Raw genomic sequence first — 57,671 nt, forward strand, 5'->3', positions numbered from 1 at the left:
TTCAGTATATCAATAAATTCATTTTTGACAGACCTATAAACAATATTAAAAATCAAATAATTTAATTACACCCAACGGGTTTTTCATAAATAAAAAAGTGTATTGAAACGAATTTCAAAAACATTTGAAACATCTTATTTTATTTAGTTCTATTTTATTTACCATTATTCAATAAAAAAACCATTTCACGTATTGTAAAATAGTTTCCCATTTAATTCAAAAAAAATATTTTTTATTTTATAAATTCTATTTTTTGCGCTTCTTCTACGTTTACACTATCAAAAAATCCTTGTTCATTCATCCATTCGTCACTGAATACTTTACTCATATAACGAGAACCATGATCTGGAAAAATTGCAATTACATTGCTATTTTCAGTAAATTCGTCTTCAGTCGCATATTGTCTAATAGCCTGAAGAACAGCACCTGATGTATAACCAACAAATAGTCCTTCTCTTTTGACAATTTCTCTTGTTGCATGAGCACTTTCTTCGTCAGTAACTTTCATGAAATGATCAATAATATCAAAATCAGTGGCTGTAGGGATTAAATTTTTCCCTAAACCTTCTATTCTGTAGGGATAAATCTCATCATTATCGAACTCTTTAGTTTCATGGTACTTTTTTAATACCGATCCAAAAGCGTCTACACCTAAAATTCTAATATCAGGATTTTTTTCTTTTAAATATTTTGCAGTTCCTGAGATGGTTCCTCCAGTTCCGCTACATGCGATAAGGTGAGTGATTTTACCGTTAGTTTGTTCCCAAATTTCAGGACCTGTTGTTTTATAATGAGCATCAATATTTAATTGATTGAAATACTGATTGATATAAACTGATCCTTTTGTTTCTTCATGCAAACGCTTTGCTACACTATAATAAGAGCGCTCATCATCTGCACTAACATGAGCAGGACAAACATAAACTTTTGCACCTAAACTGCGTAACATGTCTATTTTATCTTTAGAAGATTTTGAACTTACAGCTAAGATGCAATTGTATCCTTTTATAATACTTACCATAGCTAAGCTAAAACCAGTATTACCAGAGGTTGTTTCTATTATTGTATCACCAGGAGTAAGAATTCCTCTTCTCTCTGCCTCTTCAATAATAAATAAAGCAATTCTATCTTTAGTTGAATGACCTGGATTAAATGCTTCTACTTTCGCATAAAAATTACCTACTAAATTTTCGGTAACTTTATTGAGCTTAATAAGAGGCGTATTTCCTATTAACTCCAAGACATTATTATAGGCTTTTATTTCTTCTTTCATAAAAAAAATAGTTAATCAAGGTTTCCTTTTTTAAATGGCACACACCTTAAATCCTTGCAAATCTAATAAAAAAAATTTAATTACTCTTAATTCTTTCTAAATCTAATAAAAAACTAAACTCTTTTGCTAACTCTTTTAATGCTTCAAATCTTCCTGAAGCCCCGCCATGACCAGCATCCATGTTTGTATCTAAAAAAAGTAAGTTATCATTTGTTTTCAACACTCGTAGTTTGGCAACCCATTTTGCCGGTTCCCAATACTGTACTTGAGAATCGTGCAATCCCGTTGATATATACATGTTTGGATAATTCTGTGCTTTTACATTATCATACGGAGAATAAGAACGCATATAATCATAATATTTTTTAACATTTGGATTGCCCCATTCATCGTATTCGCCTGTAGTTAGAGGGATAGTTTCATCGAGCATCGTAGTCATTACATCTACAAAAGGAACTTGAGCAATTACTCCGTTATACAATTCAGGAGCCATATTTACAACTGCGCCCATTAACAAACCTCCCGCAGAACCACCTTCAGCATATAAATGTTTTTCTGAAGTATATTTTTGATTTATTACAAATTTTGAGCAGTCTATAAAATCTGTAAATGTATTTTTCTTTTTCAAAAACTTTCCGTCCTCATACCATTGTCGTCCTAAATCTTCACCTCCTCGAATATGTGCTATTGCAAAAATAAAGCCTCTGTCTAAAAGTGATAATGTGGTTGATGAGAAAAAAGGATCCATTGAAGCTCCATACGAACCGTAACCGTAAAGCAACAAAGGATTTGTTCCGTCTTTTTTTAATTCTTTTCTATAAACCATCGAAATAGGCACTTTTGTACCATCGGTAGCTGTTGCCCAAATGCGTTCTTCGGTATAATTGTTTTTATTAAATTTTCCTCCAAGTACCTGTTGTTCTTTCTTGATTTCTTTAGTTTTGGTTTTCATATTAAAATCGATAACAGATGATGGTGTTGCCATAGATTGATACCCATAACGTAAAATATCAGTGTCAAAATCGACATTAGTACCCGTATATGCTGTATAGGTTTCGATTTCGAATGGCAAATAATATCCTCCTTCTCCACTCCAGGGCATAATACGAATTTTATTTAAACCATTACTTCGTTCAGAGACAACTAAATAGTTTTTAAATATTTCAATATCTTCTATTAAAACATCCGCTCTGTGTGGAATTAAATCGGTCCAATTTTCTTTAGAAGTAGCATTTTCAGGAGTTTTCATCACTTTAAAATTGGTAGCTTTATCTGCATTAGTAACAATGTAAAAACTATCATTATAATGAGAAATAGTGTATTCTAATCCTCTTTTTCTTTTCTGAAAAACCTTAAATTTACTATCGGGCTTATCTGCTAATATAGTTCTAAATTCAGTAGTTACTTTGCTTGAAGAACCAATTACGATATACTTTCTAGACTTCTCTTTAAATACAGAAACATAAAAAGTATCGTCTTTTTCAAAATAAACCAATTCATCTTTCGAGCTGTCAGCACCTAATACATGTTTGTAGACTTTGTCTGACCGTAAGGTTTGTTTGTCTTGTTTGGTGTAAAATAGGGTTTTATTATCGTTTGCCCATGTAGACTCGCTTGTTGTGTTTTCTAATTTATCTGCTAGAATTTTTCCTGTTTGTAAATCTTTAATTTGTATGGTGTAAATTCTATTACCTACAGTATCAAGCGCAAAAGTGGCAAATTGATTATCCATACTAATGCTTAATCCACTTAATTGAAAATACTTTTTGCCTTTTGCCATTTCGTTACAATTGAACATAATTTCCTCTTTAGCGTCAAGACTTCCTTTTTTTCTGGAATAAATAGGGTAATCTTTTCCTGTTTCAAAACGGGTAATGTAGTAATACCCGTTATATAAATAGGGAACCGATTCGTCGTCTTCCTTAATTCGGCTTTTCATTTCTTCAAACAATTCAGTTTGAAGTTGCTTTGTATGAGCTGTTAAGGCTTTATAATAGTCGTTTTCTTCATTCAAATAATCAATCACTTCAGGGTTTTCTCTCTCATTTAACCAAAAATAATTATCAATTCTAATATCTCCATGTTTTTCTAAAGTTTTAGGAATTATTTTAGCTACAGGTGCTTGTATTTTATCTGTCATTTTTTGTGAATTTGTATGTATGGATGAAAAAGCAAAAATAATGTAAAGACTTATTAGGATGAATCTATTTTTCATTAAAATTTAATTGAATTTGATGTTGCAATATAGTAATTTTACGGCTTAATTTCAAAATACTTAAACATGGATTTAATGGGAATGATGGGAAAACTAAAAGAAACCCAACAAAAAATAGAAAATACAAAAAAAAGACTTGATACTGTCCTGATTGATGAACAAAGTACCGACGGACTATTAAAAGTAACTTTAACAGCCAATAGAAAAATAAAATCAATACTAATTGAGGATTCTTTATTAGAAGACAAAGAACAATTAGAAGATTACTTGATTTTAGTTTTAAATAAAGCTATAGAAAAAGCTTCAAATGTAAATGAAGCTGAGTTAGATGCTGTTGCCAAAATGGATATGCCAATGATTCCCGGAATGGATCAGTTGTTTAAATAAAATATAACACAGATTTACATAGTCTAATTACTGCGAATCTGTGTTCAAATTGAAATAAACTCCAAATCACTATTTAACAACAATTCGTTCAAAGGTTTCTAAAACGTAACTGTGCATGACTTCACGGTAGTCTAAATGAGTTACAATTCGTAATTTTCTGTGTCCCATAGAGCTGATATGAATGTTTCGTTCTTTTAATTTTTCGATAAATACATTTTCATCTAAGCCTTCTTTTAAGGAAAAAATCAAAATATTCGTTTCTATAGGTTCTACTTTAGCCACCCAAGGTAATTTTTCAAGAACAGCACCTAATTCTTTTGCACGTCTGTGGTCGTCTGCCAGTCTTTGTAAATTATTATCTAAAGCATAAATACCTGCTGCTGCTAGATACCCTACTTGTCGCATGCCACCACCTAATATTTTACGAATTCGTAGCGCCCGATGAATTGTTTTTGCATCTGAAAGTAAAAGAGAGCCAATTGGTGCTCCTAGTCCTTTCGATAAACAAACCGAAATCGTATCAAATACTTTTCCATAATCAGCAGGATTGTTATTTGTAGCCACTAAAGCATTCCATATGCGAGCTCCATCCAAATGAAATTTTAAATTATTAGCATCACAAACTAATTTTATACGTTTCAATTCTTCAAAATCATAGCAAGCCCCTCCCCCTTTGTTAGTCGTGTTTTCGACACAAACCAAACTCGTTAATGGACTATGATAAAATTCAGGATTATTAATTGCACTTGCAACTTGTTCAGCAGTAATCATTCCTCGAGTTCCGTCTAATAAATAGCAGGAAACGCCACTATTAAAGGAAACTCCTCCGCCTTCATAATTATAAACATGTGCCCATTTATCAGCTATTAACTGTTCTCCAGGTTGGGTATGTAATTTAATTGCTGTTTGATTGGCCATTGTTCCTGATGGAAAAAACAAAGCTGCTTCCATACCGAACATTTTAGCAACTTTAGCTTCTAATTCAATGACTGTTGGATCTTGTTTGTATACATCATCCCCTACTTTAGCATGAAACATGGTTCGTAACATTTCCTCTGTAGGCTTTGTAACAGTATCGCTAACTAAATTTATTTCCATATTCTAAAAACTAAATCTTATTTTTGTGCCACAAAATTACATAATTTATGACAACTACCGAACAAATAAAAGGTATTGTAGAGCGCCTTGGTGCGTTGAGGAGGTATCTTTGACGTTGATGCCAAATTAATTGAAATTACTAACGAAGAAGAAAAAACTTTAGCTCCTGATTTTTGGAACAATCCCAAAGAAGCAGAAATCTACATTAAGAATCTTCGTTCCAAGAAAAAATGGATTGAAGACTATAATAAGGCGGTCGAAATGACCGAAGAGTTGCAACTCGCGTTTGAGTTTTACAGAGAAGGTGAACTTACTGCAGAAGAATTAGACGAGCAATATCTTATTACAAATGCCCATATAGAAGCCATCGAATTTAAAAACATGCTTTCGGATGAGGGCGATACTTTAAGTGCTGTTTTGCAAATTACCTCTGGAGCTGGCGGAACGGAAAGTTGCGATTGGGCTGAGATGCTTATGAGAATGTATATGATGTGGGGAGAAAAATACGGCTATAAAATTAAGGAGTTGAATTTTCAAAAAGGAGAAGCTGCAGGAATAAAAACCGTAACCTTAGAGTTTGAGGGCGATTATTCTTTTGGTTATTTAAAAGGCGAAAATGGCGTACATCGTTTGGTGCGTATTTCTCCTTTTGATAGTAACGCAAAACGCCATACCTCTTTTGCATCTGTTTATGTATATCCATTAGTTGATGATAGTATTGAAATTGATATTAATCCTGCCGATATTGAAATCACAACTTCACGCTCTAGCGGTGCAGGTGGGCAAAATGTAAATAAAGTAGAAACCAAAGTGCAATTGGTACACAAACCTACCGGTATTCAAATTCAATGTTCAGAAACACGATCACAACAAGACAATAGACAACGAGCCATGCAAATGTTACGTTCACAATTGTATGAAATTGAATTAAAAAAACAGCAAGAACAACGCGCTGACATTGAAGCTGGAAAAATGAAAATTGAATGGGGCTCCCAAATACGAAACTATGTAATGCATCCTTATAAATTAGTTAAGGATGTTCGAACAGGTTATGAATCTAGTAATGTTGAAGGCATTATGAATGGGGAAATTGATGACTTCTTGAAAGCTTATTTAATGATGATGGGGCAAAGAAGCGAAGGATAAGTTTTACTATAATCAGATTATTCAAAAAGATTTATAATTGTTTAATTATATTTTATACAAAAAAATCTTACTTTACTACAACGAGGTAGTTCTTTTTTTATAAAAAAGGGACTACTTTTTTATATTATTCATCGTTATAGCAGTTTTAAATTAATAGAAATATTTTAAGTTTGTTTTATAATTAATAAAAAATATTTACTCAAAATGAATAAGACTTTACCTGAAAAATATAAACATCCTTATGAATTTAATAAAAAATATAAAAAATCTGTTGCCTATTTTTCGATGGAATTTGCAATCGATCAATCTTTAAAAACCTATTCTGGTGGCCTAGGTTTTTTAGCTGGCTCACATATGCGAAGTGCCTACGACCAAAAACAGAATCTTATTGGTATTGGAATTTTATGGAAAAAAGGATATTACGACCAATATAAAAAAGAAGATCTCTCGATGGGAGTTCAATTTCAAGAAAAAAGCTATTATTTCTTAGAAGAAACCAATATTAAGTTTACTATAAAAATAAATAATCATGATGTTTGGGTCAGTGCTTTATATTTAAATCCAAAAACATTTGGTACAGTACCCATGTTTTTTTTAACAACAGATTTGCCTGAAAATGATTATTTAGCAAAATCGACAACTTTTAGACTATACGATTCAGATTCAAATGCAAAAATTGCTCAAACAATGGTACTAGGCTTAGGTGGAGCGAAATTGTTAGATGAATTAAATTACGATCCAGAAATATATCATCTCAATGAAGCTCATGCTCTTTCATGCGTGTTTCATTTATATAATAAATATAAAAGTGTTGATGCCATAAAAGAAAAATTAGTATTTACGACGCATACTCCTGAAGAAGCTGGTAATGAAAAACATGACATCAATCTCTTAAATTCTTTGAGCTTCTTTGATGGCATCGCATTAGAGAAAGTTAGAGAAATTACAGGAATTCACGATAATACTTTCAACCATACCCTTGTAGGCTTACGATTAAGTAAAATAGCCAACGGTGTTTCTAAATTGCATGGAGAGGTTTCTAGGGATATGTGGAAAGATTATTCTGGAATTTGTCAGATAACTCATATTACCAATGCCCAAAATAAAAAATATTGGGCAGATGCATGGTTAGATGAAGCTTTTCAGAATAAGGATAGAGAAGCTTTTATAAAAAGAAAGACACGATTAAAATCGAAACTTTTTGATGTGGTGGCAGATCAAACGGGTAAAATCTTCGATCCAAAAATATTTACTATCGTTTGGGCTAGACGATTTGCTGATTACAAAAGACCCGACTTAATCACTCGTGATTACGACCGATTTATTAAGCTCTTATCTGACACAAAAATGCCAGTTCAAATCATTTTTGCAGGAAAACCTTACCCAATGGATTATGGGGCTATTCATAATTTTGACAATCTTACTCATATTAGCAAGAACATCAAAAATATGGCTGTACTTACAGGACATGAATTAAAATTATCTCGTCAGTTGAAAGAAGGTGCCAATGTTTGGTTAAACAACCCAAGAGTTACTCGAGAAGCTTCAGGAACATCGGGAATGACTGCTGCCATGAACGGAGCCATTAATTTTTCTACTAATGATGGTTGGGTTCGTGAATTTAAAGATTTATACAAAACTAAAAATTCATTTGTATTGCCGATTGTAGATCATAATTTACCTACTCACATTCAAGACCAAATGGATTTGGATAATTTATTTGAAATGCTCGAGAGTGAAATTTTACCTTTATATTATAAAACCCAAAAAAAATGGTGGGATTTAGTAGAAACAAGTATGAAACAAGTAGTTCCTTATTTTGATTCTGATAGAATGGTAGATGAGTATTATACTAAAATTTATAAATGAAGGACTAATAAAACTATTTTTTGATTTATTCTAAAATTAAAAAAAGCTATTTCGTATGTTCCGAAGCCGCTTTTTTTTAGTTTTACAAAAAAAGGAATAAGTAATTTTTCTAATTTGAGTTTATTTTTAAAATACAATTCTATTTATCAGATTAAATAAAGATTAACTCAATAATGTTTTTTTTATAACCTTGTAAATAGGGAACAATTTGAAGATGAAAAAATATTAATTCGAATTTATATTAGTTATTTCAACTCAAATTTACTTAATTTGAGAACTATATACTAACCAAATATATCGAAAATAATGAAATCCTATTCTCTTCTAGAAATAAATGACATTTTAAAAGGTACTATTGTTGGACATACAAACCATATTATTACTGCGCCAGAACAATTAGAAATGGCGTGTGAAACTGAAATTTCATTTATTGGAAACAAAAAATATGAAAAGCTTTGGGCAAATTCGAAAGCATGTGTAGCTGTTGTAAATGAAGATATTTCGATAGAACCAGGCGAGAATAAAGCGTTCATTAAAGTAAAAAATGCTGATTTGGCGATGTCGCAAATATTATCACTATTTGCTCCACCAACTCCCCTATTCCATACTGATATTCATCCTACAGCTATTGTAGATAAAACGGCTGTTATTGGAAATGGAACTAGAATTGGTGCTGGAAGTTATATTGGCCCTAATGTGCAACTGGCTGATAATGTTACGATTTATCCAAATGTTACCATTCTTGACGAATGTACTGTTGGAAAAAATACGATAATTTGGTCTGGAACCGTAATTAGAGAAAGATGCCACATTGGTTCGGATTGTATTTTTCATCCCAATGCCACAATTGGTGCAGACGGTTTTGGGTTTCGCCCCGACCCAGAAAGAGGATTAGTCAAGATTCCTCAAATTGGAAATGTAATCATAGGAAATAATGTAGAAATTGGTGCCAATTCTTGTGTGGATAGAGGGAAATTCAGTTCTACGATTCTAGGTGATGGATGTAAGATTGATAATCTGGTTCAAATTGGTCATAACAGTAAGCTGGGTCGTTTTTGTATCATGGCTGGAAATAGCGGATTGGCCGGTTCAGTAACTTTAGGGAACGGAGTAATTATTGGAGGAAGTGCCTCTATAAAAGATCATACAACTATAGGTGACGGAGCTATTGTAGGCGCTGGATCTGGGGTTACAGGAGATATTCCAGCTGGAAAAGTAATGTTGGGATACCCTGCTATTGAAGCTAGAGACGCATTAAAACAATGGGCTATTTTGAAACGATTAGTAAAGGAATCGTCTAAATAGTAAAATTAACAATATCAAAAAAATTCCTGTAAAATTGCTTTTACAGGGATTTTGTTTTACTCAATATGAATCTTAGAAAACGAACATGGCTCTTTCTCCCATCATTTCGTTTACTTCATCGGCAACTTCTTCAATAATTGCTTCATTGGTATGGTTCATCAAAACTTTATCAATCAAGTTTACTATAGTTTCCATGTCCTCTTCAACTAAGCCTCTAGTGGTAATGGCTGGAGTACCCACACGAATACCAGATGTAACAAATGGTGATTTATCATCAAACGGTACCATATTTTTATTTACTGTAATTTCAGCTTTTACTAATGCGTTTTCAGCTTCTTTACCTGTAATGTTTTTATTTCGTAAATCAATTAGCATCATGTGATTATCAGTACCTCCTGATATTAAATCATAACCTCTTTTCATAAATGCCGCTGCCATAGCTTTTGCATTTTTTTGTACTTGAACAGCATAATGAAAAAATTCATCACTCAAACATTCACCAAATGCAACCGCTTTTGCAGCAATTATGTGCATTAAAGGACCACCTTGATTCCCAGGAAAAACAGCTAAATCTAATAAATTAGACATCATTCTTAATTCGCCTTTTGGTGTAGTTAGTCCAAATGGATTTTCGAAATCTTTACCCATCAAAATCAATCCACCTCTAGGACCACGAAGGGTTTTATGAGTAGTTGTTGTAACAATGTGGCAATGCGGAATAGGATCGTTCATCAACCCTTTAGCAATTAATCCAGAAGGATGAGAAATATCAGCTAATAATAAAGCTCCAACAGAATCTGCGATTTTTCTAAAACGTTCAAAATCCATATCACGACAGTAAGCTGATGCTCCTGCAATGATTAATTTTGGTTGTTCTTTAGTGGCGATTTCTTGAATTTTATTATAATCAAATCTTCCTGTCTCTTTTTCAACGCCATAAAAAGCTGGTGTATACAATCTGCCTGAAAAATTTACTGGAGAACCGTGTGTAAGATGCCCTCCGTGAGATAAATCAAAACCAAGTATTTTATCACCAGGTTTCAAACAAGCATGATACACAGCTGTATTGGCTTGTGAACCTGAGTGTGGCTGCACATTAGCATATTCAGCTCCAAACAATTCTTTAGCTCTATCTATTGCTATTTGCTCTACTATATCTACCACTTCGCAACCACCATAATATCTTTTTCCGGGATATCCTTCAGCATATTTGTTAGTCAAGCAAGAACCTGCTGCTTCCATTACCTGATCACTGACAAAGTTTTCAGATGCTATAAGTTCTATTCCATGAATTTGTCTGTCTTGTTCTTCAAGAATTAAATTGAAGATTTGTTCGTCGTGTTGCATTTTATAATTTTTAGTTAAAAACTATGCAAATTTACAAAAACAGTTTGGTAAATTGACATATAATGATATATTTGATACAATGAATTTTCAACATAATATCAACATTAACTAATGCCAATAACTGCCAATAATCCTAAAATAAAATCTTGGTTAGATGTACCAAAAAATAGTGATTTTCCTATACAAAATATCCCTTTTGGCGTATTTATTACAAAGGAAGACGTTATAACTATTGGCACTAGAATTGGAGATTATGCCATTGATTTAGGAGCCTTACAACAATTAAATTATTTCGACGGAATAGAACTGACAGATGATATGTTCATGCAAGACACTTTGAATGATTTCATATCAGATGGAAAAAAAACTTGGAGATTGGTTAGAAATAGAATTTCTGCAATTTTTGAAAGCTCTAATCCTTTGTTAAGAGATAATATTGAGCACAGAGATATTATTGTTTGTAAAATAGAAGATGTAGAAATGCAATTGCCAGTTTTGATTGGTGATTATACTGATTTTTATTCCAGTAAAGAGCATGCTACTAATGTTGGAAAAATGTTTCGTGATGCTGAAAATCCTCTTTTAGCCAATTGGCTGCATATTCCTGTAGGATACCATGGCAGAAGTTCATCCATAATTCCATCTGGAATTCCGATACACAGACCCATGGGGCAAATGTTGCCAAACGGAGAAACCACTCCTGTCTTTGGAGCTTCACGATCTATTGATTTTGAACTTGAAATGGGATTCATTACTACGGATGTAAATGTAATGGGCGAAAACATTCCTGTACATCAAGCAGAAGATTATATTTTTGGAATGGTTTTACTAAATGATTGGAGTGCTCGCGATATACAAAAATGGGAATATATTCCACTAGGGCCATTCTTGGCTAAAAATTTTGCAACATCAATTTCTCCTTGGATAGTTACTATGGATGCTTTAGAGCCTTTTAGGACTAAAGGACCGAAGCAAAATCCTAATCCGCTACCGTATTTGCAACAAAATGGGAAGCATACTTTTGATATCAATCTTGAAGTGGCAATTGCACCCGAAAATGAAGAGGCTACAATTGTTTCGAATTCTAATTTTAAATACATGTATTGGTCTATGAGCCAGCAGTTAGCGCATCATACTTCTAACGGATGCCGAATAAATTCTGGAGATTTAATGGGTTCAGGAACAATTTCGGGACCTACTACTTCCAGTTTTGGTTCTATGCTGGAGTTGTCTTGGGGTGGTAAAAATCCGATAGAATTGAAAAATGGTACCGAACGAAAATTCATAAACGATTATGATACCGTTATCATTAATGGATTTTGCAAAAAAAATGAAGTGAGAATTGGTTTTGGAGAAGTTTCAAATAAATTGCTACCTCCTTTTGTTAGGAAATAGAATAATTTTAAAGTATTTAAATTCGACATTTTTTTAAATTCGTTGGATTTTTTTGTATAAATTTTTGGCTTTCAAAAAAAAATTATTTTAAATAATTTGTAAAAAAAAATTAACATGAAAAAAATTATTTTTTTAATAACATTCTTTCTAATTATTTCATCTTGTGGAGTTAAGCAAACACAAAGTTTATTGAGCTCAGGAAATTATGATGAAGCTATTGATAACGCTATTTCTAGTTTACGAACCAATAAGGATAAAAAAGGTAAACAAAATTATATTTACTTGCTAGAAGAAGCATTTGCAAAAGCGAAAGAACGTGATTTAAATACTATTAATTTTCTTGTTAAAGAGGCAAATCCTCGTGAAATTGAAAAATTATATAATTTGTATCTGCAATTAAATTACCGTCAAGAAAAAATAAAACCACTACTTCCGTTAGCATTATTAAAAGAAGGTAGAAATGCTATTTTCCCTTTTGATAATTATAGTGAAGAAATTATTTCTAGTAAAAATGCTTTGTCTAATTACTTATATACCAATACTAAAGCTTTATTGCTTACATCAAATAAAATGAATTTTAGAAGAGCTTACGATGATTTGAATTATTTAAATCAGATAAATCCAAATTATAAAGATGTGATAAAACTAATGGATGACGCAAAATTTAAAGGGACTGATTATGTTTTGGTAAATACAAAAAATGAAACTAATATGATTATTCCTATGCGTTTGCAAAATGATTTACTAAATTTTAGCACTTATGGACTCAATGATAAATGGACGGTTTATCAAAGTAACAAACAAAAAGGAATTGATTATGACTACGGAATGACTATTAATTTTCGGGAAATAAATATTTCTCCAGAACAAACAAAAGAAAAAGAATTTGATAAACAACGTCAAATAAAAGATGGTCAGATAAAATTGTTAGATGACAACGGAAAAGTGGTGATGGATGATAAAGGAAAAGAGATTATGGTTGACAATATGAAAACAGTGGGAATTCATATTTATGAAATCAGACAATTAAAATCGTGCAAAATTACAGCAAAAGTAGATTATTTAGATTTTAAATCTAAACAGTTACTTCAGGCTTTTCCACTTGCAAGCGAATATGTTTTCGAGAATATATATTCAACTTACAAAGGCGATCGTAGGGCTTCGGATGATAATTACTCTTATTTTGACAGACGAGCCGTTCCTTATCCTTCTAGTGAACAAATGGTTTATGATACTGGAGAAGATTTGAAAGCAAAATTAAAAAATATAATCACTAACAATAATTTTAGAAAATAAGTTTAAATCACTTCTTTAAATAAATTACTTCGACAGAACAAATTAAAAAAAATATTGACCGCAGATTCGAAAATTTTATTTATAATTTATAAAGTTGTAGTAAAACTTGAAACATAGTCTTAAGAAATTAAACTTAAATAAATTACAACAACTTTTCCATCTTATAATCTTCCATGAAATAACCATTCCCAATAGCTAAATCTTCTTCTCCAACAATTTGAAAACCCTTTTTTTGATAAAAAAGATAGGATAAATTAAATCGATTTACATTTAAAGATAGTGATAAATCATTATTCGCTTTCGCTTTATTTTCAATGGTTTCAATAAGCAACTGACCCACTCCTTTTTTTTGAGCTTGTGGCAATACATATAATTTATGCAATCGGGTTTGGTTTTTGTTTTGATACTGATGTTCGTAAGAAGCAAAGCCAACAAATGCATCCCCTTCATTGGCTAACAAAAAATGATGGCCGTTATTCAAATTACGATGTAGCATTTCATCTGAATACAACAAATCCAGCATAAAAGTAATTTGGGATTCAGAGAGAATTTTACCGTAAGTATGAGGCCAAGAAATGTTTACAATTTCTTGAATGGTTTTAATATCTTTAGTAGAGGCCTCAGAAAGTAGTATCATTTTAGGATTATTATCCGTGAATGGTTTCTTTCTTTCCGTAGTTTGCAATCACTGATGCTTCATACTCTAACCATTCTTGCCAACGCTTTTCTACATCAATTCCGTGACCATATTTACGGGCATAGGTAATAAAAGTAGTATAATGACCTGCTTCGCTCTCCATTAATTCTCTATAAAAAACAGCTAACTCTTGGTCTTGAATATTTTCAGAAAGCACTTTAAAGCGTTCGCAACTTCTGGCTTCTATCATAGCAGAAAACAATAATCGCTCAACAAATCCAGAAACTCGGCTTCCGGTATTGCTTTTTTTCATGTATTGGGCTAACTCGCCAACATATTCGTCTTTGCGCTCACGTCCTAAGGTTAAACCTCTTTTTTTAATAATATTGTGTACCATCTGAAAATGCTCGATTTCTTCTTTAGCTAAAGCCAACATATCTGAAACCAAATCAGGATATTCTGAATTAATGGTAATAATTGTAATGGCATTTGACGCCGCTTTTTGTTCGCACCAAGCGTGATCGGTAAGAATTTCTTCAATGTTTGTATCTACAATATTTACCCAGCGAGGATCGGTTGGTAATTTTAATCTAAAAGTGGACATGATTCTTACTGATTTTAATATTTAAATTTAAGTAAAACTAAACTGTTTTGAAAATCCAAAATTACGACTTTTAAACTTTTATTTCATAATAATAGTATAGATATTGGTCGTTGACTATAAGTATTGAAATTTAAGAAAACAGCAAATTAAATCCCGATTTCTATTTGAAAACGCAAATACCAATTATTTTTAGTTGTTCCGTCATTAAAGTTTAGAGTATCATAATTGAGTTCAGCTTGAAGCTTAAAGGAATGTTGCCAAATGTATTTTGTAACACCTACAGCATATTGATTTGTATTTGGTGCAAAAGCTTTAATATCTTCGCCTACTTTTTGATTGGAATACCTACCTATAAATTCATAATTATTTTTATTAACATAACTCAATTGATAATCAAAACCACTTCCTACAAATACATACTTAATTTTTGAAGCATCTAATGCATCAAAAGTCACTGCATTTTTACTAGTCGTTCGTGACATATAACTAGACATTGCTGCCCAACCATTGTATTTAAACATAGCATCGAGTAAAACTGATTTCATAGTTCTATTTTGAAACAAATCATCTCCTAATTGACCTTGAGTTCTTCTGGCTTGATTATTCTGTTGAAAAACTCCTGAAATCATCAATTTTGGTTTCTTTTCTCTAATTATATCACCTTCAAAATAGGTTCCATCTTTTTCAAAAGCTCCAAAGGGCAACAGCTCTATTTTTCCTGTCACCGCTACTCCATCATCCGCCTTTCCTGTTACATTTCGACCTTCTCCAGCAGATAATGCTCCTTTTAAATTATATGAAAATTTATTTTTAAATTCATTCATATTGTGCACTTGGAATCCAAAATCTCTATCAATACTAAATTTTGCATTGTTGATAGTCCTATCTGTTAACTGCAACCCTCCAGAAGAATTCACCCGTTGCCTATTTCCTGGTAACTTAGTTTGCCCAAAACTGATGTTCCAATTTTTATTTGGCCTGTAAAAAACTACTGCATCTCTTATGATATTTATATTTTCGCCTTCAACCACTTCTCCAACATCTCCGGGTGCAAATGACAATTGTATTGCATAGAGGAATTTTGGATTTCCAACATAGCCATCAAATCGCAATCGCAATCGACGAATTTGCCCGTCATAAGCACTGTTTTCTCCGTCATTTTTTATGTAGGAGACTCTGTTTTGCATGCGAAATCTTATGTTTAATTGAAATAAACTGTCGGGAGATGTTAAGCCAACTCCTTTACCAAAACTATAATAAGGTAAAGCAGACAGTTTTAAATCATTGTCATTATGAGATTGGGTAATTGTTTCTTGTGAATAAATTGAAATTGAAAATAGAAATAAAAATAGAATTTTGATTTTTTTCATGTAAAGTTTAAATGAAATTATCATCAAATATATCAAATAAAAAAAAACTCTTAAAAATTAATTTAAGAGTTTAACACAGTAATTGAATAGTCTTACTTTTTCTTTTTCGATTTAGACTTCTTTTTATTTTTTTCTTTTTCTTTCTTTTTGGCTTTATTCTTCTTATCTTTTTCTTTTTGTTTCTCTTTTTTTGCTTTCTCTTTTTTCTTAGCCTTTTCTTTTTTCTCTTTCTCCTTTTGCTTCTCTTTTGCTTTTTCTATATCCGATTTTTTAGAAACCTTTACTTTTTTCACAACCTCAATTACAGCAGAATCTTCAGTATTTTCCTCATTCGATTCTTCTTCTTCAGACAAATATACCTGAACTGCTTCTGTTAATTCCGATGCATTCTCAGATGATTCTAAAAACTCTTCTTTTTGATTATTTTCGTTTGAATCTATTTTTTTTGTCATAATTATACAATTAATTTAAAGTAAATTTTACGATAACAAAAATACTCATAAAAACAATTCGCCAATGTTAAGTTTTCATGTCAACAAAAAACTTAACATTGGAAAATAAGTATTCAAAAAACTTAAAGAAAATAATTTAGGATTCTAAGAATAAAAAAGTGTGAATACTAAAATAATTTTATAAAATAATAGAGTAAGGCAGCTATTAAAGCCGATACAGGAATTGTTAAAATCCAAGCCCATAATAGTTTTACTGTTACACCCCAACGTACTGCTGAAATCCTTTTGGTAACACCTACTCCGATAATTGAACCCGTAATAGTGTGAGTTGTAGACACTGGAATTTTAAAATGCTCTGTCATAAATAAAGTAAGTGCACCGGCAGATTCTGCTACAACACCCTCAAAAGCAGTTACTTTAGTAATTTTAGACCCCATAGTTTTTACAATTTTCCAACCACCGCTTAATGTTCCTGCCGCAATTGCTCCATAACATGCTATTGGAATCCATTCTGGCATTTTGCCATCTATTTTAACACCGTTTTTTTCAGAAGGTAATACTACATCTAAATCGAACCACCCAAAAGACATATTTACATTTGGATGCGTATTTAAATATACTGCTACTGCAGCTGCAATAATACCCATAACTTTTTGAGAATCGTTACCACCATGTCCTAAACTAAACGAAGCCGATGATAGTAACTGCATTTTTTTTAAAATAGATTCAGACCTAGCAGTAGAAAAACTACTGAAAAGTAAATTAAAAATTGCAATACTAAAAAATATAAAACCAACTAACAACCACTTAATATTAGATGGCTCAGCAATCACACTAAAAAACTCACTTTCAAATCTCGGTTTTGCAATATCTTTATAAGAAATTAATACTGTATCTAAAAACCAGACTGCCAATGACATCAGGATTAAAGTTAGAATTTTTGGATAAATATTCTTTTTTGAAGAATACATTAACCAAAGTGAAATAAAGTAAGAAATTATCATTCCTAATAGTGGAGCTAAAACAATAAAAGCGATTACTACTAGTACTCCTGATGGCAAATTCCCGTCTTCACCTGGTTTATACCAATTCACAACATTAAAACCAGAGTGAGCAATAGCTGCACCAGCAAATCCACCAATCAATGTGTGAGACGAACTAGAAGGGATTCCTTTCCACCAAGTTATTAGATTCCAAATAATTGCTGCAATTACTCCTGATAAAATAACCACTAAATCGATGTGTTCCGTTTTAGCGGTTTTTGCAACTGTATCAGCAACTCCAAAACCAAAAACCCAATAGGCTAAAAAATTAAAAAAAGCAGCCCAAACAACTGCTTGAAATGGTGTTAATACTTTAGTTGCAACAATTGTAGCAATCGAATTTGCTGCATCATGAAAACCATTTATATAATCAAATAATAAGGCGAGAACTATAATAGTAATTAGTAAAGTCATAATGGTATGTCTAAATTAAAATTACTATTTAGGAGTGTTTTACTGAAATTTGTTCCATGACATTGGCAACAATTTTACATTTATCAGATGCAGATTCTAAGGCTGAAAGCACCTCTTTATATTTAATTATATTCTTTGCATCGGTCTCATTTTCAAAAATATCGGCAACTGCTTTATCAAAAACAACATCCGCTTTGCTTTCTAATTTATTAATTTTTTTACAAGTTTCTTTAATTATCTTTATATTATTCATGTCTCTTAGCTGCTTAATTCCTTCATTAATAAGCTGACATGCTTCAAGATTAATTTCAGTTAATTTACGAATAGATTTCGTTATTTTTTCAACTTGATACAAACGCATTCTGCTTGCTGCTCCATGCATATAATCGGCGACATTGTCTATCGCTTTAATTAATGAATGTATATCTTCTCTATCAAATGGAGTAATAAAATTTTTACTTAACTCTAAATGAGTTTTGTGAGTAATTTCCTCTATAGTAGCTTCTAGTTCTTCAATTTTTTTGAAATATTCATCACGCTCTAATTTAGGTGCGTTTACCGCTTCGTGTAAAGTTTCTGCTAAAATTACTAAATTAGCAGAAGCTTCTTCAAATAGCGGAAAAAACTTTTTATCTTTAGGTACCAAGAACTGAAAAATATTATTTAATGTCATAATTTGATAATTTATAATTCGCAAATTTATTATTCTAATGTTAAGTGAATATTAAATCATTAAAAAAGAGCAATAAATATACAACTTTACATTTTAAAATACGTGCTAAACATTTTTAGATAGGTTTTCGTACATTAGCATTTCAAAAAATTTATTATTTAACATGGACATGAATTTTAATTTAAATGAAGACCATAATAAACTTTTATTAACAAATTTAAGACAAAAACTAGTTAAAGTTAAACTTGGAGGAGGTGAAAAACGCATAGAAAAGCTTCATGCTGAAGGAAAGATGACTGCTCGGGAACGTATTGATTATTTACTAGATGAAAAGGCAAAAAGTATAGAAATTGGAGCTTTTGTTGGAGATGAAATGTACGCTGAACATGGCGGATGCCCCTCAGGAGGTGTAGTAGTAAAAATAGGATACATCAAAGGAAAGCAATGTATAGTTGTTGCTAATGATGCAACTGTAAAAGCTGGCGCTTGGTTTCCTATAACAGCAAAAAAAAATCTACGAGCACAAGAAATTGCTATGGAAAATCGTTTGCCAATTATCTATTTAGTAGATAGCGCAGGGGTTTATTTGCCTTTGCAAGATGAAATTTTCCCTGACAAAGAACACTTTGGACGGATATTTCGCAACAACGCCATAATGTCAAGTATGGGAATTACACAAATTGCGGCAGTCATGGGTAGTTGTGTTGCTGGCGGAGCGTATTTGCCTATTATGAGTGACGAAGCTATGATTGTTGACAAAACTGGAAGTATTTTCTTGGCAGGAAGCTATTTAGTAAAAGCCGCAATTGGAGAAACAATTGATAATGAAACTCTTGGAGGTGCAACAACACATTGTTCCATTTCAGGAGTAACCGATTATAAAGCTAAAGACGATAAAGATGCTTTGAATAGAATTAAAAATATAGTTGGAAAAATTGGCGATTATGACAAAGCAGGATTCAATAGAGAGAAACCTCTAAAACCCGAATTAGACGAAAAAGAAATCTTTGGAATTTTGCCAAAATCACGTACTGATCAATACGATATGTATGAAATCATAAAAAGATTAGTTGATAATTCTGAATGGGATGAATACAAAGGTGAATATGGCAAAACACTAATTACTGCTTATGCCAGAATTGATGGTTGGGCAGTAGGAATAGTCGCTAATCAACGAAAAGTGGTTAAAACAGCTAAAGGGGAAATGCAATTTGGCGGTGCTATCTACTCAGATTCAGCTGATAAAGCCACTCGATTTATTGCCAATTGCAACCAAAAGAAAATTCCATTGGTTTTCATTCAAGACGTTACTGGCTTCATGGTAGGAAGCAAATCAGAGCATGGCGGAATTATAAAAGATGGAGCAAAAATGGTAAATGCTGTTTCCAACTCAGTTGTACCAAAATTTACTGTTATCATTGGCAATTCATACGGAGCTGGAAATTATGCTATGTGTGGCAAAGCCTATGATCCAAGATTAATTTTTGCATGGCCAAGTGCTGAATTAGCCGTTATGGGCGGAACGCAAGCTGCAAAAGTATTGGCACAAATTGAAGCTTCTTCGCTTAAAGCAAAAGGTGAAATGGTAGATAAAACCAAAGAGACAGCATTATTCGACAAAATAAAAGCACGCTACGATGAGCAAGTTTCACCGTATTATGCTGCAGCAAGATTGTGGACAGATGCTATTATTGATCCATTAGAAACCCGAACTTGGATTTCTATGGGCATTGAAGCAGCCAACCACTCGCCTATTGAAAAGAAATTTAATTTAGGAGTCATTCAGGTTTGAAATAATCATATACTATGAAAAAAATCAGTTTTACATTTATTCTAATTTTTGGTTTCCAATATCTTTCCGCCCAAGAAACTTTCACACGAAAAGATTCTCTTCACGGCGGATTACGGCCTGAACGAACCTGTTTTGATATCTTGCATTATGATTTAAACGTCAAAATCAATCCGGAAGAAAAATCGATTGTTGGGTTTAACGACATTACTTTTAAAGTCATTGAAAACAGTGATAAAATTCAATTGGATTTGTTTGAAAATATGAAAATTGACAGCATTGTTTTGAATTCTAAAAAACTAAATTATACTAGAGAGTTTAATGCCGTTTTTATTAATTTCAGTTCTACATTACCACAAAGTTCAGAAGAACAAAAAATTCGATTTTACTACTCCGGAAATCCATTAATTTCCAAACATGCTCCTTGGGACGGGGGTTTTGTTTACAACAAAGACGCAAACGGAAAAGATTGGATTGGAGTAGCTGTTCAAGGAACTGGAGCTAGTTTGTGGTATCCGTGTAAAGATTCACAAACTGACGAACCTGATTTCGGTACTACCATAAAAGTTGCTGTTCCAAACGGATTGATGAATGTTTCTAACGGAAGATTCACAGGTTCCAAAGATTTAAAAAATGGATATACACGTTGGGATTGGGAAGTGAAAAATCCTATAAACAATTATGATATAACTATAAATATTGGCGATTATGTTCATTTTGGTGAAAATTATAAAGGTATAGATTTAGATTATTACGTTTTACGAGAGAATGAAGCCAATGCGAAATTTCAATTTGAACAAGTTAAACCAATGATGGATTGTTTTCAAAGTAAATTTGGAACGTATCCTTTTACTGATGATGGCTACAAATTAGTTGAAACTTCCTATTTAGGTATGGAACACCAAAGCGCTGTAGCTTATGGAAATAAGTATAAAAATGGCTATCAGGGACATGATTTATCAGGAACAGGAGTTGGTTTAAGTTTTGATTATATAATTATTCACGAAAGTGGTCATGAATGGTTTGGCAACAGCATCACATCTAAAGATATTGCTGATATGTGGATTCATGAAGGATTTACAATGTATACTGAAGCTGTTTATATTGAATGTTTATATGGTTATGAAAAGGCAATGAAATACATCAATGGGATGAAACAAAATGTTAGTTTCGACAAACCAATCATAGGTCAATATAATGTAAATAATGAAGGTTCTGGCGATATGTATCCAAAAGGAGCTTTAATGTTGAATACTTTGCGACATGTTATAAACGATGATGTCAAGTGGTGGAAAATACTCTTAAATTATTCAAATACATTTTATCATCAAATCATAGATACCGAAACAGTTATTTCTTTTTTTAATCAAGAAAGCGGTATGAATCTTACTCCAATTTTCAACCAATATCTTCGCTATGCTGGCATTCCGTTTCTGGAAATAAAACGCAATAAAAATAATTTTGAATACAGATGGATTACTGACGTTAAAGATTTTGGCATGCCAGTAGACATTAAGCTAAATGGGGAGGAAATTCGCTTAAATCCTACTACAGCTTGGCAAAAAATGAATTTTAAAACCAATAAAAAGTCAAAAATTGAAATTTTAAAAAATGAATTCTTTATAAATGATATTGTATATTTTAATAATTAATGGATTTTTAACAAATAAATTAGCAATTTAGTATTGAATTTTAAACTAAATTATTATGGATATTTAAGTTAAAGGTTTGAATAAATGAGCTAATAGTCACACTTTATACGCATTAGATTTCTTACGTATGTTATTAGGGGAGTTTTTTTTTAATTTACAAAGGAGCTTCATTTATAACCAACAATCTAGATTTTGAAGATGTAATTGCTCCTATAAGCAATTTTTTAGGCGGAATGTTTGTATTTCATTACATTGCAGCAACTCATATCATGGGATGACTAATCATTATTTTTGGATAACTAACCAGATGGGCTATTATTGCGCAACTTTCTATATTATTTGGTGCTGTACTTATTATTTCATAGGCGAAATGAATATAGGAAACTTAATTCTGTAAATGTTTACTCTATCGACTAGCCTATTTTTCTTGTTTTATGGAAGTGGAAAACATTCAGCAGACTATTATTTTAAAATGGAAAAATAGCACATAAAAAAACGCACTAAACAAAATATATTGAGTGCGTTTTTATTTTTTAAAAAATAGCTTAACTACAAGCTTTCGCTAGTTTCTTTTCTTAAAATTTTACCGTTTTCTGTTTGCTTAAATTTTGGAACAAAAATGACTTCTTTTGGTTTTTCATATTTATCTAATGTATCGAAAACAGATTCGTCAATAGTTTTTTTATCACCTTCAACTACTAAAATTAATTTTTCACCTAGTTTTTCATCACTTTTTCCGGTTACAAAAAATCGAGAAGGAATTTTACCTGAAAGTTTCTCCTCTACTTGTTCCGGTATTAATTTAATTCCACCACTATTAATAATGTTATCATATCTACCTATAAATTGAAACTGATTTTCGCCTACTAATTCTACAATATCATTAGTAACAATTAAATCGTCAGAAATTCTTGGTGCATGTATAACCAAACAATTTCTATAATCATGAGAAATTGTAATTTCTGGTAAAACTGTAAATGACTTCTCTTTTATTTCTCTAGCAGCAATATGAGTAATGGTTTCAGTCATTCCGTAGGTTTCATAAACTTTGGTTGCTATTTTTAATAAATCTTTTTGTAACGCTTTACTAATCATAGAACCACCAATAATGACTTTTTTTACATTACTATTTAATTCTTTCAATGAATTTTTAGCTTGTAACGGCACCATGGCTATAAAATCATATTTTCTATTTACAATATCTCCTTGAAATGGTGTTGCGCTAGGAGCGACAAAATCCATATCTAATCCAATAATAAATGCGCGTACAAACATTAACTTACCAGCAATATATTTTACAGGTAAGCAGTGTAATGCTTTGTTTCCGGGTTTAAGTCCAAAAAAATCTGCGGTTGCAATAGCTGACTCTACCATAGCTTGTTTAGAAGTTCGTATTGTTTTTGGAGCTCCCGTAGTTCCAGAAGTTTGCAAATCGATATAGGTTTTATCGTCAAACCAGTCTAATAAAAAATCTCCGATTGGCTTTTCAAAATCTTCTCCTTCTTTTATAAAACTATATGCCACACGTAATAAACTTTCGCGATTAAAATGAAATCCATTTAATTTAAAGGAATTGTGTACGTTATGATAAGTTGGTATCATGATTAATTTCGTTTATAGTATTAGTTAATTTTAAATTTGAATATTCTATTTTTCCAGTAAGCTTTTCAATCCAATTTGTCCAATTGTATTTTTTACTAAAGATATATAAAAGTAAAGGATAAATTATAATTACTGGCAAAATTACATCAAATCCTGCACTTGGTTCTGAAATATCCTTTAAAATGGAATTGGTTTGAAAAACCGACCAATCTGCAGTAACTAATAATGCCCCAATTAAATTATTGGCAGCATGAAAACCTAAAGATAGTTCCATTCCTTCGTCCATTAAAGTCATGATGCCCAATAAAAAACCTGTTCCAATATAATAAACCATAATAATGTATCCTAATTTTTCTACTTCGGGATTAAAAAGATGCATACCACCAAATATTAATGACGTCATTACAAGTGGAAACCATTTGTTTAATGCTAAATTCCCAAATCCTTGCATCAAATATCCTCTAAAAACATATTCCTCTGTACTGGTTTGAATTGGGATCATTACAATTGCTATAACAACCAAAATTAAAAACGGAATTGGTTTAAAATTGATTGCAAAACTTTCAGGCGAAAAGAGATAAAATCCAACAGTTGAGGCAATAGTAAAAAATGTCCAAATAGAAAAAGAAAATAAAATCCTATTCCAATCAACTTTTTTCCTTGATGTCGTTATACTTATAAAGGATTGATTGTGAAAATATCGAACCACGTAATATACACTCGCAAGAGCAAAAACAAACGAAACTAATACTAAAAACAATGTCAAATTAGAATCGAAAACTTTCATCAAATCCTCTGAACTTGTTGGAATGTTTTTCCCGTCAGAAAGTGATTTTAAAAAAACAGCTACCATTAAAGGTATTTGCCCTAAAGTTGATGCCAAAATAATTACTAAAGAACCAATTATATACTTCCAAAACTTATTCTCAAGTTGAACTCCTTGTTCTATAAACATAGTTAAAAATATACTCTTTATTATACTCTACGAAATTAGTTTAATTTTTAAAAATAATTCAATTCCTTTACATAAAATTTAAAACATATTTCATGATTCAAATCTATCATAATTCACGATGCGGAAAATCAAGAGAATGCCTTGCTTTTATAGAACAAACTGGTAAAGAATTCGAGATTATTATGTACTTAGAACAGATTCCTACCTTTGATGAATTATCTGAAATCATTAATAAATTACAAATTAAACCTCTTGAACTAGTTCGTGCAAAAGAGAAGGTTTGGTTAGTAAATTATAAAAACAAAACAATGTCTGATGCAGAAATTATTCAAGCTATGATTGATAACCCCATTTTAATTGAACGTCCAATCGTTATCAATAAAAACCAAGCCGTTATTGCAAGACCATTAGAAAATATTAAAACCATACTTTGATTTTTCTTTAACATAGTATTTAGGTATTGATTCGTTCAATTAAAACTTATCTTTGCAAAGCTTTATAGCATAATACTCATGTATGAAAAATCCAAACTATCTCTTTCTTGCTTTTCTATTTTTATTTTCAATTAGCCTTTTTGCTCAAAATAGTGATAAATTAAAAACAATCAATATCAAAGGAATTGTAATCGAAAAAGTGAGCAAACAACCTTTAGAATATGCTACAATTACATTTTTAAATACATCGAATTTAAAAACAATTGCTGGTGGAATTACCAATAATAAAGGGGAGTTTACCATTGCAACTGTACCGGGAGTTTACACCATTAAAATCGAATTCATTTCCTTTAGACCAACTGAAATAATAAACAAAAAATTATCCGAAAACACCAATCTAGGAATTATTGTTTTAGAAGAAGATGCAACACAATTAAATCAAGTTGAAATTCGTGCTGAAAAAAGTACTGTTGAAATTAAATTAGATAAAAAAGTATACAATGTTGGTCAGGATTTGATGGTAAAAGGCGGAACTGTAAGTGATGTTTTAGACAATATTCCTTCAGTAACAGTTGATGTTGAGGGAAATGTGAGTTTGAGAGGCAATAACAATGTAAGAATCCTTATTGACGGAAGACCTTCGGTTGCAATAAACATTGCTGAAGCGCTTCGATTAATTCCTGCTGATGCAATTGATAAAGTTGAGGTAATTACCAATCCATCAGCTCGATATGATGCTGAAGGTGGAGGTGGAATTTTGAATATTATTCTGAAAAAAGGAAAAAATAATGGCGTAAACGGTATACTAATTCTATCGGCTGGTACTCCTGAAAATACTGGCGCTTCAGGAAATATAAATGTTCGCAGTGAATTTTCTAACATCTTTGCAACATTAGGCTACAACAAAAGAAACAATCCCGGAAATACAGAAGTTAATCAGGAAAATTTTAATCCTGATGGAAGTTTTAAATCTTATGTAGAAGAGCGAAGAACCAACAATAGAAAAAGTGAAGGTTTTAACGGAATTATGGGCATTGAGCTGTATCTTAATAAATCGACTACATGGATAAATACGCTTACATTACGTAATAACAATGGCGACAATCCTGAGAATATTTTCTTTTCAATTACTAATGCAGACAATTCTTTTATCAAAACAAGTCGATTTAACGACCTCTTTAGAAGCAGTCAAGATGTAGAATATGCTACTAATTTTATCAAAACTTTTAAAAAAGAAGGGGCTAAATTAACTATAGATGCTTCGTTTTCACAAAATAGAGACAAAAACAATTCAAATATCTTTGGCAATCAAATTGTGCCCATTTTTAATTTTATTTCTTCAGAAAGGACAACAAATCTTCAAAGCCAAAATAGGAATTTAATCCAATCGGATTATGTTTTGCCAATTGGTAAAAATAGTCAATTCGAAGCTGGATTTAGAGGTAATTATTTAACCTTAAATACTGACTTTAAAGTCGAAGAAGATGTTTTAGGAAACAACAATTTTACAATTAATTCCAATTTTACAAACATTTTTGAATATGTAGAAAATGTAAGTGCTTTGTACTCTCAATTTGGTTCAAAAATTAATAAATTCTCTTATTTATTTGGACTGAGATTCGAAAATTCAAACATTGAAGTAAACCAAATTACACTTCAAGATTTTAATGCTAAAAAATACACCAACTTTTTTCCGAGTGCTTTTTTTACTTATGAAATAAAGGAAGGAAGCAGCGTATCAATAAACTACAGTAAGCGAATAACAAGACCTCGAGATCTATTTATTAATCCGTTTTCTCAATATTCTAGTAATATTAATTTATTTCAAGGTAATCCTGACTTGAATCCGTCTTTAAGTGATGCTTTTGATTTGGGATATTTAAAAAAATGGGGGAAAACAACATTAAGTACTTCCCTTTATATTAATAGAACTTCTGATGCTTTTCAAATAGTTCGTAAAGAAAGAGGCGATCTTATTAATGGAATACCTGTAATTATAAACACGCCTTTTAATTTAGCCACTGATGATAAAATAGGTTTTGAATTTACGTTGAATTATTCTCCCTACAAATGGTGGAGATTGAATACCAATTTTAATTTTTTTAGCAATAAAACCGATGGTTCTTACACCTATATCAAAGCCTCAAATGAAATAGAAACCATCAATTTCAATAATTCATCTTCTACTTGGTTTGCACGAATTACTTCAAAAGTAACATTGCCATATAAAATCGATTTTCAAACCAATGGTACTTATAATGCGCCGCAAAAAGTGGCTCAGGGAACCAATAAAGGGGTTGCAAGTATGAATCTTGCATTTAGTAAAGATATTTTGAAAGACAAAGGCACACTCTCTTTTACTGTGAACGATGTTTTTAATTCCAGAAAAAGAATAAATGCATTAAGATTACCAAACGTTAATTCTGATATGGAAATGCAATGGCGCGAACGACAATTAACGCTTTCTTTTACTTATAGATTCAACAAACAAAAAGGTGATAAAGAAAAATCGCAGAAAAGAGAAAATGATTCCGGCGGAGAAGATTTTCAGGGATAAAAATTATAAATACCTTTCCTTAAAAATTCTTTGATGATGTTTTTGATGTCCAATCATAATAAATCCAATAGCGCGAACCGAAATCAGATTATCAGAAGCAGTACCTATTAATTGAAGTTGTTCATGAGTAAAACTTTTAAAAAGCAACAATGTGGCTTCTCTAACAGCAGCCATTTCAGTTAACAATCCTTGGATGCTTCTAGCATTTGCATTGGTTTGCTCTACATAACTATTTTCTTCAAAATCAGGCAAAGGCGTTTGGTCGTTTCTAGAAATTCGCAATGCCCGATAACTGAAAATACGCTCTACATCAATGATATGTTGAATAATATCTTTTATTGTCCATTTTCCTTCAGCATATCTATAATCAAATTTATCCATTGGGATGTTTTGCACGAATCGGATAAAATCATGCAAGCAAATTTCGAGCTCTTCAATTAGATTCACATTTTCTAAAGGTTGAATGTAAGTGGCATTAAACTTCGAATATTCGTTTGAAGGTAATTGATTTGAATTCATGTTTGCTTTTTTAAGCCGAATTTCTACTTGCATTTGTATTCCCAAACAGCGAACGCGTTACGATTTTTTCATAGGTTTTTATCAAGTCTAAATTTGGATTTTCTTTTTTGTTTAATTCCTGAATTCGCAACAAAGCATATTGCTGTATTGTTAACAATGGCAATACAATACGCTCTCTTATGTCAATAGATGCTTTACCGTCAGGATAATTTTCCATTAGCTCTTTATGACCAGCTATTTTCAGTAACAATCGCTTAGTTTCTACAAATTCATCATAAATAATTTGCCAAAATTCTCCAAATTCAGGATCTTTTCTCATGTAAGCTGTCAATGGGAAAAATGATTTTGCCAAGGACATCATACTGTTTTCTAATAAAGTTTTAAAGAATAAAGAATGATCGTATAAATCCTGAACTTTATTCCATTGTCCTGAATCTTCAAAATGCTTCAAAGCACTACCTACACCGAAAAATCCGGGTACGTTTTGCTTTAACTGACTCCAAGAACCTACAAATGGTATCGCTCTTAAATCTTTGAAATCTAAATGTTCTGACTTGCTTCTTTTTGATGGTCGGCTTCCTATATTAGTTTTAGCATAATACTTCAGCGTACTCATTTGTTCTAAATACGGAATGAACTTTGGGTGGTTTTTAAAACTTAAATATTTTTCATAACCCAATTCAGCCAATTGGTCTAAAATTGCCGACTCGTCAACCGTTAATTCGTTTTGTCCTTTATTAAAAACCTGATTGGTGACTCCTGCACTCAATAGATTTTCTAGATTGTAACGACAAGAATCTAAGGTTCCGAAATTAGAACTTATAGTTTGCCCTTGCACTGTTACTTGAATCTCATTGTTCTCGATTTTTGGCCCTAGTGAAGCGTAAAATTTATGGGTTTTACCGCCACCACGTGCTGGAGGTCCGCCACGACCATCAAAGAAAATGGCTTTTATACCGTATTTTCTAGACATTGCGGTTAGAGATTCTTTGGCTTTATAAATACTCCAATTTGCCATTAAATAGCCCCCATCTTTTGTACCGTCAGAAAATCCAAGCATAATCGTTTGCTTTTTATTTCTATTGTCAAGATGTTTGGCGTACGCTGGATTGGTGTATAATTTCTCCATGATGATGTGCGCATTGTGTAAATCATCAACCGATTCAAAAAGCGGAATTATATCAACCGTTGGATTATCCCAACCACTTAAATGAAATAAAGCAAAAGTCTCCATTACATTTAGTGCGCTTTCATTGTTGCTAATAATGTATCTATTTGCGCCAAATTCACCATTATTTTCTTGTATTGTTTGTATGGCCTGGATAGACTCGATAGTATACCTTGTTAATTCATCTTCAAAATCTTTTGAATTTAAATTACCAGAAACTTTAGACAAGACTTCAAATTTTTCAGCTTCATTTAATTCGAAATAATTCTCTGGAAAAATAGTAGTATTTTTATTTAAGTAATACTGTACAACATCTTTAAAAACAGCATCATGTATTCTACTATTTTGACGAATATCTAACGAAGCAAAGTGAAATCCGAATAAGTTAACTTTTATTAACAATGCTTCTAATTCGTCAAGATACAAAGACTGATGTTGCTCTATAATTATTGTTTTTATTTTATTTAATTGCGATTTAAACTCGTCTAGGGTGATAAATATTTCCCCTTTTGAATAAAATACAGAACGATACAATTTTTGCTCTAATTCGGTAATTAAAACATCAACATTATAGAACGTTAACTTCCTTTTTAAACTTCTAACTTCAAAATAATAGCACTTTAATATAGAAGTTCTTAAACGCTCTGCTACTTTTAAGGTTATCTCTGTGGTCACAAACGGATTTCCATCGCGATCACCTCCCGGCCAAAATCCTAGTTTTACTATTGCATTTTTAATAGATTTACCATCAAAAATATTTTTCTCTAGATAGTGTACCATCTCACCAGCTGTTTCGTAAAAAACATTTTCTAGGTACCAAATTAAACTTACGGCTTCGTCAAAAGGATTTGGTTTTACCGCTTGAATAAAAGGAGTTTTACCCAATTGAGCTAACAATTGCTTAATTTCTAATAAATTATTTTTGCGAATAGCATCAGTTAAGTCATTAATAATTCCGAGAACAGCCCCAGGATAAAACTGAGTAGGGTGTGCAGTTAAAACCGTTCTAACATTGAAGTTTTCTAAAAAATCAATTAAATCTTCTTCTTTATGCTTGGCTTCAGACTTTTCCATGATATCACGCAAAGAACCTCTCCCTTCCATGTTATTTACAACAGGAAAAGCAGCATCTTCTATCGCATCAAACAATACAATTTGACGCTCGATATATTGAATAAATCGAAACATCAAATCTATTTGATCTTCTTCGGAAGCATTTTGTAAATATTTACCAACGAAAAAGTTAACAATATCTTTAGGAGTTTCTTGTTTTTTAAAACCTGTATCGCAAACATCTGTAAATAAAGGCAATAAAACGCCAGTATTGTCTATAGAATCAAAAGGTAATGTAATAAAAACACTGTTGTAAATATGGTATTTAGAAAGAACTTCTTGGTTAAAACGTTCGTTTTTAGGTAGCGTGTACATAAATTTAGTTGTTGTAGTAAGATAAGTAGTTAATTTAATAAAAAAAACCCCAAGATTAAACTTGAGGTTATATCATAAAGAATATAGCTCTCAAGAAAATTACATATTTTTAAAAATAGTATGCATTAATCGCTTCTTATCATTAATACTTTCTTCTAGTGAGATCATGGTTTCGGTTCTGTATACTCCATCAATATCATCTATCATGAAAATCACTTCTTTAGCATGTTTTGTGTCTTTAGCTCTTATTTTGCAAAAGATATTGAACTTTCCTGTAGTTACAGAGGCAACAGTTATAAAAGGGATTTCATTAATTCTCTCTAAAACAAATTTAGTTTGAGAAGTATTATTAAGAAAAACACCGATGTAAGCGATAAATGAATACCCTAATTTATCATAATCAAGTACCAAAGACGAGCCCATAATGATTCCTGCGTCTTCCATCTTTTTTACCCTAACGTGAACGGTTCCTGCAGAAATTAATAATTTTTTTGCAATATCTGTAAATGGAACTCTGGTATTATCAATCAGCATATCTAATATCTGGTGATCAACTTCGTCTAATCTGAACTTACTCATAAAAATATATTTAGTTGTTGTTGTTTTTGTTGTTTTTGTTGTTTAAGGTAAAAATTAAATTTTCATCTTACCGTTCTCAATTTTTATATTATTATTCAAATAAAAATCTGCTTTATCATCAATTTTAGGAAAAGTATTGGTTTTATTTGAAAAAACTGCCTCTTTAGCATAGTATTCAAAATGTCCAAAAAAATCATCAAAATTGCCTATTTTAGCAATAAAAGCGTTAAAATTTATTTTATTATCTAATAACACTTCTTTAAATTGAACTGCAATATTCGTGATTATTTTATTACTATCATAATTTATTTTGACATTTTTATAAACAAAATCATAAAACACGACTTTATTTTGAGGAATATTCAGATAATCTTCGATTTCGTTATTAACTATATCGTTTTCGAAAAGTTTAACAAATCCTGACAATAATGCAATAAAAATATATTTCCGAGTTTCTTCTCTATTGTAATCGTTTTGATAATGCCCCGCCTCTATCAATATTGTTGGTACATTCATCGATTGAAATGTATCTCCTATGCAATTAATATTGAATGAATCATCAAATCGTCCTACCTGATTAGAGATGTACTGCTGTAATGCATTATTCATTGCAACAATAACTTTTATGGCTTTTGTTCGAACTTCATTAACATCTCGGTTTTCATTATAAGAAGGCGCTAAAAAAGATACTGTTGCTGGTTTACCGGTATCTGCAACTCCAAAAATAGTTCGTTGATCGTGAAGATTATAACAATAATCAGGCTTAACTTTGGTGAAATACGCCCTTAAAACTTTGCTTTCCGGTTGGGTCAAATTTTGAGCGTCCCTGTTTAAGTCTATTTGATTTGCATTTTCTCTGGTATACAATTTGGCACCATCTGGATTTACCATTGGCAAGCAATAAAAAGTAAAATGATTGAGTAAATCAATTGCAAGTTCCGAATTGCTTTGCAATAAATTTAAAAAATCGAAGAGTGCTTTTGTAGTCGTGCTTTCATTTCCATGCATCTGAGACCAAAGAAATATTTTGATTTTTCCAGCACCAATTTGATAGGAATAGATAGGATTTTTAAGTACCGAATATCCTTCAATCGCAAGTTGATTTTCAGTGTTTAATTTATTTAAAACAGGAGCAATATCATTCAATGTAATATAGCGTCCTTGTAAAGTTTCGACTTTGTATTTACTAAAGATAAATTCTAAATTCATGTTCTTTTTTTTGACTTTACAAAAGTAAACATCTTTAAAATAACAATTGTAAACAACAAACAGCGTTCAATTGTTTATTGTTGTAAACTAGTTTTTATTTTTTTGTTAGTTTAAATTTCAATTCGACAAAACACAAATGCTATAATTAATTATTAGATTTTAATTCTATGTTAATCAATATTTTATTAATAATTAATTAATGTTTTAATTTATACTTTTTAGTCGTTTAGAGGTGATTTACTTTTGTGAAATTGGTTAATTCATTACTTTTGATTACATTTGTAATCTACGTTTCGTTTTAAAAAATTTACAATGATAAACTCAGATGATTTTATAAAAAGATTAGAATTTATTATCGAATATTATTCCCTTTCCGCATCGAGTTTAGCTGATAAAATTGGTGTGCAACGTTCTAGTTTATCACATTTGCTATCGGGAAGAAATAAGCCCAGCTTGGATTTTATTTTGAAAATTCTAGAGGTTTTTCCTGAGGTAGATTTGTATTGGATTTTGAATGGTAAAGGAAGTTTTCCTAAAAATGAAGCCCAAAAAATTTCAACTGCTCCTACTCCGATAACTGAAATTAAATTTGAAGAAAATGTGTTTGAAGAAACCAAAAAACAAGAAACCGGTAATCCTATATCTCCAAAAAAGATTTCTAATATTCAAGATACAATAACGTATTCGAATAAAGATAAAATAGAAAAGATTGTCATTTTTTATACCAATGGGAAATTTGTAGAATACAATCCCTAATCAAATTTAGTTTTTTACTTCAAAACTATATTCCGACTTCTTACCTTTGACATTAATAAAATGAGTAGATAGGATTTTAATGTCCTCATTACTATTTCCTGAAGGATAAAATGGTTGCCCAATATTTACCTCTTTCATTCCAAAATTAAATGCAACTGGAATTATTGGTACGTTTGCCTTTATTGCTATAAAATAAAATCCAGTTTTAAGTTCAGTTACTTTTTTTCGAGTTCCTTCGGGAGCTATAGCCATCCTAAAAATGGTTCTCTTTTTAAAAATAGCTGCAATAGAGTCTACTTTATTCAATCCGCCAGATCTATCCAGTGGTACGCCACCCATCCAACGAAAATAATATTGCAGAGGAAATTGAAATAATTCTTTTTTACCAACCCAGTTCATTTCTAATTGAACAATCCCTCTGGTAAGAACTCCTAAAAAAAAATCGTGCCAACTGGTATGAGGAACAACCATCAGTACACATTTTTTAATATTCTCGTCGATTGATCCTACTATTTTCCAACCCATCAATTGGAAGAAGATAAATTGGTAAATCCTTTTTTTCATTTACTACTATTTAGAGTAAAATTAATATTAATCTCTTATTTTTGATGAAAATATTTTTCAATGTTAAAAAAACTGCTCAGTTACATTATTCCCATCCGTATTTTAAAACAAAAATCAAGCATTAGCGAATCATTAGAAATAACTTGGGCAAACGGCGAGTTGGTTTTAGATAGCAAAAATACTAATTATTCCTATGGCAGTTTGCAACGTATATTGCGAAAAGGACTCAAAAGTATTGGATTTGAAAAGATAAATACTATGAATCATATTTTAGTTCTTGGGGTAGCGGGAGGAAGTGTTATAAAAACATTGATTAACGATGTGGGATATAAAGGAAAAATTACTGGCGTAGAAATTGATACTGAAATTATAAATATAGCAAATACTTATTTTAAATTGGATAAAATTCCAAATTTAGAAATTTGTATTGGGGATGCTTTTGAGTTTGTATTGAAAACAAAAAACAAATACGATTTAATTATTATTGATGTTTTTCAAGATACAAAGATGCCTAACTTTTTATTTGAAAGGTTTTTTACCGACAGGCTGGATATAATTCTTAGCAACTTTGGAATTATATTATTCAACACCATGATAGTTGAACAAATTCAAAATAAAAGAAACTTAAATTATATTGCTGGATTTAATGCGAAAAAATACACTGTTCGAACTATTCCAAGAGTTGAAAGACATAATGAATTGATTATCATAGAAAAATTGAATTAAAGTAAAACAATGATAAAATTGAATTAGTAACTACTTTAGTTTTGTCAATTCTATAACTTATTACGCATTACATTTTATGAAAACAAAAATATTATTCATCTTGATTGTGTTACTATTATCCTCTTTTTTATCTTCTAAAGACAGTAATACTGTAAAAGCGGGATTAAAGATGCAAGATTTTGTAATTAATATCTCTAAATATGCTAGAAGCTACGACAGTGATTTTATTATCATTCCCCAAAATGGTGTCGATTTAATTTTTAATAAAATTAATCCTAGTTTAGGAATAAATTCTGATTATATCAGTGCTATAGACGGAATAGGCATTGAAGATTTATTTTTTGATAAAAAACTAAAAACAGATACATACAGGTATAACAATTTGCAAAAAATTAAAGAACAGAAGAAAATAATTGTATCTGATTATATTACAAACGATTCTGATATTGAAACAGTAATAGCAAAAAACAAACAAGAAGGTTTCATTTGCTTTCCTAGAGTAAATGGTAACGAATATTATAAAGAAATTCCGAAAGAAATTATAGATGAAAATACTAATGACATAACAAAATTTAGTGATGCCAAAAACTTTTTGTATCTTATTAACGCTGGCAATTTTAAAAAGAAAACCGATTTTTTTAAAGCCATTGCAGCAACTAATTATGACGTCGTTTCTATAGATTTATTTTTTGATGACAAACCACTGTCCTCTAATGAGATTAATCAATTAAAAACTAAAGCAAATGGTGCTAAACGTTTAGTTATTGCTTACATGAATATTGGAGCTGCAGAAAACTGGCGGTACTATTGGAATGGAAATTGGATACTAAATGATCCTGTTTGGATTAAGAAAAACTATGCTGGATACGAAAATGAATTTTACATTCAATTTTGGAATCCTGAATGGCAAACAATTATTTACGGTAACGACAAATCGTACCTTAAGAAAATTATCGATGCAGGTTTTGATGGCGTTTATCTAGATAATGTTGAAGCCTATTATTTTTTGTATAATAAATAGTGTATTCTTTAAATTATAAATAATTAAAAAGAATAATTTATTTTTTATGATAATCCTAAGCTCAAACAAAAAAAGCTAATAAAAAATCCATTTCTCTTTAACCCTCCTCTTTATAAAAATAACTATTTTTGCATTCTAAATTTTTGTCATGCCAAACAAGAAATATAAAATAGCAGTCATTCAATTGAATCTGAATGATGTTGCCGAAAACAATCTGAAAAAATGTTTATCTTGGGTTCGTGATGCCGCTAGTAAAGGTGCTGAAGTAATTTCGTTACCCGAATTGTACAGTAGTCATTATTTTTGTCAAAGTGAAGATGTGAATAATTTTTCCTTAGCAGAACCATTGTACAGTACATCATTTATTGCTTTTAGTGCTTTAGCAAAAGAACTTGGCGTAGTAATTATTGTTCCTTTCTTCGAAAAAAGAATGGCTGGAATTTATCATAACAGTGCTTATATCATCGATACCGATGGTTCAGAGGCGGGATTGTATCGCAAAATGCATATTCCTGACGATCCCCATTTCTATGAAAAATTCTATTTTACTCCAGGAGATTTAGGTTTCAAAACTATACCTACACAAAAAGGAAAAATAGGAACTTTAATTTGTTGGGATCAATGGTATCCTGAAGCAGCTCGTTTAACCGCTTTACAAGGTGCTGAAGTTTTGTTTTACCCAACAGCTATTGGTTGGCATCCGCTTGAAAAAGAAGAATACGGAGAAAACCAACACGGCGCTTGGATGAATGTCATGAAAGGGCACGCTGTTGCTAATGGTGTATATGTGGCTGCTGCCAATAGAATTGGTTTAGAGCAATACATAGAAGGGACTGCTGGCATTCAATTTTGGGGATCTTCCTTTATTGCTGGGCCACAAGGAGAGATTTTAGCTCAAGCATCTACTGATAAAGAAGAGATTTTGATTGCCGAAGTCGATTTAGATTTACAAGAAAACGTGCGCCAGAATTGGCCGTTTTTTAGAGACCGACGTATCGATGCTTATGGAGATATTACAAAAAGAGCTATCGATTAATCATGAGTACTACGAATAATAGACGATTTCCAGCAGAATGGGAAAAGCAGCAAGGTATTTTGCTTTGCTTTCCTCATAATGGTAATGATTGGCCAGGAAAATACGAAGCGATACAATGGGCATTTATAGAATTTATAAAGAAAGTAGCTAGCTTCGAGCCGGTTTTTCTGGTTGTGGCTGATGAAAAATTAAAAGAAAAAGTTTTAGAGATGCTCCAAACGGCGCATGTTATAGTTGAAAATATTTCTTTCATCATACATAAAACCAATAGAAGTTGGATGCGGGACTCCGGACCCATACTGGTGAAAAATGGTGCTAAAAGAGAAGCTTTAAATTTTAACTTTAATGGTTGGGCAAAATATAAAAATTTTCAACTAGACAAACATGTTCCAAATAAAGTTGCCGATTTTTTAAAAATACCACTGACTCAAGTTAAATATAAAGGCAAACCAGTAATTGTAGAAGGTGGTGCCATTGACGTTAATGGAAAAGGAACTTTACTCACTTCAGAAGAATGTTTGATGCATCCAAGTATTCAAGTCAGAAATCAAGGATTTACTAAAGCCGATTATGAAGCTGTTTTTAAGGAATATCTTGGCATTACGAATGTAATTTGGCTCAAAGACGGAATTGAAGGTGATGATACACACGGCCATATTGATGATTTATGCCGATTTGTAAATGAAGATACTGTTGTTACCGTTGTAGAATCTGACCCCAAAGACAATAATTACAACCCTTTGCAAGAAAATTTAAAGATTTTACAAAATGCTATATTAGAAAATGGCTTGCCTCCAAAAATTATAACATTACCTATGCCCAAACGATTAGAATTTGGCGGATTGCGAATTCCTGCTAGTTATGCTAATTTTTTAATTTTAAATAATTGTGTTTTAGTTCCTACATTTAATGATGCTAACGATAGGATTGCATTAAATATCATTGCAGATTGCTTTCCGAAAAGAGAAATTATAGCAATAAGTGCTATAGACTTGATATGGGGATTTGGAACTTTACATTGCTTAAGCCAGCAAATTCCTGAATAAATCAAATTACTAAATCACATTTTAAAAGAAAAATAAAAAAAGAGGCTGTCTAAATAGACAGCCTCTTTTATCAATCTATTAAACAGATTGATTTTTCTTAGCTTTCCTTTCTTTATACATTTCATACAAAGCTCCTCCTACCCAATACTGGACAAAAGCAACTAGAAAAAACATTAACCAAAATCCTATAGACAGAACGGTTAAAAAAAGTAGAAATCCTAAATACTGTGAAAATTCAAACATGTTTTCCTGATTTTTTCTTAATAATATGCAAATGTATGTTTATTATTTTTTCTTACCAATAAAACTAAATCATTTTTTATAAAAAAGTATTCCTTACTTCTTAAAAAATTTAACTGTCTTCGTTTTATTGTTATTAAAAGTAATGTGCAACAAATATAGACCTGAATTAACTTTAGAAACATCAATTACATTATAATTCAATATAGGCGAAAAAGTTACTCCATTAATGCCAATCACTTTTAAATCTTTAATTGATTCCTTAGTATCTATTGTCATTGTTTCATTTACTACTGTTGGATATACATTGCATACTACTTCGTCCTTATTGATTTCATTTAACCCTAGAGTAAAATCAGTAAACGAATTAGGAACTGTAGGTAAAGTATACCGAGTTGCAGTGTAAATTTTTAATTCTCCTGGCTGCAAGGATACATTTGTTCCTGAAGATATTGAAACATTGCCATCTGCTAAATAATCGAACCAATTATTTCCCGCTGGTAAAGTAATATTTACTGGCCCTGTAAACGTTTGCCCATCTGTTGGAGCATTAAAATTACCTACAACAAAGACACGCTCGTTTCCAGAACCCCAAATTACACTTCTCGCTGCCTTACCTCCGCCTAAATCACTACTAGAAGGATTTCCTGAAAATAAATTAGGTAATATGCGTGTTCGCAATTGAATCAATTGACCTATTTTTTGATAAGAAGCCATGCGAGTTGAGTTGGTATACCAATTTAAACTCTCGGGAATAGGCTTTGGGTCTGTTCTATTTCCTGTTGCTCCTGTTGAATTACTGAAAATACTATAATCAAAGGCTAACTCTTGAAACATCCACATCATGTGAGATCCATTTAACAATACATTAAAAGCAGTATTCAATGGCGCTCTAAAACTTCGGCCTTCAGTTGTTTTTACGGTTGCTCCATTACCAAAAGCTTTCGCTTTATACATGTTTCTTTCTTCGTCATGACTTTCGCAATAGGTTAAAAAGCCATCTTGATTAGAACTACTTAAATCGTCTCCATCCTTTAACCACCCCATAGCGGTTTGTTCGTAACTTTTAGTGTTGTTTAAATGACACATCATGCCAAAATTGATGTAATTTTCTCGCTCTCCCGCAGTTTGCTCCCAATGTTCTAATATGAAATAGGCATCAGGATTTCCTGCTTTTACACCATTATTATAATAGTCGAACATGATTTCTGAACGATTACTACAGTTGGATCCGCAAAAACCATGAGAAATATCCATACGATAACCGTCAACTTTATATTCATCAATCCAATACTTAAGGGCACGTTTAAACATGTCACGGGTTTGAGGAAAATTATGATCGTAATCCTGATTTACACTTGATCCGTGAGGAGCACTTTGATTGAACCAAGGATTATTAGTAGCTATAGCATTGGTTCCCCAATACATTTTGGCTTGTGGTGCGGCACCCGTTACGTGATTAAAAACCATATCTAGAATAACAGCAATTCCTCTTTTGTGGCACTCGTCTATTAATTTTTTAAGGTCGTTTTCTGTCCCATAAGATTTATCAACTGAAAAGTAGTGATTAGGATTATAGCCCCAACTTATATTTCCATCAAATTCTGTAATTGGCATAATTTGAATGGCATTTACACCTAAGTTTTGAAGATAACTCAATCGATCAGCTATAGCATTAAAACTACGAATGGACGAAAAATCATGCACCCATAACTCATAAATTACCAAATTGTTTTTATTAGGTTTGACAAAATTTTGTGTCTGTGGGCTCCAATTAAACGAAGGCTTATTGGTTTGTAATACTGATACATAACCATCGCCTTGAGATGGATATGCTTTTAAATTAGGATATTGTTGTTTGGGTTCCCATTGATCGTCAGGATTTAAAACTTTCTCAGAATAAGGATCACTTACTTTTACCATTTTAGTTCCAATTTTTACTGCATATTGAAAAGCATATTCTACTCCGGATTGTAGACCTGAAAGTTCTATCCACCAATAACCAGTATCTCCATCTCTTTTTAATTGATAGGCATTTGAAATTCCCCAATTATTAAAATCACCAACTACAAAAACGTTATCAGGTAAAACATTACTCCTATCTTTAGCATACAAACACAAATGCGCTTTTGTATTATCAGTAGAATTATAAGTAATACCACCAAATAATCCTGACGGCCGTGGTTGATTTTCAGAACTTGAAATAATGGCCACCGAACGAGAATCTGAAGCGGTTTTTATTCCAGACAAAGCTTCAACAGTATAAATATAATCTCCAATTGCATTTAAAACTTCACTGTAAGTAATAGTAGTGGAATTACTTTCTGTTTTTACTGCTACTCCATTTTTTTTAATAGTCAACTCAGAACTACTTGTCGCATCTGCAGAAAAAGTAACAGTGCTTCCTGGATTTATAGCTCCGGATGAAGAAGTTGATGCGAACTTAACACTCAATTCTCCAGCAGGAATAACTGGAATGAAAAAATCTTTTCCAGTGGCGTCTTTACCTTCTTTTGTACCTCCAGGACCATCATTAAAAACAAAAGATAACTCTTGATAAGTACCCGCACAACCATAGTAAGTATACATATTATCTATAGTCAATACCCACTTAGTTCCGTTTTTAACTAACTTATTTTTGGCTAAACCGCTTCTCCATGAAGGAGCACATTTCCATTGAGTTCCAGCAATTGTTACCCCCGTATGGGCATAACAATTAGTAGCTGTTGCCATAGCACTAGCTCCTGGATCATAAGTTATAGTTATAATTCCTGTATAATCATCAGTAATAATTGCAGGAACAGTAGTTACAGTTTGAGCCGAGACAAACAAACTGAAAGTAAAGAAAAGAAACGTCAAAATATTTTTCATAAAAATATAATTTATAGCATATTACATCTCAAAAATAGAGATAAAACGATATTGTAACTCAAAAATATTTGTTAATTTTTATTTTCTAATAATGGAACAAAACGGAATTCTCCAAATTCATGTTTTTCAAATTGGGTTTCATTTTTGCGTATTAAAACCGTCATCTCTTGAACATCTTCCCCTAAAGGAATAACTAACCGTCCTCCTATTTTTAATTGTGCCATCAGGGCTTGGGGAATAATTGGCGCACCTGCAGTAACAATAATACTATCAAAAGGAGCATGATCTGGCAAACCTTTATAACCATCTCCAAAGGACAAATGCTTAGGACGGATTCCTAAATTTTCCAATAATTTTTTGGTTTTTTTAAACAATTTATTTTGACGTTCTATGCTATATACATGAGCACCCAAAGCAAACAAAACAGCTGTTTGATAACCACTACCTGTGCCAATTTCCAGTACTTTTTGCCCTTTCTTTAATTCTAATAATTGCGTTTGAAATGCCACAGTATACGGTTGTGAAATGGTCTGTTCTTCTCCAATTGGGAAAGCTTTGTCTTGATAGGCAAAGTTTTCAAAACCAGAGTCCAGAAAAAAATGTCTTGGTATATTAGCAATGGTTGCCAAAACATTTTTGTCTACAATTCCTTTTTCCTTAAGAAGGCTTACTAATTGATTTCTAAGGCCTCTATGTTTGTCAGTATCTTTCAAAACTTGGTTTAATTTATTTTGGTAAAAATAGAAAACAAAATGCCAATTATCAATTATCCATTATCAATTAATTCCTATTTTTGTTCAAAATCATTTTTATGTTAAAAGTTGGCGTTTTGGGTGCTGGTCATCTTGGTAAAATACACTTGCGGTTATTGCAACAATCCGAAAAATATGAATTAGTAGGCTTCTATGATGAAAATCATGAAAATGGAGCTAAAATAGCTGCTGAATTCGGATACAAACAATTTGATACTATTGCCAAATTAATTCATGCAGTTAATGTCATAGATATTGTTACCCCTACTCTTTCTCATTATAAATGTGCAAAAGTGGCTATTAAATCTGGCAAACATGTTTTTATAGAAAAACCCATTTCAAATACTGTTGCCGAAGCCGAAGAAATTATAGCTTTAGCAAAAGAATTTAATGTAAAAGGACAAGTGGGACATGTAGAGCGTTTTAATCCTGCCTTTATTGCTACAAAAAGCATGATTGAAAACCCAATGTTTATTGAGTCGCATCGTTTGGCAGAATTTAATCCGCGTGGTACAGACGTTCCTGTAGTTTTAGATTTGATGATACATGATATTGATGCTATTTTAAGTGTCGTAAATTCAAAAGTGAAAAATATTAATGCTAGTGGTGTTTCTGTAATTAGTGATACGCCAGACATTGCCAATGCACGAATTGAATTCGAAAACGGCTGTGTTGCCAACTTAACCGCAAGCCGAATTTCAATGAAAAACATGCGTAAATCTCGTTTTTTTCAAAAAGATGCTTATATCTCAGTTGATTTTCTTGACAAAGTTTGCGAAGTTGTAAAAATGAAAGATGCTCCCGAAATTCCTGGCGATTTCGATATGATTTTGCAAAATGCCGAAGGGGTAAAAAAACAAATTTATTTTGCTAATCCTGAAGTTGCACCTAACAATGCCATTCTGGATGAATTAGAATCTTTTGCGAATGCTATAAATACGGATACAACTCCGGTTGTAACTCTGGAACAAGGAACAAATGCGTTGAGAGTGGCGTATCAAATTATTGATTGTTTTAAAAAATAAGATTTAAATATGAAAACAATAGCCGTAATTGGTGCAGGAACGATGGGTAACGGAATTGCACATACATTTGCGCAAAGCGGATTTACCGTAAAACTAATTGATATCTCCGAAAAATCGTTAGACAAAGGGATGGCAACTATTGCTGCTAATCTAGAACGAATGGTTGCAAAAGGAACCATTACAAATGAAGAGGTTGTTAAAACAATCACTAATATAATAACCTATACCGACCTAAAAGACGGTGTCGTTGGCGTAGATTTAGTAGTTGAAGCCGCTACTGAAAATGTTGAATTAAAACTGAATATATTCAAGCAACTGAACGAAATTTGTTCGCACAATACCATTTTAGCGACCAACACTTCTTCTATTTCCATCACGCAAATAGGTGCAGTAGTTGCTCATCCTGAACGCGTTATTGGGATGCACTTTATGAATCCAGTGCCTATCATGAAATTGGTCGAAATCATTCGTGGATACAATACGAGTGACGAAGTGACTAAAATCATCATGGATTTATCGCAAAAACTAGGAAAAACTCCCGTTGAAGTCAACGATTATCCTGGCTTTGTAGCCAATAGAATTTTGATGCCTATGATTAATGAATCCATCGAAACACTTTACAACAAAGTGGCTGGCGTTTATGAAATCGATACCGTTATGAAACTTGGAATGGGTCATCCGATGGGACCATTGCAATTAGCTGATTTTATTGGACTTGACGTTTGTTTGGCAATTTTAAACGTAATGTATGACGGATTCAAAAATCCAAAATATGCGCCATGTCCGTTATTAGTCAATATGGTTCGAGCAGGAAAATTAGGAGTAAAATCTGGAGAAGGCTTTTATGATTATAGTGAAAGTAAAAAAGCAGAGAAAGTGGCTAAACAGTTCTTATAAATTAACAATGAATAATTAATAATTGATAATTTAAAAATGTCAATAAAACAAAATCTACTCAACATAAAATCGGCATTACCAGAACATGTAACTCTGGTTGCTGTTTCTAAAACCAAACCCATTTCTGATTTAATGGAAGCCTATGATGCGGGTCAACGCATTTTTGGTGAAAACAAAATCCAAGAAATGGCTGAGAAATGGGAAGCGATGCCTAAAGATATCGAATGGCATATGATAGGTCACGTTCAGACCAATAAAGTTAAATTTATGGCGCCATTCGTAAGCTTGATTCATGGTGTAGACAGTTTGAAATTATTAGAGGAAATAAACAAGCAAGCACAAAAAAACGACCGAATTATCGATTGTTTACTACAAATTCATATTGCTGAAGAGGAAACAAAATTTGGTCTTAATGAAAAAGAATTGAACGAAATTCTCTCTTCTGCAACATTTCAAGAAATGAAAAAAATTCGAATTGTTGGTTTAATGGGAATGGCAACTTTTACCGATAATCAAGAGCAAATCAAGAAAGAATTCACTCATTTGAAAACGATTTTTGATACTACAAACCAACTTCTAACTTTATCTATGGGAATGTCTGGCGATTATAAACTCGCAATTGAATGCGGAAGCACTATGGTTCGAATTGGAAGTAGTATATTTGGAGGACGAATTTGATTTTTGATTTCAGATTAACGATTTTTGACCCTAGCGTCAGCGAACTGGCGAAGCATTTTAGATTTCACAACTTAATACTAAAACTGAACACCGAGCACTTATTTTGTATGCAATAATCGACATAGAAACCACTGGAGGCCAATTTAATGAAGAGGGAATTACTGAGATTGCCATTTACAAATATGATGGGCATGAAATTGTAGATCAATTTATTAGTTTGGTAAACCCTGAAATTCCAATACAGCCATTTGTTGTAAAACTAACAGGGATAAATAATGCCATGTTACGATTGGCTCCAAAGTTTTATGAAATCGCCAAACGTATTATTGAAATCACTCAAGATTGTGTTATTGTGGCCCATAATGCAAGTTTCGACTTCAGAATTCTTCGTACTGAGTTCCGTCGATTGGGATATAATTTTGAAGCAAAAACGCTTTGTACAGTCGAACTCGCTAAAGTTTTAATTCCGGAACAACCCTCCTACAGTTTAGGTAAATTGGTACGTGCTTTAGGAATTCCTATGGCAGACAGGCATCGGGCCAGTGGAGATGCATTAGCTACTGTGAAACTCTTTAAAATGCTTTTAGATAAGGATTTAGAAAAAGTGATTCTGAAAGAACTTATTAAAACAGAAATTGTTAAAGGGATAGCTCCCAAATTATTAGATATTGTTGAAAGTTTGCCTTCAAAAACGGGAACTTATTACATTCATAACGAAAAAAGCGAATTGATTTATATTGGCAAAAGCCGAAATATAAAAAAAAGAATCAATCAGCATTTTACTGGAACGACTACAAAATGTAAAAAAATTCAGTCCGAAGTTTTTACAGTAACCTATGATGAGACAGGTAGCGAATTGATTGCTTTATTGAAAGAAAGTGAAGAAATAAAAATCAATAAACCTATCCTTAACAGAGCACAACGCAAGACTATTTTTCAATGGGCTTTGTACTCAGAATATGACAATAATGGCTATCTGAATTTAAAATTGCAAAAAGCCGATGGTCGAAAAAAAGAAATCACTTCATTTACAACACTACAAGAAGGAAAAAATACGTTATTTCGAATTACTTCTGAATATCATTTGTGTCAAAAACTTACTGGACTTTACATTACTAAATCGGAGTGTTTTCAATACAAAATAAAAGAATGTGATGGTGCTTGTACTGGCAAAATTTCGGCATTAGTTTATAATGAAAGAGTTCAATCCTACATAGACAAAAATAGTTTCGAAAATCAGAATATGGTTTTAATTGATAGAGGACGAACTATTAATGAACGAAGCGCTATTTTGATAGAAAACGGGATTTATAAAGGATATGCCTTTTATGATTTGAATTATCAAATTAACAACATCGATATCCTTAGAAACATTATAATTCCGATGCAAAACAATCGAGACACTCGAAATATTATCCAAAGTCATATTAGAAGAAGTAAGAGTTTGAAAATTAAAAAATTCTAGTCATGGCTAAATTTCTCATCACCATTGTTGGACCAACGGCTATTGGAAAAACAGCGTTGAGTATTGCTTTAGCGCAGCATTTTAAATGCGATATTCTTTCTTGCGACAGCCGACAGTTTTTTAAGGAAATGACAATTGGCACAGCTGTACCAAGTATAGAAGAATTAGCTTCTGCAAAGCATCATTTTATACAAAACAAATCTATTTTTGACAATTATACGGTTGGCGATTTTGAAAAAGAAGCTATTGCTAAACTTGATGAATTGTTTTTGACCAATGATTTTGTGATTCTAGTAGGCGGTTCAGGATTGTATGTAGATGCGATTTTGAAAGGATTTGATGATTTTCCTGAAATTGATGTTAGAGTTCGTTTGGCTATTCAAGCTGATTATGATAAATTAGGAATTGACTATTTACAAAATCAATTGAGGAAATTAGACGCTTCCTATTTTGAAAAATTAACTGTAGAAAATCCTCAAACGTTGCAAAACCCGCAACGAATGATGCGGTTTGTTGAAGTGTGTATGGGTTCTGGAAGACCATATTCATCTTTTATTAATCAGAAAAAAAAGGAGAGAAGCTTCACTCCTATTCTCATTGGTTTAGAAGCAGAAAGAAGTATTATTTATAGCCGAATTAATCATCGTGTTGATGTTATGATTAATGATGGTTTATTGGCTGAAGCCAAAGACTTATTTCCAAATAATGAATTAAATGCGTTGCAAACGGTTGGTTATAGAGAGCTGTTTCGTTTTTTTGATGGCGAATTTACTTTAGAATTTGCCATTGAAGAAATCAAGAAAAATACCCGAAGATTTTCTAAAAGGCAACTTACATGGTTCAAAAGAAATGAAAATACAAAATGGTTTGATTGTTTAACTGATAGAAATAAAATCATTGATTATATAACTGGAATAATTCATAATTCATAAATTATTTATATGCCTATCTCTTCACATTTCACTTCAATACTTTCTAAAAACTGGGAAATCAATTTTACTCAATGTGCCCCAAACGGATATTTAAAGTATACCGATTTATGTAACCTCTTGCAATTAACGGCTGCGGCACATTCAGAAGTTGGAGGCATCAGTTTTTCTGATATGCAAGAATTCAATCAGGCATGGGTATTAAGTCGAATGCGAGTTGAAATATCAGAATTACCCAAATGGAAAGATACCGTAACGGTAAAAACGTGGATTGATTCTTTAGAAAATTCCCGTTCTGTTCGTGCTTTAGAAATGTATGTAGATGGAAAAAAGATTGTTGGTTCTGAAACTTTTTGGGTAGTTTTTAATACTAAAACCCGAAGACCAGAACAACTTGCTTTACCTTTTAATCATTTTGAATTGTATCCAGAACAAAAAGCTACTATGCAACCATTTTCTAAAATTAGTATTTCTGATGAAAAAGAAATGGTTTTTGAAAAAACGGTTCGTTTATCTGATCTAGACAATGTAAATCACGTAAACAATGTAAAATATCTAGAATGGTGTTTGGATTTTGTTGATGAAAACCAAATTCTGAATCAAAATATAGAAAGCTTTGAAATGAATTTTCTAAAAGAATTATCCTTAAATGATAAGGTAATACTTCATGAGAGTCAATCAATAAACAAAACTATTTTTAGCATTACAAAGGAAAATAAAAACTGTTTTGCTCTGCAATTGAATTGGAAATAAAAAAGGCTTCGATTTCTCGAAGCCTTAATTTCATTATAATGTTACTTTGTTTTTTACTACTAATCTAAATCCTTCTCCATGAATGTTTAGAATTTCAACATTTTCATCAGGTTTTAAGTATTTTCTTAGTTTAGCAATATACACATCCATACTTCTTGAAGTAAAGTAGTTATCGTCTCTCCAAATTTTTGTTAGAGCGAGTTCTCTTGGCATTAAATCATCTTCATAGATAGCCAACATTTTAAGGAGTTCATTCTCTTTTGGAGACAATTTTATTGGTTCTTCATTTTTAAACGTTAAAAAACGAAGTTTAGAATTCAAATGAAAGTTACCAATTTGAAACTCAAATTTAACATGTTCACTTTTTACATCGGTTGTTTTTCTTTGAATAATGGCTTTAATTTTCATCAACAGTACTTCTGAATCAAAAGGCTTGTTCAAATAATCGTCGGCTCCTGCTTTATACCCTTTAAGCACATCTTCTTTCATAGATTTTGCAGTAAGGAAAATAATTGGCACTTCTTTATTTTTTTCTCTTATTTCTTTCGCCAAAGTGTACCCATCTTTATAGGGCATCATGACATCAAGAATGCATAAATCGTAGGTATCCTTTTTAAATTTTTCGAAACCTTCCATTCCGTTTTTTGCCAATGTTACATCAAAATCATTAAGCATTAAGTAATCTTTTAATATTGCACCAAAATTTTGGTCGTCTTCTACTAAAAGAATTTTTTTATTATCTGTTTCCATACTATTTTTAGTTAATTAGTGGTATTTTTATTATAAATGTACTTCCTTTTCCTTTTTCGCTTTCAACGAATATTTCACCGTTGTGATCTTCTACAATCCTTTTTACATAAGCTAGGCCCAATCCGTGTCCTTTTACGTTATGTAAATCTCCAGTATGCTCTCGATAGAATTTTTCGAAAATCCTTTTTTGAGCTACTTTACTCATTCCTGCTCCTTGATCTTTAATCTTGATGATAACAAAATCTCTTAAGTTTTCTGTATAAACATCAATTTTAGGAACATCAGGAGAATACTTTATGGCATTATCTAACACATTTACGAGTACATTAGTAAAATGAACATCGTTAAGCAAAACTGTTGTTCTATTAGCCAGTAAATGTGTGGTTATAGTTCCTTGCCTGTCTTCTATAATTAAATTTACATGTTCTATAGCATCTTCAATAATGTCGTGAACGTTATTTGACTCTTTTGTAATGTCTAATTCTTTCTTTTCTAATTTCGAAATTCGTAATACATTTTCTACTTGTGCATGCATTCGTTTATTTTCATCCCGAATCATTTGCAAGTACCTGTTTATTTTTTCTTTATCTTCAATTACTTTAGGATTTTTTATGGCATCAAGCGCTAGATTTATTGTAGCAATTGGTGTTTTAAATTCGTGAGTCATATTGTTAATAAAATCAGTTTTAATTTCTGAAATCTGCCTCTGACGTATTAATTGGTTTAATGCACTAGAATAAGCAATAATAATGATTAGTGTAAAAATGATTGACAATAAAGTAATTCCTACTAATTCAGAGAACAGAAATTTTTGTTTATGAGGAAAACTAACTAATAATTCATATTTACTTTTACCCTCGTTATCTGTAAATACATGAATTGAATAAGTAGCGTTTTTATCAAACTTAAAATTATCCGATTTTACTTTAGTTGCCAATCCGTTACTATAAATTGCAAATTCAAAGGGAGTTTTTACTTCGTACTCTTTCAACTCCATTTCTAGTAATTCATGAAGTTTTTCTTTTGAAACTCTATCTTTTAAAGGTTTTGCAGCAGCAATATCTTTAAAAAATATTTCAAATTGTGCATTTTCAAGAATTTCTAACTTTCCTGTCTTTCTAATTTTAATGTCTGGAAGTGTTTTTTGTTGAACGCTTGTTTGATCAATGTCGTTATTATTGTATACTTCTGTGACTCTTTTAGAGGTAAAGTTTTTTAGTTTTTTTAAACTGTCAGTTTTTTTATCAAAGAACGAGGAAGAAATACTAAAATCTTCTGATACAATATTATTTGAATAAATTATTGTTTCGTTAGTTCGTGAATCTCTTTGATAGTATCCAAATTCTAGAAAATCACTTTTTTCAGGTTCTTTTCCTATACTATCTTTTAATTTTTTATACTTATCAATAAAACTGTACGCTTCTTCTTTTTGAATTTTATCAGCAACGTTTCCAATTACTTGAGTAATATGATACCTAAACTGTTCATCATTATTTTTAAATGAAGTATTAAACCAGTATACCTGAACAAGAATTATTCCTATTAAGGATAAACTCATCAAAACTACAAGTAAACGAAAAAACAATTTATTCATCGACACAAATTTAAGCAATTTAACATTTATACTGTGATTGTATTAACCAAAGATTAACAAATGTTAATAATATTATTGAATTGTAATTTTTTTAAGAATTTTATTAACTTGACGCTTTGCTTCTTCTAGAGTATTATTTTCAACAATGAAGTCACTTTTTTTGATTAAATCTTCATCTGATAATTGATTTTTAATTCTATTAAGCACCTCTTCTCTTGAAACTGAATCTCTTATCATAACCCTATTAATTCTTGTTTCTATTGGAGCAATTACTGAAATAACAGCATCACATTGCTTATAACTCCCACTTTCAAATAATATTGCTGTTTCATATACAATAAAATCAAAATTTGAGTGATGCAAAACCCAATTTTTAAAATGTTTTTTTACAGCAGGATGAATTATCTCGTTCAGCTGCTTTAATTTATTGGTATCATTAAAAACAATTTGAGAGACTTTTACCCTATCTAGTTTTTCATTATTAAAAACTTCATCTCCGAAAACTGTTCGAATTGATTGAAGAATATCTGGTGATTCTGTAATTTTTCTAGCTTCATCATCAGCAATATATACAGGAATTCCTTTCTCAGCAAAATATTTGGCAATGGTTGTTTTTCCGCTTCCAATGCCTCCCGTTAATCCTATAATTTTTGTCATGATTTAAAGAATAATTCAGGAAATGCTTTTTGAGGATTTTGTTTTAATACTATTATTTTGAAATAGGAATTAATGAATCCCAAACCATAGCCAAAAAACTGTTTCCAAACTGCAATAACAGATAAGTAACCTATTTTTATGCTCTTATTTTGATAGCTGGAAACTACAAAAATCATTAAAAAATAGAAAACATAACACTTAAATAGTGTGTCATGTAAAAGTATCAATAAGAAAATTGAAATACCAAAACCAATACTAAAAACCGATGGAAAAAAATAAGTAAGCTTATTGTATTGAGGATACCTACTATTTAAAATAGGCCTTGCTTTTCCGAATTTATTTACCTGAATTGAAAACTTATTCCAATCGATTCTTCGTTTATGATACACAAAAGCGTTAGGAAATAATTTGGTTTCAAATCCTAAATTCCATAATCGAATAGTTAAATCGGGATCTTCACCGGGATGAATGTTTCCAAAACCACCTGAAACTTCAAAAGCCTTTTTAGACAATCCCATATTGAAACTTCTGGGTTGGAATTTATCTATTTTCTCAGATCCTCCTCGAATTCCGCCTGTGGTTAAAAAAGAAGTCATGGCAAAATTTATGGCTTTCTGTACATCTGAAAAAGAATCTAACGCTTTATCCGGTCCGCCGAAGCAATCTACATAATTGTTTTGTAAGCTTTTGGCAACTTCAGACAAATAGTGTTTTGGTATAATACAATCAGAATCGAAAATAATAAAATAATCACCTTTGGCTTTGTGCATTCCAAAATTTCTAGAATCTCCTGGCCCTGAATTTTCTTTGAAATAGTAGGAAATATTTAGTTTATTTTGATAATTATCAACAATATTCTTACACGTTATTGTAGAGCCGTCTTCAATAATTACTACTTCAAAACCAGCACTATAATCTGATAACGATACACTTTCTAAAAGCTCATCTACTTCATCGGGTCTATTATAAACTGGAATAATTAATGAAAAAAACATGTTTCAAATTTTTTAACAAATATAAACTTTATAGAAAACAAAAACCATCTAAATGATGGCTTTTAAGTTGAAATTAATTTGAATTTACTCTTTAAAATGATCTAGAATTTCCTGACTAACACCCATATTAGAAAATCCTCCATCGTTATACAAATTCTGTAACGTTACTTTCTTAGTTAAATCTGAAAACAAAGTAACAGTATAATTAGCACAATCTAAAGCAGTTGCATTACCTAAAGGCGACATTCTATCAGAATAGGCTATAAAATCATCAAAGCCTTTTACTCCGTTTCCTGCCTTAGTGGCTGTTGGCGATTGTGAAATGGTGTTGACTCTTACCTTCTTATTTTTACCAAAAAAATAGCCAAAACTTCTCGCAATAGATTCTAAATAGGCTTTATTGTCAGCCATATCATTATAGTCTGGAAAAACGCGTTGTGCCGCCATGTAAGACAACGCAACGATGCTCCCCCACTCGTTCATAGCTTCTTTTTTGTATAATACTTGTAGTACTTTATGAAATGAAAGCGCTGATACGTTCCAGCCTTTTTCTGTAAATTCGTAATTTTCATTGGTGTAATGAATGCCTTTTCGAACATTTACTGACATCCCTATTGAATGAAGCACAAAATCAATTTTACCGCCTAAAATTTTCATTGCTTCATCGACTAGAAGTTCTAAATCGGCTACCGAAGTGGCGTCTGCTGGAATAATTTGAGCATGGGTTTTTAACGCTAATTTGTCAATTGTACCCATTCTTATAGATGCTGGTGCATTTGTCAATACAAAAGTACCGCCTTCTTCATGTACACGCTCTGCCGTTTTCCAAGCAATTGAATTTTCATCTAAAGCTCCAAAAATAATTCCTCGTTTTCCTTTTAATAAATTGTACATATTCTAAAATTATAAATAAATTTCTATTTGTTTTTAATAAAAAACATCTAAACCCTTTACTACAAAAGTAAAGAAATTTAGATGTTACTTCTTTGTGTAAACAATTATTTAATACTATCTACATTTACCATTTCATTGGTGTCTGCTAGATAATCTACTCCTTCAAATCCAAATCCAAATAGGTTATAAAAATCTTTTCTGTACCCTTCTAAATCACCTATTTCTAATAAATTATCGGTTGTGGCAATTGCCCATAATCTAGAAACTTCATTTTGAACTTCGGCATCCAATTCCCAATCGTCTATTCTAATTCTTCCTTTTTCATCTACAGGAACAGTTGACCCAGTAAACAATCGTTGTTGGTACAACCTTTGAATTTGTTCAATACACCCTTCATGAGTTCCTTTAGCTTTCATAATTTTATATAATAATGAAATATACAAGGGAATTACAGGTATTGCTGAACTTGCTTGGGTAACCAAAGCTTTATTAACAGAAACGAATGCATTTCCGTTAATACTTTTAAGACTGTCTTTAATAGAAAAAGCGGTAGCTTCAAGATGGTCTTTTGCACGACCAATGGTTCCGTTTCTATATACAGCTTCTGTTAATGAAGAACCGATATAAGAATAAGCAACTGTCGTTGATCCTTCAGCTAATAAATTATTTTGTTTTAAAGCATCAATCCACATTGACCAATCCTCACCTCCCATAACTACAACTGTATTTTCGATATCGTAGCCACTGCAAGGCTCTATTGTAATTTCAGATACTTTTCCTGAATGAAAATCTACTGTATTATTGGTAAACGTTTGCCCTATTGGTTTTAAAACCGAACGATGCAAAACTCCAGTAGTTGGATGCAAACGAACAGGTGATGCGAGACTATAAATTACTAAATCTATTTGACCTAAATCAGCTTTTATAAGATCAATAGTTTGTTGTTTGATTTCGTTAGAAAATGCATCCCCGTTTATACTTTTTGCATACAAACCGGCGTTTGCTGCTTCTTTTTCGAAAGCTGCAGAATTGTACCATCCTGGAGAGGCCGTTTTTCCTTCCGTTGGTGGTTTTTCAAAAAACACTCCAATTGTTGCTGCATCAGAACCAAATGCACTTGCAATTCTAGAAGCCAGTCCAAATCCTGTTGAAGCACCAATTACCAATACTCGTTTTGCGCCATCAATTTTACCTTTGGATTGTATATATTCGATTTGATTTTTAACGCTTTGTTCGCATCCCTTTGGGTGGGCTGTCAAACATATAAATCCTCTCATTCTTGGTTCAATAATCATATTTTAAATATTAATGTGTTGTTCTAAAATTTAAATTTTGAAATAATTTATTAAAGCGTAAATATAGCAGATATTTTTAATCTAGCAACGCTTTTGCATGATTCAAAGCTGAATCTGAAACAACGGTTCCTGACAGCATTTGAGCAATTTCTATAATTCGTTCCTCGTTAGTTAACAATTTCAATTCCGATTGTGTTATCTCGTGAATAATGGTTTTAAACACCTTGAAATGATTATTTCCCTTAGCTGCGATTTGTGGCAAATGGGTAATGGCAAAAACTTGCATGCTTTTACTCATTTCTTTCATAATATCGCCCATTTTGATGGCTATTTCTCCAGAAACTCCAGTATCAATTTCGTCAAAAATGATGGTTGGTAATTTAGAATACTGAGCTAGTATTGCTTTTACAGCGAGCATAATTCTTGATAACTCACCTCCAGAGGCTACTTTTTTAAGCAACCCAAAATCTGAACCTTTGTTTGCAGAAAATAAAAATTGCAATTCATCTTTCCCGTTTTGAAAATAATTTAATGTTGTATTGATTTCTATATTAAAACGAACATTTGGCATGCCTAAAAGTTCGAGAATTGCAATCAATTTTTGAGTTAAAGTTGGTATTGCTTTCTCCCTATTAGAATGAATTAAATTTGAAATGCTATCTAACGCTATGACTGACTGTTGAATTTCTTTTTCTAAAATAGTAATTTGATTTTCTAAAGCACTTACTGCAACTACTTTAGTATCTAAATCGTTTTGAATTTGCAATAATTCTTGAATACTTAAAACCTGATGTTTTTTTTGAAGACTATAAATTAATTGTAACTTTTGAGTCACTATTACTAATTGTTCTGGATCGTTAATAAGACTATCAACCACTTGATTTAACTCATTTGCGACATCATCTAATTCGATTATAACGCTATTTACTCTATCAAATAATGATTGATATTCGGCAGAAAAACTAGTTGTTTTTTGTAAAGAATTTTTAATTTCTTTTAAATTCTGCAACACACCAAACTGCTCATCAGATGCTATACTCAGTGCTTTTTCGACATTTTCTTTTATTGCTTCAACATTAGATAATTTTTCTAAAATCAATTCTAACTCTTCTTGATTACTTGACTCTAATTTGGCTTGAAGCAACTCTTCTAATAAAAATGAATTATAGTCCTGTTCCTTTAAAGCCAATTGCATTTGATTATTTAAATCTAATAAATCGGATTTTTGTTTCTTAAACGACCTTAATGAAGTAGTATACTTCTCTAGTAATTCCTGATTATTTGCTATAGCATCTATAATTTGAAATTGAAAATCTTCATCAGATAATTCTTGCGTTTGATGTTGAGAATGAATATCAATTAAATACAAACTCAAATCTTGTAATTCCTGAAGATTTACCGGAGTATCATTTATAAAAGCTCTTGATTTACCTGAAGGCAAAATCTCTCTTCTAATAATGGTTTCGGCTTCATAATCTAAATCATTTGCTGTAAAAAAAGGCTGCAAATTGTAGTCTGAAATTTGAAAATGAGCTTCAATAACACATTTTTCACTTTTATTTTTAAGTGACGATAAATCGGCTCTTTTTCCTAAAACTAATCCCAAAGCACCTAAAAGTATGGACTTTCCAGCACCAGTTTCTCCAGTAATTATTGATAAGCCTTTAGAAAAATCTATTGATAATTTTTCAATCAAGGCATAATTTTCGATAGAAAGTGATGTTATCATTTAGAGCTGAAATACAGTAATTTTATTTTTAATAACCATTTTATTTATCTAATTTCAGCCCACTTAGCAGCATTTAATGGAGAAACCCGATTTAAATTAGCAACTAAATCATCTACTGGAATATTTGGTCCGCCAGAAAAAATAGAAACTATTTCATCCGATTTTGAATCAAAAAACACTCGAGATAAAAAGGAATTCGGACGAATCGAATTTATTTTAGAGAATAACTCTACAGCCGATTTTATTTTTGTTTTCGCTCCTTTTAAATCTGTACTCATTGTATCTAATCCTGAAAAATGATATTGAAGCATTGCTTCTCTAAAAATACTAAAAGTATTTGACATGATGTCATTTAAAAGATGAAATCTATTTTGATTGCTATCGCCTTGCGACCAACCTTTATAACCGCCGTTTTGAGCCACAGAAGTAATTTCTTGTGCAGTTTCAAAACTAGATGTTCCACCGTTTAATGCAAAAGTATCAGCATCAATACCAATTATCATGTAACAGTAATATGCAATTACTGATAATAAATTAGAATCGAAATTGGCTGGGTTAAAAATTAAATTTTGAAATTCAGTATAAGTAAAACTAAAATCTTTATCGTTATAATTAAATACTGGCGAGGAATACGTTGAATTATATACAGCACGTGAAGATTGCACTTGTAAAGTTGTTGTAAATTTATCAACATCATACGAAGTCACATTTATAACCATCGAACAATTTATTCTTTCGTTAGGTTTGTATTCTTTTCCAGTCCAATTGGTTTTATTGATAAAATCAGACAATGCTTTTTCTAGAGTGCCAAATATTTGATTATTGGTTCGAGTAACTTGGTCAAAATTTACTTTTACAACACAATTAAGCTCTTGAGCATTTGCAAAAGGCATTGAAAACAAAAAAAGAAAAAGAAAAACTCTAGTCATAATGCGCAATAATTTTATTTAGTATATCATTAGCAACGGCTTCTTTCGATTTTAATTGCATAGACTCCACATTAAAAAAGGAATCAATAAAAGTAACTTTATTGGTAGATTTTCCAAATCCAGCACCTTCATCTTGCAATGAATTTAAAACTATCAAATCTAAGTTTTTTTTCTGAATTTTTAACTTTGCATTTTCAATTTCATTTTCGGTCTCTAAAGCAAACCCAATTAAAAATTGCTTATTTTTAATTTTTCCTAAAGATTCTAAAATATCTTTTGTTTTTTCTAATTCGATAGTAAAATTGGCATCCGATTTTTTAATTTTCTGATTAGAGACAATTTTAGGTCTATAATCAGCAACCGCTGCTGCTGCTATGGCTACATCAACATCATTAAAATAAAGATGACAGGCATCATACATTTGTTGGGCTGAGACTACCGAAACTATTATTACTTTAGAATCATCCAATTTTTGATGAGTAGGTCCAGTTACTAAAACAACTTCAGCTCCTAAATTCGCTGCACTTTTTGCAATATCAAACCCCATTTTTCCTGAAGAATGATTTCCTATAAAACGCACAGGATCAATTGCTTCGTATGTAGGACCAGCAGTAATGAGTATTTTTTTTCCTTTTAAGGGAAGTTTGCTCTCTAAATCGGCTTCAAGAAATGCAATAATATTCTCAGGTTCTGCCATACGACCTTCGCCAGAAAGACCACTAGCAAGTTCTCCATTTTCAGCAGGAATAATAGTATTTCCAAAATTTTTTAAAGCCTGAAAACTTGCGACAGTTGATGGATGTTTGTACATATCTAAATCCATTGCCGGAGCAAAATAAACAGGGCATTTGGCTGATAAATAAGTTGCAATTAACAAATTATCGCAATTGCCATTTACCATTTTAGAAAGTGTATTGGCAGTAGCAGGAGCAATTACCATAATATCTCCCCAAAGTGCTAATTCAACATGATTGTTCCAAAAATTATCACTTTTAGACTGTTGAGTACTGTTCCCAGAGTCATTATCTTCACTATAAAAAGTAGAATATACAGGATTTTTAGAAAGCGTAGATAAAGTGAGTGGAGTTACAAAATCCTTAGAAGCAGGTGTCATTATCACTTGGACATGCGCACCTGCTTGTATAAATAATCGTACTAATGTTGCTGTTTTGTAAGCGGCAATACCACCAGAAATTCCTAGTATTACTTTTTTACCGCTTAAAACTGACATTATACTATTTGTTATTATTAGTATCTCTGTAATAAATTTTACCGTCTAACCATTCTTGAACAGCTAGGGCATGAGATTTAGGTAATTTTTCGTAGAATTTTGAAACTTCAATTTGTTCCTTGTTTTCAAAAACTTCTTCCAAACTATCATTATATGTAGCAAATTCTTCCAACTTTTCTGTTAGTTCTTTTTTAATTTCAGAATTAATTTGGTTTGCTCTTTTAGCCATAATCGTTATCGCTTCATATACGTTACCAGTAGGCTCTTCAATAACACTTTTATTGTAAGTGATTGTGTTTACTGGAGCATTCGTCTTTTTTAAATCCATGACTTTAATTATTTAGAAAATTGTTGTAAATCTTTTTCAATCTTGGCTAACATTTCGTCAGCTTTTTCTCGGTATTCTTTATTCTCGGTATTTT

The 57,671-nt window shown here is 31.6% G+C and carries 52 protein-coding genes (1 of these 52 running past the window's edge); 21 read left to right on the forward strand and 31 right to left on the reverse strand.

Annotation, left to right across the window (positions count from 1 at the left end; translation table 11 throughout):
• Nucleotides 1-232: 232 nt before the first annotated feature.
• Nucleotides 233-1,273: a PLP-dependent cysteine synthase family protein gene (locus tag ACFQ0S_RS12660; protein ID WP_379758298.1), complete on the reverse strand. Its 1,041-nt coding sequence runs from the start codon at nt 1,271-1,273 to the stop codon at nt 233-235.
• Between the two features lie 76 nt (nt 1,274-1,349).
• Nucleotides 1,350-3,413, reverse strand: coding sequence for a S9 family peptidase (locus ACFQ0S_RS12665; RefSeq protein ID WP_379758301.1), 2,064 nt, complete (start codon nt 3,411-3,413; stop codon nt 1,350-1,352).
• Between the two features lie 141 nt (nt 3,414-3,554).
• Between ACFQ0S_RS12665 and ACFQ0S_RS12670 the strand changes: the two genes are divergently transcribed.
• Nucleotides 3,555-3,875: a YbaB/EbfC family nucleoid-associated protein gene (locus ACFQ0S_RS12670; protein ID WP_379758304.1), complete on the forward strand. Its 321-nt coding sequence runs from the start codon at nt 3,555-3,557 to the stop codon at nt 3,873-3,875.
• 69 nt (nt 3,876-3,944) lie between these two features.
• Here the strand turns inward: ACFQ0S_RS12670 and ACFQ0S_RS12675 are convergent, their stop codons facing one another.
• Nucleotides 3,945-4,973 (reverse strand): threonine aldolase family protein, encoded by a 1,029-nt coding sequence (locus tag ACFQ0S_RS12675; protein WP_379758307.1) that lies wholly within the window; start codon nt 4,971-4,973, stop codon nt 3,945-3,947.
• Nucleotides 4,974-5,020: 47 nt separating this feature from the next.
• Here ACFQ0S_RS12675 and prfB point away from each other — a divergent pair.
• From prfB to lpxD, 3 genes are all read left to right on the forward strand, one after another.
• A protein-coding gene (gene prfB / locus ACFQ0S_RS12680; protein WP_379758310.1) for a peptide chain release factor 2 occupies nt 5,021-6,119 on the forward strand; the annotation gives its coding sequence in 2 pieces (ribosomal slippage) (nt 5,021-5,080 and nt 5,082-6,119; 1,098 coding nt in all).
• A gap of 204 nt (nt 6,120-6,323) precedes the next feature.
• Nucleotides 6,324-7,988, forward strand: coding sequence for an alpha-glucan family phosphorylase (gene glgP, locus ACFQ0S_RS12685; protein ID WP_379758313.1), 1,665 nt, complete (start codon nt 6,324-6,326; stop codon nt 7,986-7,988).
• 306 nt (nt 7,989-8,294) lie between these two features.
• A complete protein-coding gene (gene lpxD / locus ACFQ0S_RS12690) occupies nt 8,295-9,293 on the forward strand; it encodes a UDP-3-O-(3-hydroxymyristoyl)glucosamine N-acyltransferase (protein ID WP_379758316.1) in 999 nt (332 codons plus the stop codon).
• A 72-nt stretch (nt 9,294-9,365) separates the two neighbouring features.
• Here lpxD and glyA read toward each other — a convergent pair whose 3' ends face one another.
• Nucleotides 9,366-10,640, reverse strand: coding sequence for a serine hydroxymethyltransferase (gene glyA / locus ACFQ0S_RS12695; protein WP_379758319.1), 1,275 nt, complete (start codon nt 10,638-10,640; stop codon nt 9,366-9,368).
• A 111-nt stretch (nt 10,641-10,751) separates the two neighbouring features.
• Between glyA and fahA the strand changes: the two genes are divergently transcribed.
• Both fahA and ACFQ0S_RS12705 read left to right on the forward strand, forming a co-directional pair.
• Complete coding sequence (gene fahA, locus ACFQ0S_RS12700) at nt 10,752-12,035, forward strand: fumarylacetoacetase (protein ID WP_379758322.1); 1,284 nt, start codon at nt 10,752-10,754, stop codon at nt 12,033-12,035.
• A 114-nt stretch (nt 12,036-12,149) separates the two neighbouring features.
• A complete protein-coding gene (locus tag ACFQ0S_RS12705) occupies nt 12,150-13,331 on the forward strand; it encodes a hypothetical protein (protein WP_379758325.1) in 1,182 nt (393 codons plus the stop codon).
• 142 nt (nt 13,332-13,473) lie between these two features.
• Here the strand turns inward: ACFQ0S_RS12705 and ACFQ0S_RS12710 are convergent, their stop codons facing one another.
• The 6 genes from ACFQ0S_RS12710 to ACFQ0S_RS12735 all read right to left on the reverse strand — a co-directional run bounded on the left by ACFQ0S_RS12710 (nt 13,474) and on the right by ACFQ0S_RS12735 (nt 18,524).
• Nucleotides 13,474-13,968 (reverse strand): GNAT family N-acetyltransferase, encoded by a 495-nt coding sequence (locus tag ACFQ0S_RS12710; RefSeq protein WP_379758328.1) that lies wholly within the window; start codon nt 13,966-13,968, stop codon nt 13,474-13,476.
• A gap of 10 nt (nt 13,969-13,978) precedes the next feature.
• Nucleotides 13,979-14,572, reverse strand: coding sequence for a tRNA-(ms[2]io[6]A)-hydroxylase (gene miaE / locus ACFQ0S_RS12715; RefSeq protein WP_379758331.1), 594 nt, complete (start codon nt 14,570-14,572; stop codon nt 13,979-13,981).
• A gap of 146 nt (nt 14,573-14,718) precedes the next feature.
• Complete coding sequence (locus ACFQ0S_RS12720; RefSeq protein ID WP_379758334.1) at nt 14,719-15,942, reverse strand: porin; 1,224 nt, start codon at nt 15,940-15,942, stop codon at nt 14,719-14,721.
• A 92-nt stretch (nt 15,943-16,034) separates the two neighbouring features.
• Nucleotides 16,035-16,394, reverse strand: a complete 360-nt coding sequence (locus ACFQ0S_RS12725; protein WP_379819110.1) for a hypothetical protein — start codon at nt 16,392-16,394, stop codon at nt 16,035-16,037.
• Between the two features lie 167 nt (nt 16,395-16,561).
• Nucleotides 16,562-17,851 (reverse strand): inorganic phosphate transporter, encoded by a 1,290-nt coding sequence (locus tag ACFQ0S_RS12730; RefSeq protein ID WP_379759494.1) that lies wholly within the window; start codon nt 17,849-17,851, stop codon nt 16,562-16,564.
• A 28-nt stretch (nt 17,852-17,879) separates the two neighbouring features.
• Nucleotides 17,880-18,524, reverse strand: coding sequence for a DUF47 domain-containing protein (locus ACFQ0S_RS12735; protein ID WP_379759491.1), 645 nt, complete (start codon nt 18,522-18,524; stop codon nt 17,880-17,882).
• A 163-nt stretch (nt 18,525-18,687) separates the two neighbouring features.
• On the opposite strand from ACFQ0S_RS12735, the gene ACFQ0S_RS12740 reads away from it, so the two are divergent.
• Together ACFQ0S_RS12740 and ACFQ0S_RS12745 are read left to right on the forward strand one after the other, a co-directional pair.
• Nucleotides 18,688-20,316 (forward strand): acyl-CoA carboxylase subunit beta, encoded by a 1,629-nt coding sequence (locus ACFQ0S_RS12740; protein WP_379759488.1) that lies wholly within the window; start codon nt 18,688-18,690, stop codon nt 20,314-20,316.
• A 14-nt stretch (nt 20,317-20,330) separates the two neighbouring features.
• Complete coding sequence (locus ACFQ0S_RS12745) at nt 20,331-21,965, forward strand: M1 family metallopeptidase (RefSeq protein ID WP_379759485.1); 1,635 nt, start codon at nt 20,331-20,333, stop codon at nt 21,963-21,965.
• A gap of 549 nt (nt 21,966-22,514) precedes the next feature.
• Here the strand turns inward: ACFQ0S_RS12745 and ACFQ0S_RS12750 are convergent.
• On the reverse strand, nt 22,515-23,567 hold the full coding sequence (locus ACFQ0S_RS12750; RefSeq protein ID WP_379759482.1) for an AMP-binding protein: 1,053 nt from the start codon (nt 23,565-23,567) through the stop codon (nt 22,515-22,517).
• Entirely contained in the window at nt 23,548-24,522 is a 975-nt protein-coding gene (locus tag ACFQ0S_RS12755) for a CPBP family intramembrane glutamic endopeptidase (RefSeq protein WP_379759479.1), read from the reverse strand. The genes ACFQ0S_RS12750 and ACFQ0S_RS12755 overlap by 20 nt, the downstream gene beginning before the upstream one ends.
• Before the next feature lie 92 nt (nt 24,523-24,614).
• Between ACFQ0S_RS12755 and arsC the strand changes: the two genes are divergently transcribed.
• Nucleotides 24,615-24,956: an arsenate reductase (glutaredoxin) gene (gene arsC, locus ACFQ0S_RS12760; protein WP_379759476.1), complete on the forward strand. Its 342-nt coding sequence runs from the start codon at nt 24,615-24,617 to the stop codon at nt 24,954-24,956.
• An 82-nt stretch (nt 24,957-25,038) separates the two neighbouring features.
• The gene (locus ACFQ0S_RS12765) at nt 25,039-27,513 is read left to right on the forward strand and encodes a TonB-dependent receptor domain-containing protein (protein WP_379759473.1); all 2,475 of its coding nucleotides are present in this window, start codon (nt 25,039-25,041) and stop codon (nt 27,511-27,513) included.
• A gap of 3 nt (nt 27,514-27,516) precedes the next feature.
• On the opposite strand, the gene ACFQ0S_RS12770 is transcribed toward ACFQ0S_RS12765, so the two are convergent.
• From ACFQ0S_RS12770 to ACFQ0S_RS12785, 4 genes are all read right to left on the reverse strand, one after another.
• Nucleotides 27,517-28,032: a DinB family protein gene (locus ACFQ0S_RS12770; protein ID WP_379759470.1), complete on the reverse strand. Its 516-nt coding sequence runs from the start codon at nt 28,030-28,032 to the stop codon at nt 27,517-27,519.
• Between the two features lie 10 nt (nt 28,033-28,042).
• Complete coding sequence (locus tag ACFQ0S_RS12775; RefSeq protein ID WP_379759467.1) at nt 28,043-30,628, reverse strand: phosphoenolpyruvate carboxylase; 2,586 nt, start codon at nt 30,626-30,628, stop codon at nt 28,043-28,045.
• Between the two features lie 99 nt (nt 30,629-30,727).
• Nucleotides 30,728-31,207 carry an Lrp/AsnC family transcriptional regulator gene (locus ACFQ0S_RS12780; protein ID WP_151106251.1) on the reverse strand — a complete coding sequence of 160 codons (480 nt, stop codon included), beginning with the start codon at nt 31,205-31,207 and terminating at the stop codon, nt 30,728-30,730.
• Nucleotides 31,208-31,261: 54 nt separating this feature from the next.
• Entirely contained in the window at nt 31,262-32,416 is a 1,155-nt protein-coding gene (locus ACFQ0S_RS12785; RefSeq protein ID WP_379759464.1) for a M14 family metallopeptidase, read from the reverse strand.
• 312 nt (nt 32,417-32,728) lie between these two features.
• Here ACFQ0S_RS12785 and ACFQ0S_RS12790 point away from each other — a divergent pair, with 312 nt between their 5' ends.
• Nucleotides 32,729-33,172, forward strand: coding sequence for a helix-turn-helix domain-containing protein (locus ACFQ0S_RS12790; protein ID WP_379759461.1), 444 nt, complete (start codon nt 32,729-32,731; stop codon nt 33,170-33,172).
• Nucleotides 33,173-33,178: 6 nt separating this feature from the next.
• Here ACFQ0S_RS12790 and ACFQ0S_RS12795 read toward each other — a convergent pair whose 3' ends face one another.
• On the reverse strand, nt 33,179-33,736 hold the full coding sequence (locus tag ACFQ0S_RS12795) for a 1-acyl-sn-glycerol-3-phosphate acyltransferase (RefSeq protein WP_379759458.1): 558 nt from the start codon (nt 33,734-33,736) through the stop codon (nt 33,179-33,181).
• Nucleotides 33,737-33,796: 60 nt separating this feature from the next.
• Between ACFQ0S_RS12795 and ACFQ0S_RS12800 the strand changes: the two genes are divergently transcribed.
• The 4 genes from ACFQ0S_RS12800 to ACFQ0S_RS12815 all read left to right on the forward strand — a co-directional run bounded on the left by ACFQ0S_RS12800 (nt 33,797) and on the right by ACFQ0S_RS12815 (nt 37,565).
• On the forward strand, nt 33,797-34,462 hold the full coding sequence (locus tag ACFQ0S_RS12800; protein WP_379759455.1) for a spermidine synthase: 666 nt from the start codon (nt 33,797-33,799) through the stop codon (nt 34,460-34,462).
• Between the two features lie 76 nt (nt 34,463-34,538).
• Nucleotides 34,539-35,483, forward strand: coding sequence for an endo alpha-1,4 polygalactosaminidase (locus ACFQ0S_RS12805; protein ID WP_379759453.1), 945 nt, complete (start codon nt 34,539-34,541; stop codon nt 35,481-35,483).
• Between the two features lie 148 nt (nt 35,484-35,631).
• Nucleotides 35,632-36,519 (forward strand): carbon-nitrogen hydrolase, encoded by an 888-nt coding sequence (locus ACFQ0S_RS12810; RefSeq protein WP_379759450.1) that lies wholly within the window; start codon nt 35,632-35,634, stop codon nt 36,517-36,519.
• A 2-nt stretch (nt 36,520-36,521) separates the two neighbouring features.
• Nucleotides 36,522-37,565 (forward strand): agmatine deiminase family protein, encoded by a 1,044-nt coding sequence (locus tag ACFQ0S_RS12815; protein ID WP_379759447.1) that lies wholly within the window; start codon nt 36,522-36,524, stop codon nt 37,563-37,565.
• Nucleotides 37,566-37,643: 78 nt separating this feature from the next.
• Here the strand turns inward: ACFQ0S_RS12815 and ACFQ0S_RS12820 are convergent, their stop codons facing one another.
• From ACFQ0S_RS12820 to ACFQ0S_RS12830, 3 genes are all read right to left on the reverse strand, one after another.
• Nucleotides 37,644-37,808 (reverse strand): hypothetical protein, encoded by a 165-nt coding sequence (locus tag ACFQ0S_RS12820; protein ID WP_191963387.1) that lies wholly within the window; start codon nt 37,806-37,808, stop codon nt 37,644-37,646.
• Between the two features lie 93 nt (nt 37,809-37,901).
• Entirely contained in the window at nt 37,902-40,676 is a 2,775-nt protein-coding gene (locus tag ACFQ0S_RS12825; RefSeq protein WP_379759444.1) for an alpha-amylase family glycosyl hydrolase, read from the reverse strand.
• A gap of 71 nt (nt 40,677-40,747) precedes the next feature.
• Nucleotides 40,748-41,389: a protein-L-isoaspartate(D-aspartate) O-methyltransferase gene (locus ACFQ0S_RS12830; protein ID WP_379759441.1), complete on the reverse strand. Its 642-nt coding sequence runs from the start codon at nt 41,387-41,389 to the stop codon at nt 40,748-40,750.
• Between the two features lie 98 nt (nt 41,390-41,487).
• On the opposite strand from ACFQ0S_RS12830, the gene ACFQ0S_RS12835 reads away from it, so the two are divergent.
• From ACFQ0S_RS12835 to ACFQ0S_RS12860, 6 genes are all read left to right on the forward strand, one after another.
• Nucleotides 41,488-42,453 (forward strand): Gfo/Idh/MocA family oxidoreductase, encoded by a 966-nt coding sequence (locus tag ACFQ0S_RS12835; RefSeq protein ID WP_379759438.1) that lies wholly within the window; start codon nt 41,488-41,490, stop codon nt 42,451-42,453.
• Nucleotides 42,454-42,462: 9 nt separating this feature from the next.
• Nucleotides 42,463-43,350, forward strand: coding sequence for a 3-hydroxyacyl-CoA dehydrogenase family protein (locus ACFQ0S_RS12840; RefSeq protein WP_379759436.1), 888 nt, complete (start codon nt 42,463-42,465; stop codon nt 43,348-43,350).
• A 36-nt stretch (nt 43,351-43,386) separates the two neighbouring features.
• On the forward strand, nt 43,387-44,028 hold the full coding sequence (locus tag ACFQ0S_RS12845; protein WP_379759433.1) for a YggS family pyridoxal phosphate-dependent enzyme: 642 nt from the start codon (nt 43,387-43,389) through the stop codon (nt 44,026-44,028).
• 103 nt (nt 44,029-44,131) lie between these two features.
• On the forward strand, nt 44,132-45,493 hold the full coding sequence (locus ACFQ0S_RS12850) for an exonuclease domain-containing protein (protein ID WP_379759430.1): 1,362 nt from the start codon (nt 44,132-44,134) through the stop codon (nt 45,491-45,493).
• A 2-nt stretch (nt 45,494-45,495) separates the two neighbouring features.
• Nucleotides 45,496-46,425, forward strand: coding sequence for a tRNA (adenosine(37)-N6)-dimethylallyltransferase MiaA (miaA, locus tag ACFQ0S_RS12855; RefSeq protein ID WP_379759427.1), 930 nt, complete (start codon nt 45,496-45,498; stop codon nt 46,423-46,425).
• A gap of 9 nt (nt 46,426-46,434) precedes the next feature.
• Nucleotides 46,435-47,175: an acyl-[acyl-carrier-protein] thioesterase gene (locus ACFQ0S_RS12860; RefSeq protein WP_379759424.1), complete on the forward strand. Its 741-nt coding sequence runs from the start codon at nt 46,435-46,437 to the stop codon at nt 47,173-47,175.
• 33 nt (nt 47,176-47,208) lie between these two features.
• Here the strand turns inward: ACFQ0S_RS12860 and ACFQ0S_RS12865 are convergent, their stop codons facing one another.
• The 11 genes from ACFQ0S_RS12865 to ACFQ0S_RS12915 all read right to left on the reverse strand — a co-directional run.
• On the reverse strand, nt 47,209-47,925 hold the full coding sequence (locus ACFQ0S_RS12865; RefSeq protein ID WP_379759421.1) for a response regulator transcription factor: 717 nt from the start codon (nt 47,923-47,925) through the stop codon (nt 47,209-47,211).
• Between the two features lie 7 nt (nt 47,926-47,932).
• Complete coding sequence (locus tag ACFQ0S_RS12870; protein ID WP_379759418.1) at nt 47,933-49,519, reverse strand: sensor histidine kinase; 1,587 nt, start codon at nt 49,517-49,519, stop codon at nt 47,933-47,935.
• Between the two features lie 72 nt (nt 49,520-49,591).
• Nucleotides 49,592-50,176, reverse strand: coding sequence for a dephospho-CoA kinase (gene coaE, locus ACFQ0S_RS12875; RefSeq protein ID WP_379759415.1), 585 nt, complete (start codon nt 50,174-50,176; stop codon nt 49,592-49,594).
• Nucleotides 50,173-51,171 (reverse strand): glycosyltransferase, encoded by a 999-nt coding sequence (locus ACFQ0S_RS12880; RefSeq protein WP_379759412.1) that lies wholly within the window; start codon nt 51,169-51,171, stop codon nt 50,173-50,175. The genes coaE and ACFQ0S_RS12880 overlap by 4 nt, the downstream gene beginning before the upstream one ends.
• An 84-nt stretch (nt 51,172-51,255) precedes the next feature.
• The gene (locus ACFQ0S_RS12885) at nt 51,256-52,065 is read right to left on the reverse strand and encodes an enoyl-ACP reductase FabI (RefSeq protein ID WP_379759409.1); all 810 of its coding nucleotides are present in this window, start codon (nt 52,063-52,065) and stop codon (nt 51,256-51,258) included.
• A 104-nt stretch (nt 52,066-52,169) separates the two neighbouring features.
• Nucleotides 52,170-53,360 (reverse strand): enoyl-ACP reductase FabV, encoded by a 1,191-nt coding sequence (fabV, locus tag ACFQ0S_RS12890; RefSeq protein ID WP_379759406.1) that lies wholly within the window; start codon nt 53,358-53,360, stop codon nt 52,170-52,172.
• Nucleotides 53,361-53,436: 76 nt separating this feature from the next.
• Nucleotides 53,437-55,089 (reverse strand): DNA repair protein RecN, encoded by a 1,653-nt coding sequence (gene recN, locus ACFQ0S_RS12895; RefSeq protein WP_379759403.1) that lies wholly within the window; start codon nt 55,087-55,089, stop codon nt 53,437-53,439.
• A 44-nt stretch (nt 55,090-55,133) separates the two neighbouring features.
• Nucleotides 55,134-56,018: a type IX secretion system protein PorD gene (gene porD / locus ACFQ0S_RS12900; RefSeq protein WP_379759400.1), complete on the reverse strand. Its 885-nt coding sequence runs from the start codon at nt 56,016-56,018 to the stop codon at nt 55,134-55,136.
• Nucleotides 56,011-57,249, reverse strand: a complete 1,239-nt coding sequence (coaBC, locus tag ACFQ0S_RS12905) for a bifunctional phosphopantothenoylcysteine decarboxylase/phosphopantothenate--cysteine ligase CoaBC (protein ID WP_379759397.1) — start codon at nt 57,247-57,249, stop codon at nt 56,011-56,013. Before coaBC ends, porD begins: the two co-directional genes overlap by 8 nt.
• Nucleotides 57,250-57,253: 4 nt before the next feature.
• Entirely contained in the window at nt 57,254-57,577 is a 324-nt protein-coding gene (locus ACFQ0S_RS12910) for a DNA-directed RNA polymerase subunit omega (RefSeq protein WP_151108330.1), read from the reverse strand.
• 8 nt (nt 57,578-57,585) lie between these two features.
• Nucleotides 57,586-57,671, reverse strand: partial view of an outer membrane protein assembly factor BamD gene (locus ACFQ0S_RS12915; RefSeq protein WP_379759394.1) — the 3' portion only. Its footprint extends 709 nt past the window's final position; the window shows 86 of its 795 coding nt (coding positions 710-795); its start codon lies off the right edge, out of view — the gene reads right to left on this strand; its stop codon occupies nt 57,586-57,588.

The organism is Flavobacterium myungsuense (assembly GCF_042677265.1).
GTDB classification, from domain to species: Bacteria; Bacteroidota; Bacteroidia; order Flavobacteriales; family Flavobacteriaceae; genus Flavobacterium; species Flavobacterium myungsuense.

Coding starts and splice junctions, on each gene's coding strand:
- ACFQ0S_RS12660 (WP_379758298.1), bottom strand. CDS start 1,273: ATGAAAGAAGAAATAAAAGCCTATAATAATGTCTTGGAGTTAATAGGA.
- ACFQ0S_RS12665 (WP_379758301.1), bottom strand. CDS start 3,413: ATGACAGATAAAATACAAGCACCTGTAGCTAAAATAATTCCTAAAACT.
- ACFQ0S_RS12670 (WP_379758304.1), top strand. CDS start 3,555: ATGGATTTAATGGGAATGATGGGAAAACTAAAAGAAACCCAACAAAAA.
- ACFQ0S_RS12675 (WP_379758307.1), bottom strand. CDS start 4,973: ATGGAAATAAATTTAGTTAGCGATACTGTTACAAAGCCTACAGAGGAA.
- glgP (WP_379758313.1), top strand. CDS start 6,324: ATGAATAAGACTTTACCTGAAAAATATAAACATCCTTATGAATTTAAT.
- lpxD (WP_379758316.1), top strand. CDS start 8,295: ATGAAATCCTATTCTCTTCTAGAAATAAATGACATTTTAAAAGGTACT.
- glyA (WP_379758319.1), bottom strand. CDS start 10,640: ATGCAACACGACGAACAAATCTTCAATTTAATTCTTGAAGAACAAGAC.
- fahA (WP_379758322.1), top strand. CDS start 10,752: ATGCCAATAACTGCCAATAATCCTAAAATAAAATCTTGGTTAGATGTA.
- ACFQ0S_RS12705 (WP_379758325.1), top strand. CDS start 12,150: ATGAAAAAAATTATTTTTTTAATAACATTCTTTCTAATTATTTCATCT.
- ACFQ0S_RS12710 (WP_379758328.1), bottom strand. CDS start 13,968: ATGATACTACTTTCTGAGGCCTCTACTAAAGATATTAAAACCATTCAA.
- miaE (WP_379758331.1), bottom strand. CDS start 14,572: ATGTCCACTTTTAGATTAAAATTACCAACCGATCCTCGCTGGGTAAAT.
- ACFQ0S_RS12720 (WP_379758334.1), bottom strand. CDS start 15,942: ATGAAAAAAATCAAAATTCTATTTTTATTTCTATTTTCAATTTCAATT.
- ACFQ0S_RS12725 (WP_379819110.1), bottom strand. CDS start 16,394: ATGACAAAAAAAATAGATTCAAACGAAAATAATCAAAAAGAAGAGTTT.
- ACFQ0S_RS12730 (WP_379759494.1), bottom strand. CDS start 17,851: ATGACTTTACTAATTACTATTATAGTTCTCGCCTTATTATTTGATTAT.
- ACFQ0S_RS12735 (WP_379759491.1), bottom strand. CDS start 18,524: ATGACATTAAATAATATTTTTCAGTTCTTGGTACCTAAAGATAAAAAG.
- ACFQ0S_RS12740 (WP_379759488.1), top strand. CDS start 18,688: ATGGACATGAATTTTAATTTAAATGAAGACCATAATAAACTTTTATTA.
- ACFQ0S_RS12745 (WP_379759485.1), top strand. CDS start 20,331: ATGAAAAAAATCAGTTTTACATTTATTCTAATTTTTGGTTTCCAATAT.
- ACFQ0S_RS12750 (WP_379759482.1), bottom strand. CDS start 23,567: ATGATACCAACTTATCATAACGTACACAATTCCTTTAAATTAAATGGA.
- ACFQ0S_RS12755 (WP_379759479.1), bottom strand. CDS start 24,522: ATGTTTATAGAACAAGGAGTTCAACTTGAGAATAAGTTTTGGAAGTAT.
- arsC (WP_379759476.1), top strand. CDS start 24,615: ATGATTCAAATCTATCATAATTCACGATGCGGAAAATCAAGAGAATGC.
- ACFQ0S_RS12765 (WP_379759473.1), top strand. CDS start 25,039: ATGAAAAATCCAAACTATCTCTTTCTTGCTTTTCTATTTTTATTTTCA.
- ACFQ0S_RS12770 (WP_379759470.1), bottom strand. CDS start 28,032: ATGAATTCAAATCAATTACCTTCAAACGAATATTCGAAGTTTAATGCC.
- ACFQ0S_RS12775 (WP_379759467.1), bottom strand. CDS start 30,628: ATGTACACGCTACCTAAAAACGAACGTTTTAACCAAGAAGTTCTTTCT.
- ACFQ0S_RS12780 (WP_151106251.1), bottom strand. CDS start 31,207: ATGAGTAAGTTCAGATTAGACGAAGTTGATCACCAGATATTAGATATG.
- ACFQ0S_RS12785 (WP_379759464.1), bottom strand. CDS start 32,416: ATGAATTTAGAATTTATCTTTAGTAAATACAAAGTCGAAACTTTACAA.
- ACFQ0S_RS12790 (WP_379759461.1), top strand. CDS start 32,729: ATGATAAACTCAGATGATTTTATAAAAAGATTAGAATTTATTATCGAA.
- ACFQ0S_RS12795 (WP_379759458.1), bottom strand. CDS start 33,736: ATGAAAAAAAGGATTTACCAATTTATCTTCTTCCAATTGATGGGTTGG.
- ACFQ0S_RS12800 (WP_379759455.1), top strand. CDS start 33,797: ATGTTAAAAAAACTGCTCAGTTACATTATTCCCATCCGTATTTTAAAA.
- ACFQ0S_RS12805 (WP_379759453.1), top strand. CDS start 34,539: ATGAAAACAAAAATATTATTCATCTTGATTGTGTTACTATTATCCTCT.
- ACFQ0S_RS12810 (WP_379759450.1), top strand. CDS start 35,632: ATGCCAAACAAGAAATATAAAATAGCAGTCATTCAATTGAATCTGAAT.
- ACFQ0S_RS12815 (WP_379759447.1), top strand. CDS start 36,522: ATGAGTACTACGAATAATAGACGATTTCCAGCAGAATGGGAAAAGCAG.
- ACFQ0S_RS12820 (WP_191963387.1), bottom strand. CDS start 37,808: ATGTTTGAATTTTCACAGTATTTAGGATTTCTACTTTTTTTAACCGTT.
- ACFQ0S_RS12825 (WP_379759444.1), bottom strand. CDS start 40,676: ATGAAAAATATTTTGACGTTTCTTTTCTTTACTTTCAGTTTGTTTGTC.
- ACFQ0S_RS12835 (WP_379759438.1), top strand. CDS start 41,488: ATGTTAAAAGTTGGCGTTTTGGGTGCTGGTCATCTTGGTAAAATACAC.
- ACFQ0S_RS12840 (WP_379759436.1), top strand. CDS start 42,463: ATGAAAACAATAGCCGTAATTGGTGCAGGAACGATGGGTAACGGAATT.
- ACFQ0S_RS12845 (WP_379759433.1), top strand. CDS start 43,387: ATGTCAATAAAACAAAATCTACTCAACATAAAATCGGCATTACCAGAA.
- miaA (WP_379759427.1), top strand. CDS start 45,496: ATGGCTAAATTTCTCATCACCATTGTTGGACCAACGGCTATTGGAAAA.
- ACFQ0S_RS12860 (WP_379759424.1), top strand. CDS start 46,435: ATGCCTATCTCTTCACATTTCACTTCAATACTTTCTAAAAACTGGGAA.
- ACFQ0S_RS12865 (WP_379759421.1), bottom strand. CDS start 47,925: ATGGAAACAGATAATAAAAAAATTCTTTTAGTAGAAGACGACCAAAAT.
- ACFQ0S_RS12870 (WP_379759418.1), bottom strand. CDS start 49,519: ATGAATAAATTGTTTTTTCGTTTACTTGTAGTTTTGATGAGTTTATCC.
- coaE (WP_379759415.1), bottom strand. CDS start 50,176: ATGACAAAAATTATAGGATTAACGGGAGGCATTGGAAGCGGAAAAACA.
- ACFQ0S_RS12880 (WP_379759412.1), bottom strand. CDS start 51,171: ATGTTTTTTTCATTAATTATTCCAGTTTATAATAGACCCGATGAAGTA.
- ACFQ0S_RS12885 (WP_379759409.1), bottom strand. CDS start 52,065: ATGTACAATTTATTAAAAGGAAAACGAGGAATTATTTTTGGAGCTTTA.
- fabV (WP_379759406.1), bottom strand. CDS start 53,360: ATGATTATTGAACCAAGAATGAGAGGATTTATATGTTTGACAGCCCAC.
- recN (WP_379759403.1), bottom strand. CDS start 55,089: ATGATAACATCACTTTCTATCGAAAATTATGCCTTGATTGAAAAATTA.
- porD (WP_379759400.1), bottom strand. CDS start 56,018: ATGACTAGAGTTTTTCTTTTTCTTTTTTTGTTTTCAATGCCTTTTGCA.
- coaBC (WP_379759397.1), bottom strand. CDS start 57,249: ATGTCAGTTTTAAGCGGTAAAAAAGTAATACTAGGAATTTCTGGTGGT.
- ACFQ0S_RS12910 (WP_151108330.1), bottom strand. CDS start 57,577: ATGGATTTAAAAAAGACGAATGCTCCAGTAAACACAATCACTTACAAT.